The following is a 44,828-nucleotide window of genomic DNA, read 5'->3' as shown; positions in this document are numbered from 1 at the left end:
TTCATGTCCAGGCCAGGGAAGCCCTCGCGGTGGTCGCGCGGCGTGATGTCGAGCTGGGCCAGGCAAACGGTCTTGATRGGTTTGCGCCGGCGCATTTCGTTCACCGACTTGGTGTCCGGTCGGAGGCGGTAGACCTCGGCCACCATCGGCCGGTCCGGTGAGTCCGCGCATTCCTCAAACAGCTTGGCCGGCGCCGCGCTGCTGGCCGCCGGGGCAGGCGCTGGCGGCGGGGCCACGCTGACAGCCGGCGGTGCCGGCGCCACCGCCACCACSGGCGCGACGGCTTGCGGCACGGGCGCGACCTTGGGCACCTCGATCACCGGGAGTTCGGGCATGGGCGGCATGCTCGGGGGCGGCAGATCGGGCATCTTGGGGGCGGGTGGCGGGGGCTCGGGAGGCTTTGGCGGGGTCTTGAGCTCAACGATGCTCACATCCGTGATGCGGGGCTTCTCTGGGGGCGGCACGCGGGTGCGCCACATCAGCACCGCCGCCAGCAGGATGAGATGGACGATCACCGCAATGGTCAGCGCATAGCCGTTGACCCCCCGCCGCCATTGCTGCTGCTGTCCGGTTTCAGTCGTGGTCGGGGCGGGGTCGTGAGATGGCGTTGTCATGTTCTTTTGTGACGTTCGGCTGTTGTCTGGCAGCCTGTAAGGCTTATCGGCGTTCAGAAGATCTCGATCACCGTCGCAGCTGGGGCAAGGCCCTCGCTGACGGCGCGCAGCGTGGCGCGGCCGCTGTCCCCGGTCTTGCCGGTGGACTGCAGGATCACCTGTGCATGGCCGTTGAACACGCTGCGCTGCCAAGGTGCGGCTGGTGTGGTGGTACGCAGCGTGGCCCAGCGGCGGCCGCCCTGCGCGCCGTCGAACAGCGCGCGCGTGCCACCGGCCGGCGTCGGGAAGACGGCGGTCAGCGTGGCCTCGGGCCCTGCGGTCGGGTCGAGGTCGATGGCCGCCATGCCGGCCTCCTGCCGTAGCGCGACTGGGCGGCCGTCCAGAAGGAACTGCACACCTGGTGCGACCTCGCCGAGGAGCAGCACCTGGCGTTCGCCGGCGGGCGCCGTGCGCGTGATGGTGGCCTGCACCATGTTCCAGGCGCTGTCGGCGGGCCGCTGGTCGGGTGGAACCCATGCGAAGGGGTCGCGCCAGCCGGGGCCTCCGGTCTGGGCGGTTCCGCCCATCAGCGCGGCCGCCTCCTCGGGTCGAGCGATGCTGTGGTGTCGCCAGTGCGTAGCGGCAGCGTAGCGATGCAGTTCAGCTGGCCGGTCGGCCTCGTGGGAGCCGGGGTCGCCGTTGCCCATGCCGATGAGCCGTACCGGCCCGCTGGTCTCGAAGGCGACGCGGTGGCTGGCTGTCGGCACGACACGGCCCTCGCGGTCGACGACGTTCACGGTGACCAGCGCGACGTCATCGCCTCCAGCGCGCAGCCGCGCGCGGTCCACCGTCAGCCGCACCGCAGTGCCGTCGCCCGTGGTGGCCACGGTCTGCGTGGTGACGAGCTGACCGGCCCGATAGCCGCGTGCCGTCAGGCTGCCCGGCGCATAGGGCACGGCCCATTGCAGGTGGCCGTAGCGCTCCAGCGCCTTACGGCCGAGCGAACGGCCGTTCAGCAGCAACTCGACCTTGTCGGTATTGGCGTAGACGCGCACATCGACGGGCTGGCCTTCTCGACCCGGCCAGTTCCAGTGCGGCAGCACGTGCACCATGGGCTCGGCGGTCCACGCAGCCTTCAGGTACTGGCCGCTGTCCTTCAGCGCGCCGGTCGTGTCCAGCATGCCGAACTGCGACGAGACGGCGGGCCAGCCGAAGGGCGAGGGCTCGCCGCGGTAGTCGAAGCCGGTCCAGACGAACATGCCGGCAAGGAAGGGGCGCTCGGCATTGAAGCGCCAGCCTTCCTCGATGGAAGAGGTGCGGGTGCCCGTGCGTTTGTCGTAGGCGGCGATGCGGGCACGGGCCGGATCGTTGGCATAGACGCCGCGCGTGGCATGAGTCGCGGCTTCCTCGGTGACGAGCATCGGCCGGTCGGGGAAGCGCCGGTGCATCGCGTCGATGTCGTGCTGGCCCTTGTAGTTGAAACCGATGACGTCCGAGCCGACCGACGTGCCTTCGGGCTGGCCCGAGCTGGAGGCGGCCTGCGTCACCGGCCGCGTCGGATCCAGGCGGCGCACGATGGCCTGCATCTGCCGCGTCAGGCGGGTGCCGATCTCGCTGTTCTCAATGGCCCATTCCTCATTGCCGACCGACCAGAGAATGACCGACGGATGATTGCGGCCACGGCGCACCATGCGTTCCAGTTCGTCGCGGATCTGCGGCGCCGTGCCCATCATGCGGTGCTCGTCGATGACGAGCACCCCCAGGCGGTCGCAAGCCTCCAGCAGCTCGGGCGTAGCCGGGTTGTGGGCCGAGCGGATGGCGTTGACGCCCATGCCTTTGAGCATCTTCAGCCGCGCGTCGTGCATGCCGTTGGGCAACGCGACGCCGATGCCGGCGTGGTCCTGGTGGTTGTTGACGCCGTGCAGCTTGACGTGGCGCCCATTGAGGAAGAAGCCCTCGTTGGCGTCGAAGTGGAGGGTGCGAATGCCGAAGGGCGTGTCAACGCGGTCGACGACCTCGGCGCCGCGCTTGACCACGGTCGTCAGCGTGTAGCGCTGCGGCGTCTCCAGCGACCAAAGCTGCGGCGCCTTGACGCTCAGTTGAGCCGTCACGTCAAGGCTGGCGTCAGCGGCAACGCGGCCAGCCGGCACGCTGGCGCGGGCGACGACGCGGCCGGCCGGGTCGCGCAGCTCGTGCTCCAGGCTGAAGGACTCGGCCGCCTCGCCGCTGTTGCGCACGGTGGTGTCGACGGCCACCTCGGCGCGGTCGCCGTTGACCGTGGCGCGCACGAAGCTGCCTTGCGGCGCCACGTGCAGCGGCCCGGTCTGCGTCAGCCACACGTGGCGGTAGATGCCTGCGCCTTCGTACCACCAGCCCTCTGGCGTCGTGGCGTCCACGCGCACTGCGACGACGTTGCGCCCGCCGAAGTTCAGGTAGTCGCTGATGTCGACCTGAAAGCCCGAGTAGCCACTGGCTTCGCGGTGCAGGTAGTGGCCGTTGACCCAGACGACGCTGTCGCGGAACACGCCGTCGAACTCCAGCGCGATGCGCTGGCCGCGCGCCGACGCAGGAATGGGCAGCTCACGCCGGTACCAGCCGACGCTGTTCTCGGGGAAGCCGCGGCCGATGGCTTTCATGCCGTGCTGCGTACTGCCGCGTGGGCTGAATGGCAGCTCCACGGCCCAGTCATGCGGCAGGTCGACGCGGCGCCATGGCCGGTCCTCGAAGTCGGCTGCGGCAGGGCCGTCGCCGTAACCAGCCTTGCCGAAGAAGAACGGCCGTATGGCGTGGTCGAAGTCCTGCGCCGGGTCCGACGCGTGGCCCAGCGCGAAGCGCCAGCCATCGTCGATGCGGGTGCGCTGGCGCGGGCTATCGGCCGCAGTGGCGCCGACATGGGGCTGCCCGGCGCCGGGCCAATCCGTGCGGCCGTCGGCGCTCTGGGCTTGGGCGGCCAGGGGACTCAGTGCGGCCAGCGACAGCGCGAGGGACAGCAGGGTGCTCTGGAGTTTCATGGGTTTTCCGGACGTGAAGGCTTGGTCGGCTGGTGAGCCGCGGCCGGACCGTACGGTGCTGGTGGCGCGAGCGGTTGCGCAAAATACCGGTAATACCAATAAGAAAATTCGCGCCTTAGTCAGGCGATTTTGCAGAAATTGGTCAGACCGGTGCAATTGGAGAAGACCCTATCGACGAACTGAGCGCAGCTATCAACGCGATTCCGAACGCGTCAGCACCATGGACAGGAATGACGCATTCGGGCCGTTGGACAGCTTGAAGAAGAGTTTGTTGCGGCCCTTGTTGAAGTGCAGGAGGCGCTTGCCTTCGGTGCGGTTGTAGTCGCGCAGATAGCTCGGGCCGCCGTTGAAGATGGTGTCGAAATACGTCGCCTTGTTGGCGTTGCCGCCCTTCCACACCATGCGGTCGTTCAGGTAGATCTGGACGTCGTCATCGGCCCCTATCCAAGCGATCAGGTCCTGGGCTTCGTCGACGAACACCTCGGTGTAGCCGTAGTAAACCGAATCTTCGACCTGGTCGGGCGGCACGAACGGATAGCTTTGCGCGGTCACGTAGCGCCACTTGAGCAGGCGCTTGTCCTTGCCGTAGTAGACGGCGTCCAACAGCACCGCCTTCTCGGGCGGGTAGGTCGGGTTGTCGAACAGGCCACCCTCATGGCGGCCGGGGAAAGGCCCGATGACATACCAGCTGTTCAGGTAGACCCGGTTCGCGTACTCCCCGCCCTGGCCGAGCACGCGCCCTTGTCCGCGCACGAGACCGGCCGCATCGACGGGCGGGACCTGGGCCTTGCCATGGTCGAAGAAGTCGGTGCCCCAGTATCTTTTCGATGATGTCGCGTGTTCGGTGCGGGCGTCCGCAGCGATGAAGTTGCCGATCTCGGCGAGAACCGACGTATCCGACCCGCCGCCCTTGACGGACGGTGCGCCGGGGCGACCGCCAGTGCCATCCCCGCCCGAGCCAGGCTTGCCGCCTTCGACCTGCACGCCGTTCGCCTTGGCCTCCAGGCGCTGCTGACGTTTGGCCAGCGTGCCTCGCGCCTTGGCTTCAAGCGCGGCGACTTCGCTGTCCGCCATCTCCTGCGTGACGGGCGCTGGCGTACTGCCGCCCGCCTTGCCTTCGCCCGCCTTGCCTGCGTCAGCCTGCGCCTCGTTCGCCTTGGCCCCAAGCTGCTGCAAAGGCTTTTCCGACGCGACGGGCTCCTTGGACTCGGGCGCAGCGTTATTGCTGGCCGCCGTGGTTTGCGCGACGGGCGCCTGCGGCGCCGCAGCCGGTGGCGGCTCGGCCGCTGGTGGCGGCTTGGGCACGCCGGTCAGTTGGGCCAGCTCCTCGGCCTTGATTTCCTTGTCGAGCGCGTCGATGGCCTTGGACAGCTCACGCGCCTGTTCCACCATTTCCTGCGGCGTTTGCGGCACCGCAGGGGGCAGGCCCGGCTCTGGATCAATGGCTGCCGATTTCTCCATCAGCCGCTTGATGGTCTGCAGGTCTTGCAGGCGCTTGGCCGTGCTGGCCTGGCCGGTGGCGCGCAGGCTGGATGCGACTTCGGCTTCCTGCTCGCGCAGCTCCAGCTGATAGCTGCCGAAGTAGTACAGCCACCCCAGCAGCGCGGCATGCGCGGCCACGGAAAGCGACAGATAGGGCCGGCGCACCACCTGCGTGGCGGCTGCCACGAGCAGGGACAGCAGCGGTGAACGGCGGGGTTCCCAGCTCATTGACGGGTGTGCATGGAAATCTTGGTGAAGCCTTCGAACTGGCACAGGTCCAGCACGTGCACGATGGCCTGATAACGCGCCATCTCGTCGCCGTCGATGCGGATGGGGCGGCCCGGGTTGCTCGCCGCCTCCTGCTTGAGGCGGTCGTGCAGGCCCTGCACAGATACCGCGCTGCCGTCGACATACAGCTTGCCTTGCTTGTCCACGCCAATCGTCAGCGGCGGCGCACCAGCGCCCACGCGGTCCAGGCTCATCTGCGCGGCCGGCAGCGTGATGGGCAGCTCCTTCTGCGGCCTCTCGCCGACGGGCTGCTTGAACGAGGTCGCCACCATGAAGAACATCAGCAGGAAGAAGATGCAGTCGATCAGCGCGATCAAGCCGATCTCCGGTGCTTCGTCCTCGCCCAGGTCAATGCGCATGCTGCACCACCCGCAGTGCCGGCGTTTCCGGCGCGGGCAGGAAGCGCTGGTTGATCAGCGCATTGATCTGCCGCTCCAGCGCCAGGCCGAGCGTCGCCAGGCGGTGCTTGAAGAAGTGGTGCATGCCCAGCGCCGGCAGGGCCACCGTCAAGCCCGCGGCGGTGTTGACCAGCGCCTTCGAGATGCCGCCCGCCAGCAGCGCCGGGTTGCCCATGCCTTCGGAGAAGGCGATCACATGGAAGGCGTCGATCATGCCCAGCACCGTGCCCAGCAGGCCGACGATGGGCGCCACCGTGGCCACGATGGCCAGCGCATAGGCCTTTTGCTGGTGCTGGCGCAGTTCCATCGAGGCGATGTCGCCGGCCGCACTGCTGACGACTGCGTAGGGCTGATGGCGATGCGCGAGCAGGAAGGCGATGACGCGCGCCAGCGTGCTGCCGTCGTCGGCCAGCAGCGTCTCCAGTTCCGTGAAGCGGCCCGCCGTCCATAACGGCTGCACGCGCGCCACCAGGTCGGCCGGCACCACGGCGCGGGCGCGCAGGTGCACGAAGCGCTCGATGGTCACGGCCAGAAACAGCACGGACAGCCCCAGCGTGACCAGCACGGCAGCGCCACCCTCGGCGACCTGCTCGACCAGGTTCATCTCGGCCGCCAGTGCCAGGCCGGGGAGGCTGGCTGCGCCAAGCGCGATTGCGATTCGTTTCATGGAGTTGATGGGGTTGGGAGGGTTGAGCGGAGGCAGCACGGCGGCCAGCGCGGCGCGCCGCCAGCGGTGCACGACGGTCGAAGCAGTCATCACCCGCCCTTGCGCTTGCGCCGCCAGGCGTCCACCACCTGCTGCGCGAGCGCGGCCGCCTCGGCTTGCTCTGCGGCACTCAGGGGCTTGGTCGACTTGGCCTGATCGAAGGCCGTCGCCATGGCCTTTTCCATGATGTCACCCATGCCGATGCCGGGAAACTTCTCATCCTGGATGGTCTTCCAAGCCACCTTGTAGCCCGCACGCTGCACCGGCGTGACGCCCAGATCGCGGGCGCTGTCGCCGGTGGCCATGGCCAGGTGCAGCAGCGCGTCAGCATCGCCGCTCGCCGCAGCCTTGCGGACCTCGGCCTGCAGTTTCGCGATCAGCGCGGGATCGGCTTTCTCCTTCTCCAATGGGTTCTGCAGCGCGTTCAGGTAGGCCGAGGCCCCGCCCTCCGCCCCGCCTTCATAGGCGCGCTGGAACAGCTCCTTGCTGCGCCCCAGGGTGGCCTGGTCGAAGACCTGGCAGCGCCGCGCCTGACCCTCGGCGGACTCGATCACCTTGTTGACTCCGCCCCCGGCGTCCATCATCTTCTTGAGCGGTTCCGGCACGCCGTTGGCGCCGTCGCGCATGGCGTACAGCGCCCCAGGCGCGCCGGCCATCATCGAGCACATCTGCAGCATCTGCGCCGCCTCCAGCAGCTCCTTGGGCGTGCCGCCGCCCAGCGCCACCTGCACCTTGCGCAGCGCCTCAGCCGGCGAGTTGGCCTGCTCCATCGCCTTCTTGGCCATGGCGCTGTAGTCGGGCGCCGACGCCGAAGCCCGGGCGGCTGCGGCCTGGACCGGCGCAGCGGAGGCTGCCGTCGACGCGGCCTGGGCCGGCGGCTCGGCCGGCGCAACGCCGCTGGCCGCCTGACTGGCTTGCGCCTGCGGGCTCGGCAGCGGCGCCTCGGCAGGGGGCGGGCGCTTGTACAGCCAGGTCCCGGTGCCTATCACCGCGAACGCGATGACGATTGCGAGGACGCGGCGAGGCTGAGCGGGCGCGGAGGCCCCCGTGTGTTGCGGCTGTTCTGTCATGGTTCCTGCTCCTTGTTCGACACGGTCCGGACGGCGTGGCGCCGAAGCGCCTGCAACCACGCGCAGACCGGATGACTGCTGCTTACTTGGCCCTTTCCGACGTGGCCGCCTGCCCGGCCGCCTCACCCGCCCGCGCCGCCACCTCGATGGGCTCCCGCTTGGCGATGCGGTCGCGGAAGAAGGCCTGCACCTGCTCGGCCGTCACGGCTTCGAGGTTGGCCGTCTCGCTCTGCATCATGGCCTTCATGCGCGGCTCGATGAGGATGCGCTGCAGCCAGTAGGCCCAGTGGCCGTTGTACTCGGGCGCCTTGCGGCTTTGTTCAACCATGGGCTGCTTGGCTCGCTGCAGCTCGTCGGCGCCGACCGGCTGCGCGGCCAGCTCTTTGAGCTGGGCGCGCAGCACCTCGCGGAAGGCGTCGAACTTCTCGGGCGGCGTCTCGATCTCGGCGCTGAAGCGCCCCTGGCCGGCGATGTCCAGGCCGCCGCCGCCGCTGGCGCGCGGCGAGTAGGTGATGCCGAGCTTCTCGCGCACGATGTCGACCAGCCGCGTCTGCAGCAGCGTGGCCGCTACCCGGCCGGTGTTGGACAAGGCGGTGTCTGTCCACTGGTCGGGCATGGACCAGTGCCAGCCGAGCATGCCCTGGTCGGTGCGGCCCTTGTGCAGGGCCACATGAGGCGCGCCGCCATCGGCGGGCGGCGTGGCCTTGAGCGGCACGGCCGGCAGGCGCGGGCGCGCCGGCCCGGCGCCGAAGGTGGCCTGTACGGCGGCGATGGCCGCTTCCTCGCTCACATCGCCGATGACCACCACATCAGCCGCCCCGGCCAGGGCCGGTCGCAGCATGGCGCCGACATCGTCGCCGCGGGCAGCCAGCAACTCGGCCGCGGTGGGCACGCCGCCGAGCCGCGGCTCGCCGTTGTTCATCACCTTGGACAACTCGCGCCCATAGACGATGCCGGGCAGCGTCTCGAACTGGTTGGCCATCATCGGCGCCACGCCGGCCAGCTTCTCACCCATTTCCGGGCGAAAGCCAGGGTCGCGCACGAAGGCGGCCAGCAGTTGGAGCTGGGGCTTGAGGTCGGTCGGGCGGGTGTCGCCCACCAGCAGCACGCGTCGGCTGTCCATTTGCAGATTCAGGCCGGCCAGCACGCCGCCGGCCTGCTGCCACTGCGCCACCTCTGCCAGCGAAAGCTTGCCGGTGCCGCCCAGCGGGAACATGTTCAGGGTCCAGGTGGCCGACACCTGCTCGGGCTTGAGGCCGGCCATGCCCTGGCCCACCAGCACCTGCACGATGACCTTGTCCTTCTCCTGTGCCGTGGGCTTGATGACCAGGCGCGTGCCGTTGGCAAAGGCCAGCGTGGTGCTGCCCAGTTCGGCGTCGGTCGTCTTGCTGACGATGGCGCTGGCGGCGCCGAAGTCGGTGTAGGGCCAGGTCACGGTCACCGGCGCGGCCTGGGCCTGCAGCGGCCGGGCCATGGCCTGGGCGAGCTGGGCAGACAGGGCCTGCGGCCCGGCGGCGCCGGCCTTGGCACTGCGGAAGACCAGCGGCCGGCCACCGAAGTCGCGGCGCAGCACGGCGGTCAGTTCCTCGGGCTTGATGGACGCCAGCATCGGCTCCGCCTCGGCCACGCCCTGTTCGGCACTCTGGTAGAGGCCCTCGTAGTGGACGGCGTTGACCAGGGCGTCAGCGATGGCCGCGCTCTGGCGCGTCGGTGCCTGGGCCACCATGGCCTGGAGCGCGCTGCGGATGGTCGGCATGAGGCGCTGCAGGTCGGCCGGCTGCACGCCCTGGGCCTGCAACTGGCGCAGCTCGGCCGTCGCGGCATCCAGGGCCTCGGCCCATTTTTCGGGCGGCGCCATCAGTGTCAGCTGGGCCTGGCCTGTCACCTTGTAGATGCGCGGCATGTCCATGCCGAAGGCGCCGAGGAAGGGGCTGCCTGGCTTGAGGGCACGGTCGCTCAGGCGCAGGTTGAGCACGCCGGCGGCCATTTGCTGCACGAGCAGGTCGCGGCCGAAGGCCAGCGTGGGCGGGCGCATGTCCGGCGGGTTGATCCAGGTCAGCGAGAGCTTGTCAGGCGCGCCGTCGGCGATGAACTCGGCCGCGGGCTGTGTCGGCTTGGCCGCGCCGAGGTCGAGGGCGTCGGGTTTGCCGCCCGCCTTCCAGTCGGCGAAGCGCTCGCGGATCTGCTTCTCGACGGCGTCAACGTCGATGTTGCCGACGACGATGAGGGTCGCGTTGTCGGGCCGGTAGTTGGCCTGGTAGTAGCGCCTCAGCTTGTCGGCCGTGGCGGCCTGGACGGTGTCGATGCGGCCGATGGGCAGGCGCTGGGCCACGCGCGTGCCGGCCAGCGTCAGGGCCTGCTCGGCAAGGAAGGCGCGCATGCCGGGCACGTCGCGCGTGCGCTCCTCCGACAGCACGACGCCCTTTTCCTGCTCGACGAGTTGGGCGTCGAGCTTGAGGTGCCCGCCAATCTCGCGGAACAGCATCAGGCCCGTGTCCAGCGCCGCGGCGTCGGCCTTGGGGAAGTTGAAGTGGTAGACGGTCTGCTCGAAATCGGTGAAGGCGTTGGTGTCCGCGCCGAAGCTCAGGCCCTGGCGCTGCAACAGATGCACCACCTCGCCGTCTGGCAGCTTGGCGCTGCCGCGGAAGGCCATGTGCTCCAGGAAGTGGGCCAGGCCCTGCTCTTCATCACGCTCCTGCAGCGAGCCTGCGCCGATGCGCATGCGCATGGCCACGCCGTCCTTGGGCGTCTCGTTGTGCTGGATGGCGTAGCGCAAGCCATTGGGCAGGCGGCCGAAACGCACCGCCGGATCAGGCTTGCGCTGGACCAGCTCATGGCCCCAGGCAGGCTGCGCTGCGGCGATGGTGGCCGTCGCGGCCGATGCCTCGGCACGGGCGGTCGCGGCGGCGACGCCGCACATCAGCGCTGCGGCCAGCGCGACGGCGTGCAGCACGGATGCGCGCTGCTGGAATCTGGATTTCATGCTTGTTCTCCCTGCCCGATGACGGGCTTGTTGATGGGCCGGCAAGGGCCCGACTCTCTTTTCATGCCGTCTCTGCCCGGCGTGAACGGCCCATCCACCACACCACGCTGCAGCCGAGCAAGGCGGTCAGCAAGGGCAAGGGCGAGTAGCGCGGTACCTCATTCAGGCAGTACGCCGTGCCCGCCCAGGCAAGGCCTGTGAGTATTTCGATCATGCCGACCGGTCCTTTGCCCTTCGCGCGCCGCATCAGATCCTTGCGCTTGCCCTGGATGGGGTACCACACCTGCATCACACCGGCCGAGACCGTGCCGCCGGCGAGGCAGAAAAGAAACGTCAGCGTCAGCCAGAGGCCGTGCGTCGGCAAGACCAGCAGCAGCGGCGACACCACCAACCACACTGGCACCAGCGCGGCCAGCACCTTCGGCCAGCGCAGCAGCGACGGTGGAACCGGTGCGCTGCCCAGCAGGTCAGGCGCATCCTCGGCCGCGACGGTGATCCAGGCCAGACTGCTCGCCAGTGACGATGCCAGCATCACCGCCACAGACGCCAGCACGGTCAGCCCCGCGCCGCGCAGTGCGAGCAGCACCACAGGCAGCAGGTACAGCAGCTGCAGCAGCGTCTGGGCGATGAGCTGCGGGTCGCGTGCGATGAGGCGCCACTCCTTGACCAGCACGCTGCGCCACAGCCCGCCCTTGAACCGGACGCTGCCGCGCTGCGGCGCCGCCGCGATACGCCTGGCGCTGCCGGTGACGGACTCCTGCGTGCCCGCCAGGAAACGATGGTGGGCCAGACCGATGACGAGCCCGAAGCCGACGACACCGACCAGCGCGACCGTCAGCAGCGGCAGCGGCGCGCCGACCAGCGCGCGGCCCGGAAACCAGAGGGGACTGTCCGGCGCCAGCGGACCGCCTGGCTCGGCCCAGCGGATCAACCGGGCAAGCAGTTGCTGCAGATCGGCAGCGCTGATCACGTTGGGCAGCTGCGACAGCACGGCCAACGCCCCGCCCATCAGCGTGCCCAGCACCTGCGCCACGATGCGGGCCCGGCGGGCGCCGAGCACACGGACCAGCGCCAGCGTGAGTGCCAGGCCCAGTGCGATGGTCGCCAGCGCCAGTGCCGGCACCGCCAGGTAGATGCCGAGCAGCTGCGGGTGCCCGAGGAACAGGCCCACGTGCGCGAACGGCGCCAGCAGGAACAGGAACAGCCCGCCGACGTTGGCGACGATGCCCAGGCCGCGCACCATGAAAACAGTGTGTGTCGCCACCGGTGACGACAGCAGCAGGTCGAGGTCACCGCGGTCGAACAGCGCCTCAACGGACTGCAGGATGGCCTGCGCGAGCATCAGGCTGATGGCGATCCAGGCCGCCGCGCAGACCAACATGGTCAGCACAAGCTGCTCGCTGCCGGGTGGCCACATGCGCAGAACGAAGTAGGCGCCGACGTGCAGCGCCACGCTCAGCGCGACGGCGAACCCCAGCAGCCCACGGGCCATCCGCTTGCCCATGCCGCGCCAGCCCAGCCGGAGCTCGTGACGGAGAAGCCACAGCACGGAGCCCGGGCGCAACGCCAGCAGCGCCGTCATGCCGCGCTCGTGAGCTGCAGGAACACGTCTTCCAGCGTCCCGCCCGGCCCGCCGCCGGTCGCCGCACGGGCGCGCAGTTCGTCCAGCGTGCCCTGGGCGGTGATGCGGCCGCGATGGATGATGCTGATGCGCTGCGTCAGCCGCTCGGCGATCTCCAGGATGTGCGTGGTGAGGATGACCGTGTGACCCTGCCTGACTCGCTCGACCAGCAGGTCCTTCACCTGGCGCGCCGCCGCCGCGTCCAGCCCGGTGAGCGGCTCGTCCAGGATCAGCAACTGCGGGTCGTGAATGAGCGCGCCGGCCAGCGCCAGCTTCTGGCGCATGCCACGTGAGAAGCCTTCGGTGATCTCGCCGGTGTGAGTCCACAGGTCCAGCCAGCGCAGCAGCTCCTCGGCGCGCGGCGCGGCCACGTCGGGCTCGATGCCCCACAGGCCGGCCACGAACTCCAGGTACTCGAGCGGGCGCAGCTTGCCGTACAGCAGCGGGTCGTCGGGCAGGAAGGCCAGCCTGCGTTTGGCTTCGATGGGCTCGAGCGCGACATCGTGGCCCAGGATATGCACGCTGCCCCCATCGGGCCGCAACAGCCCGGCCACCATGCGCAGCGTGGTCGTCTTGCCGGCGCCGTTGGGGCCGAGCAGCGCATGGAACTCGCCCTGCGGGATGCTGAGGCTGAGCTGGTCCACGGCGGGCTGGCCGCCGAATCGCTTCACCAGGCCGTTGATTTCCAGTGCGGATGCCCGCTGCGGAGATTGTTGGTTCATCTTTTTTCTCCCTGCCTGATGACGGGCGTGTTCAACTTTTATGGTTTTGCGGGGCTGGGCCAGCGCAGGCGGATACGGGCCTGGTTGCGGACGATGACGAGGTCTGTCCCGTCGGCCAGCAGGACCCGCAGCGCCGCCACATCGGCGATGGCGCCCGCCTTCTCCGCACCGACGATGACGTCACGCGGCTTGAAGCCGGCCGCATCGCCGGCGCTGCCTGCCTCGACGCTCAGCACGATGACGCCGGCCTTGTCGCCCAGGCCGGCGGCCGATTGCTCGCCCAGCGTCTCGACCGGCTTGAGGCTCAGCCCGTACAGCTGTTGCACGGCTTGCGGTGGCGCGGCCTGGCTGAGCTGCTGGGTCACCGGGAATGCGGGCTGCTTCGCCAGCGCCTTCAGCCTCGCCGGGCGCACGCCGAAGTCGTCCATGGGGAAGTTGACGAAGCCGACGCGCGCGGCGAGCGCCGCGTTGGTGACCGTGTAGTCGCCTTGGGCCGGTGCGGCAAAGCGCGGGTCGCCAGCCACGGAGTCGGCGTCGGTGCCGCGCGCCTGGGCAGCGCGCAGGTCCGCTTCGGTGACGAAGAAGTTGCGGTTCACGCTGCGCCCCCAGCGCTTGATCTCCACCGGCTGATGCGCCCCCATGACGACGTTGGACTCGAACACGTCGCCGCCGTTGTCGAACCATACGTGCGGGTGGAAGCTGCTGTTCACGAGAATGTTGTTGCGCACGATGCGCTGGAAGCCCTCGCGCAGCTTGAGGCCGCCGGCCAGCATCAGGTTCTCTTCGATGACGTAGTTGGAGGCGCCGTCGTCCAGGTCGACGTCCCAGCCATGGTCGCAACGCCAGCGGTTGCGCCGCATGACGATGGGCTCGACGGCGTCCAGCAGCGCCAGCTCGGGGTGGGCTGCGGCGCGGCGGTCCATCTGGGCGCGGTCGGGGTGCCAGTAGCGGTCACGGCCCCAGCTGTTGAAGCTGCCGTGGTCGCCGGTCAGGCGCACGGTGTCGAACACGTCGTTGTGGGTGAGGCGGTGGCCACCCCAGTTGCCGTCGCCGATGTTGATGCCGGCGCGCGGCATGCGGTAGATGCTGTTGTGGTCGACCGTGATGCGCACCGCCATCGCGATCTGCACCCCGGTGGCCTGGCGGTCGATCTGGCCGATGTCGTGGATGAGGTTGTCGCTGGCCTCGGCGTCCTTGGGATAGGCGTCGGACTTGGGGCCGGGCGTGCGGTCGATGGCCGCGATCTCCAGTTGCTCGTGGTACTCGAACAGCGGCGAACGCACCGCCTCAGGGCGGCCGACGAAGGCCACGGCCGTACCGCCGATGTCATGGATGTGGTTGCCCGAGACGGCCACACGCTCCGCGCGGCCGCTGACGACGACGGCATGTCCGCCGAGGTCGACGAACTCGGAGTTCTCGACGCGAACGTTGCCGGCGTTCTCGATGGTCACGGCGCCGACGCGATAGAACTTCCAGTCCGAGCGCAGCAGCGGCTCGGTGGCCTTCAGGAAGGTGGGTTCCGTTTCCCGGAACACGAGATTGCGAACCCGCACATGCTGTACCTGGGCCGTGCGGCCTTCAATGCGGATGAGGGCTTCTTGCGCGCTGCCGCGAAAGCCCCGTGCCGGCGGCCGTTCGCCGGCCAGCGGCTTGAAGTAGAGCCAGCCCTCGCGGCGGTCATGGAACCATTCGCCCGGCGCGTCCAGTTCCTCCAGCACGTTCTCGACGTAGCGGTCCTTGTCGCTCGGCGGCATGACGCGGTTGTTGGCCAGTTGCGGGCCGTAGTCCAGGCTGCCGTCGGGTTTCTTGCCGAGGATGGGGATCTGCAGGCCGCCCCAACCGTAGCCGTGCAACGCGTGAAGCACGGCACCTTGCGGGTCACGCCAGCGTGCGACGCGCTCGGGCGAGGTGGCATCCGCGGCGCCGCCAAAGCCCGGGTTGGCCGGGTCGAGATTGGGGTAGCGGGCGCGCACGAGCGCGTGCTGCCCCAACCACAGGCGTTGAAACGAAGCGTCGGCCAGGCGGGCTCGCCAGATGCCGTCCTTCCAGGCCTCCCAGCGCAGTGCCGGCAGCGACATCGCGCCGCTCAGTACGGGCTGGGCGCCAGGCGCAGCGGCGAGCACGAAGGGCTCGTCTGCCGTGCCCGACAGGGCCTCGTCGATGACGATGGGCGCCGACAGCTGGTAGTTGCCAGCAGCCAGCTCGATGCGGTGGATGCGCTTGTCCGTCCGCGCCCGCTGCAGGGCCGTCTCCAGCGACTTGGCGTCCTTCACGGTCAGCGCATCGGCCTGCGCGCCGCAGGCCAGAACCGCCAGAGTGAGCAGCAGGGTCATCAGCCTCATGGCGCGTCCCTCTCGGTCATCCGCGTTGGATGGCTGGTGTTCGCCGGTCCCGTCACGGCGCGGCCTTGATGCGCACCATGATCACGCCATGCGGTGCAACCTTGCCGCCGTAGCTGCCGCTCACGCCCTTCGTGACCTTCTTGCTCCACAGGTCCTTCACGTCGGCCTTCTGGTCGACGGGCAGTTGGAGCTGTTCCCAAGCCACCTTCATGTCGGCCGGCGTCTTGCCGCGGTTGAACAGCACCACCGCGTGCTCACCGCCCGCCAGCGGACGCACCCAGACTTCGAGGTCGCCTTCCTTCAGCGCGCGGCGGCCTTGCTGGCCCAGTGGATCCTGGTCGACGGCGATGACGTCCTTGTTGGTGAGGATGCGCACCGTGTCGGCGTCCATCTTCGACAAGTCGTTGCCGGCGATCAGCGGCGCGGCCAGCATGGCCCACAGCGAGAAGTGCGACTCGTACTCGGTGGTCGTCATGCCGCCGTTGCCCACTTCCAGCATGTCGGGGTCGTTCCAGGCATTTGGCGCTGACACGCCCCCGCGCGCGGCCTGCATGTCCAGGACGTTGGTCATGCCATTCCCCTTGTCCTTCGTGCTTTCCCAGCCGTCGTAGATGTCGTGGGTGGTGCGCCACAGGTGGCCCACCGTCGGGCCCCAGCGCTCGGGATGGTCGGTGCCCCATTCGCAGATGGACAGCACGATGTCGCGGCCGGACGCGCGCAGGGCCTTGGCAATGATGGTGTAGGCCGCCTCGGCGTTGCGGGTGCCGGTGTTGCACCAGTCGTACTTCAGGTAGTCGACGCCCCATTTGGCGTACTGGCGCGCGTCCTGGAACTCGTGGCCGGCGCTGCCGGGGCGGCCTTCGCAGGTCAGAGAGCCAGCGTCGGAATACAGGCCGAACTTCAGACCCTTGGCATGCACGTAGTCGGCGAGTGCCTTCATGCCGGACGGGAAGCGCTCCGGATCGGCTTGGATGTTGCCGTCGGCGTCGCGGCTTTTCTGCCAGCAGTCGTCGATGACGAGGTATTGATAGCCGGCGTCCTTCATGCCCGAGGCGACCATGGCATCGGCCTGTTCGCGGATCAGCTTTTCGCTGACGTTGCAGGCGAACTTGTTCCACGAGTTCCAGCCCATCGGCGGGGTCGGCGCCACATTGGGCTTGGGAGCCTCCAGCTTCAGCGTCCCGTCGGCATGGGCGTGCGTGGTGGCGATGAAGCAGAGCAGTGCGACGGTACGAGCGGCGCGTCGGATGAGGTGGTGCATGCAGAAGTTCTTTGGAGGGACTGGAAGAGAGGGGCGTTCTGGAGTGGTGCGTCGGACGGGCGTCGGATTCAGCGCCCGTAGCGCCGGCCTGCCGACTCCAGCGGCCAGTCGTCGGTGCGCAGCGGCGGCAGGGGCAGGCCATCGCCACCGACCACATTGGCTTCGCTGGCGTTGTTGACCCAGGCATAGCGCGCGGCGACAGGCGACGGCACGGCGGTGCTGCGCAGCACGATGCGGTCGCCGTCGAAACGTGCTTCGGCCGGCACCCAGCGCCGATCGGCGCCCGCCAGGTAGAAGCCGCGCAGTGGCTCGCCGGCGCGGGCGGTGCGCAGGCCGCCGGCGGTGGTGCCAAAGCGCAGCGCTAATTCGCCGCCCTTCGACTCATGGCCCATCAGGCGCGGGCCTGTGGCCGGCGCGGTGCGCAGGCCCAGCTCGTGCATCGCCAGCGCGGCCAGGCGCTGGCCCACCGTGCGCTTGTTGCGGGGGTGGATGTCGACCGCATCGCCCACGTCGATGGCCGTGGCCATGCCGGTGTGAGGCAGGGCCAGAGCCGCGGCCTGGCTGGCGCGCAGTTCGGCCCAGCCGTTACCGTCGGGCCGGTTCTCGGCCATGGGCCGCCACGATGCCAGTTGCACGAAGAGGAAGGGCAGGTCGGGGTCGGCGAACTGGCTGCGCCAGTCCTGGATGAGGCGCTTGAAGCCGTCGGCATAGGCCGCCGCGCGCCCGGAGTTTTCCTCGCCCTGATACCAGAGCACGCCGCGCACGGACAGGCCTTGCAGCGGTGCGATGAGGCCGTTGTGGCCCAGGGCCGGGGCGTTGTTCGCCACCGGGCCGCCGGCCACCACGAGCTTCTCGACGCGTGCCCGCCAGGGGCCGGCGAGCGACACGGTGCCGGCCGCCGTGTCCAGGCGCAGGTTGGCAGCCTCGCCATCGATGCCGCCGCCGCCGCCGTTGTCGGTCACCCGCACGGCGATCCAGTTGGCGCCCGCGCGCAGCAGGCCGGCCGGCAGCGTGTAGTGGCGTGCCTGCTCCCAGCCGCACTGGCCGCCGACCTTCTGGCCGTTGACCCAGACCTCGTCGCAGTCGTCCACCTTGGCCAGGTGCAGCTCCGCGGCTCCCGCGGCCTGGGCGGCTTTCAGCTCGATGCGCTTGCGCATCCAGACGACGCCGTCGACGTCGGCCAGGCCCTGGCCTTCCCAGTTGCCGGGCGCCTGCAGCGTGGGCCAGTCGGCGTCGATGTCGGCAGCGGCGGACCAGCCCGAGGCGTCCGCACCCTCCACCGGCAGACCCTTCTGCCAGGCGGCGATGCGGGGCAGCATGCGCCGGCCCAGCGCCGCGGTGAAGGCAGCGTTGTCAGCCGGCAAGGCGCGCACCGCGGGTGCGAGGTCAGGGTCGCGCAGCGCCGCGTCGCGACTCATCCAGGTCTCCAGCATGGAGCCGCCCCAGGCGGTGTTGATCAGGCCGATGGGCACGCCTTGCACGGCCTGCATCTGGCGCGCGAAGTGGTAGCCGACGGCGCTGAACTCGGCCACGCGGCCGGGCTCCGCGACGACCCAGGGCGCGGGCGCGATGTCGGCTTCGGGTTGCACGCTGGCGCGCAGCGGCACGCGCAGGTGGCGCAGCTGTGCGTTCTGCGGCGAGGCCACTTCCTGCGGGCCGGTGTCGGTCTGCGCCAGCGGCCACTCCATGTTCGATTGGCCGCCGAGCAGCCAGACATCGCCGATCAGCACGTCGTTCAGCACCGCGGTCTTGTCGCCCGTGACGACGAGACGGTGCGGGCCGCCCGCCGGCAGCGGGGCCAGTTGAACGCGCCAGCGGCCGTCCGCACCGACGCGCGCGGTGCCGGTGTGGCCGCCGAGGTCGACGGTCAGGGTCTTGCCGGGCGTGGCCTGGCCCCACACGCGCAGAGGCCGGTCACGCTGGAGCACCATGTGCTCGCCGAACACCTCGGCGAGGCGCACTTCGGCATGGGCGGTGGCGGCCAGCAGGGCCAGGAGCAGGGGCAGGGCTGTTTTCTTCATGGGTCGCAAAGGATTTGTTAGGGCAGGCCGATGTCGGGCGCATTCCGTTCAGTGTCGAGGCTTGGTAGTCAAGCCAGGTTCAATACGTCAATGTGCCGTTCTGGCCGAAATGAAGCGCCAAAGTCTTGCTTGAGGTATGGAAGAGACTCTTCGAGCCGTAGACCCAGTTGGCGGACTTGCTGCCGTCGGGGTGCTGCGTGACGCTGGTTGGGTTGCCAAGCAACTTGGCCGCGTCATCAAGGGTGGACACGTTCGGGGTCATCTTGGCAACAAGGGCGGGGTCAAAGTCTGTTCCGACGGCGGCACAGGCGCTGAGGAGCAGAGCGGCGGCAAGCCCGGCGAACGAGACTGCGCGAGCGCCCCGGGTTGTCAGGGAAAGGAGGCAGGTAAGCATTGAAGTTTTCAATCGGTTGCTTGCATCAGGAGGGTCAAGGGATCGGTCGCATTGCGGATTCCAGCGTTCCAACAGTTCGACGCTTCGGGCTCCAGCCTCCGGTTGGCCTCCCGACACTGGCCACCGAGTACACCCTTCATCGCGCCATCGATGGCAACGTCCACGACGGCGTCGTTGGTGTTGACTTAGAGCATCCGACTTCAACAGTACGTGCGAACGCGCCGTCGGGCGTCTTCAGCAGGTCACCGTGCGATATCAGCCATGTTGTCTCCCGTGTTTGTGGTCGAAGCGCCGCGCCGCACTTATTTCTCAAGCAGGTCGGCGCCCTGAGCGGGCAATGTCAGCGTGCCCGTCCAGCTGCGCCCGCTGATCAGGCCCTTGGCCGTGCCGTCGATGGCCACGTCCTTGGCTTCGCCTGTGGTGTTGACGTAGTAGTTGCGGCCCTGCACCACCCGTGCATAGACGCCGTCCGGCGTTTTCGGGCCGGGCTCCAGCCCCAGGCCGGGGTAGAGCTGACGGTACAGCGCGCGCATCACTTCAGGCTGCGCCACCGTGCCGACGTAGATCGCGCGGCCCTTGCCGAACTTGTTGACGGTCACGGCCGGCACCTTGTCACCGGTGTTGGTGAAGCGCGCCAGCACCTCGGCGGTGGACGGCTCCAGCACCTCGATGAAGCCGAGGTCGCCCTTGGCGTCGACGTCGCCGATGCGAGTCTCGACCTTGCCGGCGTTGTAGAACTCGTTGGTGCGCAGGCCGAACACGTCGGTCAGGCCGCCCGGCAGCGGCGTGTCATGCCACTGGTTGTTGTCATTCACCTTGGCCGACTGCGCCGTCATGATCACGGTGCCGCCGTCGGTGACGAACTTGCGCACCGCCTCGGTGGAGGCTTTGTCCAGCAGGTACATGCCGGGCAGGATGATGAGGCGGTAGCGGCTCAGGTCTTCGTAGGAGAGCTTGATGGCCGCGACGTCGATGTTGTCCTTCAGCAGCGGCTCGAAGGCACCGAGGGCCTGCTTCTGATAGGACGTCTTCAGGTAGTCGCGGGAGCTGTTGGCCGGGCCATTGGCACTGTGGGCCGCGACGTTGTCGAAGGAGTAGGCGATGGCCACTTTGGGCTCGACGCGGCGCGGGAAGCCCAGTTTCTCCAGCTTGGCGTAGTCGCCGGCGATGCGGGCCCATTCGGCCAGCTTCCACGAGGGGCGGTCGTCATGGTCGAGCAGGCCCATCAGCGCCTGCTCCTCGCCGCCGAGATGGCTGTTGAAGGTCCAGGCCAGCGCGGCCTGGCCGCCCATCAGCAGCACGAAGTGGGCCCACATGCGCGACCAGCCCTTGCTGCCGTAGGAGCCTGGGCCGCCGGCGGTGAACTCGTTGAACCAGGTCGGCGTCGTCATGCCCGCCCTGATGAGGGCCGCCTGCCATCCGCCGTAGATCGGTTCGCCGGCATAGAAGCCCATGGCGCCATAGGTGGTGTGCTGGCGATAGCTGCCGTGGTAGTCGAAGCCCTTGCGGCCCGACCAGCTCCAGTAGTTCGACAGCGTCGGCTTGTCGGGCGTGTTCTTGCGGCGCACGGCCTCCCGGTCGTCGAGAACGGCGATGGTCAGGTCGGACCAGAAACGGCGCAGGTCCAGATAACGCTCGGCGGGGCCCGGACCGTCGGCATAGGGCAGCCGCACTTCTTCCCACTTGCCGATGCGACGCGACCAGCGCTGCGTGGCCCAGGCCTTGTTCAGCGCGTCGATGCTGCCGTAGCGCTTCTTCAGCCATTCGACGAAGCGCTTGCGGTCAGCCTCGGAATAGGAGATGTAGCCGTTGCCGATCTCGTTGTCATAGCCCACGGCCAGCAGGGCCGGATGCTTGGCGTAGCGCTTGATGAGCGTGTCGGCCATGCGCGTGGCCAGGCGCCGGTAGTCCGGGTCGCCGATGTTGTCCATGTAGCGCTCGGCCGGCGCCAGGCGGGTGCCGGCCTGGTTGGTGATGTCGACACCGGGGTATTTGTGGTGCAGCCACATCGGCGCCGGCTGCCCCGGGATGTCGAGGATGACCTTGATGCCGGCGGCGTGCACCTCGGCCATCACGGCGTCGAAATGCTTGAAGTCGAACTTGCCTTCCTCGGGTTCGAAGTAGTCCCAGGCCAGGTCACCCATGCGGACGACCTTGAAGCCGGATTGCTTCATCAGCGCAACGTCGCGCTTGACCTGCGCCAGCGTGCGGTCCACGGGCTGGTAGTTCACGCCCGCGAACAGCTGGCCGGCCCCGGGCCAGTCGGGGTGGCCTTCGGCGCTCTGGGCGAAGGCGGGGTTGAGCGCGGCCAGGGCCAGCGAGCAGGCAATCAGAGTCTTTTTCAGTTTCATGATCGGGATCAGCGATACCCATCAGGCGCAACGCACGAGGCGCGCCCCATGCGGCGGCACGGTCAGCACGCGGGTGCCTGCGGGGAGGTCGGCGCGTGCCCAGCAGTCGCGGCTGGCGTCGGGCAGCCACGCAGGCAGCGGCACCTGCCAAGGCGCGTCGCCAGTGTTCAACCACGCTGCCCAGGTGCCCTGCGGGCCGTTGCAGACGAAGCGATGGCCCTGGGCCACCGAGTGCCACTCGCGTGCCCCGGGCACGCGCAGCAGCGCCAGCACCTCGGGGTTGGTGACCAGGCGCAGCGTCCAGTCGTCGAGCTTGCGCAGGTCGTTGCCGAGGATCAGCGGGCTGCGCGCGCAGGTCCAGGCCGTCAGCATCAGCAACTGCTCGTCACGCGTGAAGCCGGTATCGCGCTCGCCACGGCCTTTCTCGTCGTAGTTGCGCAGGCCGATCTTGCCGACGGGCAGCATGTCGGCATCGGGCCAGGCGCCCGCGCGGGCGTGGGGCGCCCACTTGACGAGGTTCACGAGGTTGTCGCGCAACTGGGGCCAGGTGTCCCAGAAGTCGTTGCACACGCGCCATTGGTTGGCGTGCGCCTGCAGGTGGGCCGATTGATCCAGGTGCGCCGGGCCGGGCGACAGGCTCAGCACCATGGGCCGACCGGTGGCGTCGATGGCGCGGCGGATCAGCTCCACTTCCTTGGCGTGATAGTTGGGCGCAGCGATGTCGTCGACCTTGACGAAGTCCACGCCCCACTCGGCCAGCTGGGCGAACCAGGCGCGGTACCACTCGAAGGCGCCGGGATGCTCGGGCTTGACGCCGCACATGTCGGTGTTCCAGGCGCAGGTGGAGTGGGAATCGGCGACTTCGTTGCAGCGGTACTTGCTGCCGGCGATGGGCAGTTCCAGCCCGACCGCCTGGCGCGGGATGCCACGCATGATGTGCACGCCGAAGCGCAGGCCCATGGCGTGCACCTTGGCGGCGAGCGGCGCGAAGCCGCGGCCACCGGCGGCGCTGGGGAAGCGGTTGGGCGCGGGCTGCGGGCGGCCGTGGGCGTCCAGCACCAGCGGCGCGAAGTCCCGGTACCACCCCGACGTGGCGCCCGCCTCGTACCACTGGATGTCGACGGTGGCGGTGTCGTAGCCGAAGGGCAGGAAGCGCTCGGCCAGGATGCGCGCGTTGTCCAGGTACTCCGCTTCGGTGACGCTGGCACCGAAGGCGTCCCAGCTGTTCCAGCCCATGGGCGGCGTGGGGGCCCAGGCGTGGAAGGGCAAGCCGGGCTCGGGGGCGCCGCCGGTGGCCGAGGCCTTGGCAGAGGGGCCAGCGGCAGCTGCCGCCGACCCGCCGGCCATGGCGGCCAGCCCGGCGCTTGCCACGGTGCGCACGAAGCTGCGGCGGGCCGGTTCATCGAGCGAGGTGGTGGCTGTCGAGTTCGTCTTGTTCATGAGCGATGCGGAATGAGGAAGGGCGCGAGGTTCAGTTGCTGTAAAGCATTCCGCGGCCGGTGCCGCTGATGTAGATCCGGCCGTAGATGSCTTGRTCGGCCGCCATCACGCCGATGCCGCCGAACTGGTTCGCGTCGTCGTTGAAGCGCGTCCAGGTGGCGCCGCCGTCATCAGAGCGATGCACGCCCCASACGCCGTTGCTGACGCCCACAACGTAGACCGCCGCCGAGTACGGCGCGCCGGCTTTGGCCTTGCCCAGCGCGATKGCGCTGGCGCCTTGCACGTCGGCCCATGGGTTGCCGATGAAGATCGACGCGAAGTTGCTGAGCTTGGCCCAGCTCGCACCCGAATCGGTCGAGTGGTACACCGCGTTGCCGTCGGTCAGCCAGAGGTCGCCTTCGACGTTGGGGTTGACCGCCAGCGAGGTGTTGCCGAAGTAGTTCGGCGCCAGCCCTGCGTTCACCGAGCCCTGGCTCAGCGTGAACGTGTGGCCGCCATCGGTCGACGTGTAGACCTTGCCCGGCGTGCCCCACCAGTGGCCACCGGAATCGTAGGCATAGACCTTGTTCGGGTTCTTGCGATCCGCGACCAGGTGGTAGGCGCGGGGGAAGACGCTGTTGATCGCGGGCAGATTGGTCGGCACCCAGGTGGCGCCGTTGTCCGTGGTGTAGGACGGCACCGAGTAGCCGGGTGCCCAGACTGCCTTGTTGCGCGCGGTGATGGCGATGCTCGCTTCCCCACCCGTGTTTTGCGCCGCGCCCGTCGGGTAAGTGGCGAACTTCGCCCAGGTCTTGCCGCCGTCGCCCGACCACATGCCGTAGGCGGTGTTGTTGCCCAGGTAGACGCCGATGGTGGCCATGTACTGCGGATCGGACCACGCCATGTCGGCGGCGAAGCTGTTGCTCCAGTCGGTGGCCGGCGTCAGCGTCGGCTTGGTCGTGAGGTTGGTGTGCACCCAGGCGCCGACGTCGCCCGAACTGTTGATGACGGTGTAGGTGGCGCCGGCCGGCGGCGTGGCCAGGCCCAGCACGGCCGTCTCCTCAAGGCCGTCGACCGTCATGGCCCAGGTTGGCGTGGCCGAGGAGGCGTTGCTTGTCTGCATGACGCCGCCGGAGACGTGCAGGATGTGATCGCGGTTGAAGGGATCGATCTCCACATCGTCGATCCAGCCCCAGGAGACCTCGCCCGGCGTCATCGCTTCGATCTCGCGCCAGTTCCGGCCGGCATCGTCGGACAGCTGGAGGATTCGCTGGCCGGGGAAGTTGCCCCAGGTGTTGGTGATCCCCAGCGCAATGCGCGTGGTCGCGCCGGTGCCGGAGACGGACACGCCGCCGTAGCCGACCGAGTCGTCGCTCCTGAGCAAGGTCCAGTTGCTGCCGTCGAACTTGTACAGACGGGCGGGACCGGCGGAGCCGGGACCGGCGTCCCTGGTGAAGACCACGTAGAACATGCCGTCAGCGGCACGCACCATGTGCGGGATGTGATAGCCGGAGATCGGCACCGTGACCGGGGTCCACGAGGCGCCGCCGTTGGTGGACTTGTACAGGTTCGAGGCCAGGCCTGCGGTCTGCACATAGTCCGGCGCGATGGGGGCGTAGATCGTCTGCGTGGCCGTGCCGCTGCCCTTGGTGCCGGTGTCGTAGACGACCGTCTCGACGCCCATGGCCGTGCCGCCGTTGGCGTTGATCTGGTCCTGGGTCATCTTGAGGGTCGACAACGACGTGACCTGCGCCCAGGTGAGGCCCGAGTCGGTGCTCTTCCACAGGCCGGCTGTGCGCGAGCCGTAGAACAGCGTCGACGGCTTGTTGGGGTCGACCATCAGGCGCTCGCCGATGGCCCGGCCGGGGTTGTTGCCGCCCAGCGGGAAAGGCAGGGCGACATAGGTCCACTGGTCACCACGGTTGCTGGAGATGTACAGGCGGCCGTTGCCACCGGACGTGTACATGCCGGCGCCCATGTAGACGCGCTGATCGTTGTTCGGATCGACGGCGATGCTCTCGACGCCGTGGAAACTGGCCTCGCCGCCACCGAAGCCCAGGCCGTCGGTGATGGGCACCCAGGACGACGTGGGCTGGTTCCAGCGGTAGGCGCCACCGATGTCGGTGCGCGCGTACAGCAGGTTGGCGGTGGTCGGGTGGAAGACCAGGCCCGTGACGTAGCCGCCGCCGCCCCACTTCACGCTCGTCCAGGTGGTGCCCTCGGCCGGAGCCGGAGCCGGAGCCGGAGCCGGAGCCGGAGCCGGAGCCGGAGCCGGAGCCGGAGCCGGAGCCGGAGCAGGTGCCGGAGCCGGAGCCGGTGCCGGTGCAGGTGCAGGTGCAGGTGCAGGTGCAGGTGCAGGTGCAGGTGCAGGTGCAGGTGCAGGTGCAGGTGCAGGTGCAGGTGCAGGTGCAGGAGCGGGTGCGGGTGCGTCGCCACCGCCGCCGCCGCCGCCACAGCCGGCCACCAGGGTCGCGGTGACGATGGAGAGAACGGTGAGTGGTTTGCTGTACTTCTTCATGATGGGAAACGAGGTTGGGTTCGTTGAGGGCTTGACATGGCGGCGCTGATCACAGGTTGCGCATTACTTAATGAACGGCTTTCACGACACTTCTCTGGTCGATGGCCGCAGACCGCGCGATCACGCGACCACACCGCCGCTCATCCGACCCGGCGCATTGGCGCCTTCAGCCGCGGGCAATGCGCAACGCGCTGGCGTGGCGGCTGGGCATGCGCTCGGGAACGTCGACCTCCAGCGCCTGGGCGGTCTGGCGGAATTTCAGCGGCCCGCCCCCCAGCAGTTCGACCCGGCGCACCGGGCGCGGATCGTGGGCGTTGCCTTGGCGCAGCGCGGCGATCTTCAGCGTGCCCTTGGGTTCGCCCAGCGTCAGCGCGTACAGCGCATCGCCGCGGGTCGTGAAGCGGATGTCCTGCGCCGTGTAGTCCACGTTCTCCTTGAAGGCGCCGCTGGCGGCCTCGGTCGGGCCTTCGCCGTGGATCTTCCACGGCCGCGTGCCGTGGATGGCTTCGGCGTTGAGCTTCATCCAGGCGGCCATCTCGGTCATCAGCAGGTCTGATTCGGCCGTCAGCGTGCCGTCGGCGCGCTGCACCACGTTGAGCAGCATGTTGCCGTTCTTGCTGACGATGTCGCACAGCATCGTGATCACCTGCGCCGGCGTCTTGTAGCGGTCGTGCTCGGAGTGAAACCAGTCGCCGTTGGAGGTGCAGGTCTGCCATGGCAGCGGGTTGATGCCCGGGAGCACGCCACGCTCGACGTCCTGCACGCCCACCTCGGCGATGTACTCGCCCGACCCCAGCGACTTGTGGTTGTACACGGCCTGCATGTCGCCATGGCGGCGGACCGAGGTGTTGAACAGGTGGGCCACCATGGCGCGCCCCACCTCGCCGAACGGGATGCCGCCGTCGGAGTACAGCAAGTCGGGTTGGTGGCTGTCGATGAGGTCGATGATGCGGCGGTACCAGATCTCGTGGAACTTCGGGTTGTTGGTGTACCAGTCGCCGCCGCGGTTCAGGTACGGCGTGTTATGCGGCTCGTGGTAGAGGTCGAAGTTCTCGGGCTTGGCGCCGTCATAGGCCACGCCCAGCTTGGGCCAGAACTGGTCGCACTGGTGGCTGGTCCACCACCAGTTGTGACTGGTCGCCAGGTGCTCGGAGACACCGAAGCGCAGCCCGCGCTTGCGCGCGGCGCGGCCCCATTCGCCGACCACGTCGCGCATCGGCCCCATCTGGGTGGCGTTCCAGCGGTGGTGCTTGGAATTCCACAAGTCGAAGTTGTCGTGGTGCACGCCCATCGAGACGAAGTACTTCGCACCCGCCGCCACGTAGCGGTCCATCAGCGCTTCGGGCTCGAAGCGCTCGGCCTTCCACAGCTTGATGATGTCCTTGTAGCCGAACTCCGACGGGTGGCCGTAGGTCTTCACGTGGTGCTCGTAGTGCGGGTGGCCGGGCACGTACATGAATCGGGCATACCAGTCGCCGAGGCTGGGCACGGCTTGCGGCCCCCAGTGCGACCAGATGCCCAGCTTGGCCTCGCGGAACCACGCAGGGACCGCCGACTTGCGCAGCGACTCGGCAGCGGCCGTGAACGGGCCGGACGCCAGCGGCGGCGGCTTGTATGGGGCGGGCGCCACTGGTGCGCAGCCTTGCGCCTGTGCAATGCGGGCGGCGCCCAGGCCGGCGGCGGCCAGCAGCGGCGTGGTCAGGAAGCTGCGTTTGTTCAGGCTTGACATGGGGTTCTCTCTCGCTTGGCGTTGTCGACGATGGCCTTGACCAGGTCGGGGAACATTGCGCACCGGTCGTACCAGTACGGCGTTCCATTGGCGGCCGTGCTATCGATATAGCTGGTCGCGTTGGCCGCCGGGGACGCAGCTCAGTGCGTGGGCCTGCCAGCCCGACAGGGACGAGTTGCCGCGGCAGGGCAGGCAGTCATTTCTTGCACAGCTCGCTGATGGCGTTCGGGGCGGTGGCGGTGATCACGCCCAGCCGATAGGGCAGCTCGATGTAGTCGTAGTTCTTGCCCTTTTCCATGTCCAGGCCCTGGAAGAGGAACCTCAGCGGCTGGCACGGGTCGATGCTCAGAGTCTGGTCGATGCCGTCGCGAATCATTTCGCCGTGGGATACGCCTTCGGACCAGATCCGGCCGTTGAACTTGACGTTGTCTGCGCCAGCGAACCTGTTCATCGGGGCGCCGGGAATGGGTTGCCAGGCGCCATCCAGGCGATCCGCCGTCCAGGCGCGGAAATACCGGCCCTTGGGCCCCATCGCCTCGATCAGCGTCAGGTACTTGCTGGTGCCTGTGATCTTGTAGGTGTTGCTGGCCTCGAACATGTCATCGCGCTTTTCCGCCATGACGACGACGGGTTCGGCGAAGCCCTGAGGGAAGCGGTCGATCGTCGTCTCGCCGCGGTAGAAGCTGCCGTTGTCGCCTGTGAAGAAGAGATGGCACTTCTTGTCGTCGCAGATGTTCCAGAAGTCCAGCCAGACCGCATGGCCCTCGGCGTTCTTGACGCTGGCCGGGATGGCCGAATAGAAGGGCTTGGGCGCCGTCCACGAGTGGGGGTCGGCGATGTTGGGGGTGGTCGAATAGAGCGGGTCACCGCCCTGGAAGATCAAATACCAGAGCTTCTGCGGCGCGAAGTAGAAGACCTGGGGTGCCGCGCGATAGCCCGGCCCGATGGGCGATTTCTCGAGCATGAACTGCGGGGCCTTCGGCGCCTCATCCCAGTTCGCGAAGCTCGTGTAGGCCATGCCCCAGCCGTTCTTGCCCGCAGTGGTCATGAAGACGTGATAGCGGCCGTCGTGGAACACGATGGTCGGGTCCTTGACGCCGAAGATGTCCGCCCGGTCGGCCGGCGGCTTGATCAGCGCCTCGCTGGATTTCCATTCAAAGGCGATGGCCTGGGCCGGCGTCCCGCCGACGACGACGGGCTTCGCGTCGGCGGCTGCGCTGCTGCCACCACAGCCGGCCAAGAGGCCCGCCGCGAGCATCGAAGAGACGAGAAGTTGTTTAGTGCACTTGTTCATGAGGGAAAACGGGTTGTGGTTGATGGATGGAATGACAGGCGTGAGCGCGCTGCTCACGGCGTCGGTAGCGGCTCCAGCACCACGGCGGCGCCACCCGCGGCGGCCAGCGACAGGCTCAGCACGTCCTTGCGGGTCACCTTGCGCTCGGTGCGGCGCACCTCGCGCACGACCTCGCCGTCCTGCCAGATCGTGGCGCGCCAGTTGCCGGGCGGCAGGAAGTCCAGCGACACCTTTTGTGTGCGGGCCTGGTCGCCCGTCATCGCGCCGATGTACCAGGTCTTGCCCTGGCGGCGCGCCAGCACGATGTCCTGCCCCGGCTCGCCGGCGATGAAGCGGGTCTCGTCCCAAGCGGTGGGCACGCGCTTGATGAAGTCGAAGCCGGGCTCGCCGCGGTAGGCGGTCGGGTCGTCCGACACCATCTGCAGCGGGCTGTCGTAGACGACGTACATCGCCAGCGCCTGGCCGCGCGTGTTCTGCACCAGCGGCATCTCGGCGCGCACCTCGAAGGTGGCCGGTGTCGCGTTGCGGAAGCCTCCGGGCGTGTAGTCCATCGGGCCGACCAGCATGCGCGTGTACGGCAGGGTCACGTTGTGGCTGGGGGTGGTGCGCGTGGTCATCTTGCTCCACTCGGCGCCGAGCACGCCCTCCTGCGTGATGTAGTTGGGATAGGTGCGCTGCAGGCCGGCGGGCACGTAGGCGCCGTGCAGGTCCAGCAGCAGCTTGCGCTTGGCGGTGGCGGCGGCAATGCGCTCGTAGAAGTCAACCACCTGCTGGTCGTCGCGGTTCATGAAGTCGACCTTGACGCCCTTGATGCCCCAGCGGACGTAGGTGTCCAGCACCTCGTCCATGCGCGCGTCCACATGCACCCAGTGGGCCCACAGCATCAGGCCCACGCCCTTGGCTGCGGCGTAGCGCGCGAGTTCGGGCATGTCGATGCCCTTGGCCGGTCGCGTGATGTCGGTCTCCGGGCTGGCATCGCAGCAGCCGCTCGGGCCGGAGGCCCAGTTCGCGTCGATGAGGTAGTAGGGGAAACCGGACTCGGCGGCGAAGTCGATGAAGCGCTTGTAGGCGCCCATGTCGGGCTTCATGCCCACCAGTGGGCCGGACCACCAATCCCATGCCGCCTTGCCGGGCTTGACCCAGCTGAAGTCACCTTGCGGCGCCGGATTGAGGTTGCCGACGAGGTGCGACTCGATCAGCTTGCCGGCCTGGTCGGCCAGCATGACGGCACGCCAGGCGGTCGTCAGCCCGGCCGGCGAGACGAAGGCCGGGCCGGCGCGTCCCGGCACGCCGGACAGTTGGAGGCGCAGCGCCTCACCCTCGCGCCGCAGCGAGGCACCGGTGTAGCCCTTCAGGTTGGCCTGCGTGATGGCGTAGTGGGTGCGGCCCGACGGCGTGGCGCAGACTACCGGCACGTCGTAGGCGGCGTCGGCCTTGAATTGCGAGACCTTCAGGCGCTCGAACGCCTGCTCGTGCGAACCGTCGGTGGGCGTAACCAGGCAGGTCGGGTCGCCCGCCGGCACGAAGGCCGTGCGCTCGCCGCGCAGCTTCACCGGTCCGGTGTCTTCCAGGCGGTAGCGGAAGGCAACGCCGTCGTCGTAGGCGCGTGCATCGATGAAGAGGCGGCGGCCGGAGCCTGCCTCGCGGAAGGTGAGCGTGGCGCCGCGGTAGTGGTCGCGGGCCGTGGCCGCCTTCGTAGCGACGAGAGGAATGACGCGGTCCTCCGCGACGTCCTGGCGCGACTCCAGCGTCAACGCGCCGAGGGCTTGGCCGTCCAGATCAAGCCCCAGCGGTGAGGGAGCGATGACGGCTTCGCCATGGCGGCTGACGCTGAACTGGCCGCCGTTGTCGGCGATGCGCAGCGCGATGCGGCCATCGGGCGAGGTGATGACGGCGTCGGCCGCGTGGGCGCCCGATGCGGCCAGGGCGAGCGCGGCGATGGCGAGGTGGGTGGTGGTCTTCATGGATGTGTGAGCAGAGTTGGGGCTGGAGAGCGGTCAGCCCAGGCGTATTTCGACGGCGCGCCCGGTGTAGACCACCTCGCGCAGCGGTTTGGATTGCAGCGTCGGCACGCCGTCGCCGAGGCGGTGGATGCGCAAGCGCTTGGTCGTGCGCATGCCCGCGAAGCGCCCGCTGCGCGCCGCCAGGCGCAGCACGCCGCGCTTGTCGTCCCAGGTCATGCGGATCACGCTGAACCCGCCCTTCTCGTAGGCATAGTCCAGGCCGCTGTCCTCGTAGAGGTCGAAGGCGCCGTTGGCACCGGGCACGACGTAGAGGTCGAGCACCTCACCGGTGGCCTCGGCGGTGGACTGCAGCACCGGCCCGAGCGGCAGGATGCTGCCGGCGCGCAGGTGCAGGGGCACGCGCTCCAGCGGCGACGCCACGTCATGCGTGCGCCCACCGGCGCGCCGCTCGCCTGTCCAGAAATCGACCCAGCCGCCGGCGGACTGCGGCAGGTACACCGGCCAGCTCGACACCTCGGGCGCCAGGACAGGTGCCACATGCAGGGCGCGGCCGAACATGTAGCTGTGCGCCTGGTCCAGGGCCTGCTGGTCCTGCGGGAAGTCGAACACCAGCGGCCGCATGATCGGTGCGCCTTTCGCATGGACCTCGTGGGCCAGGCTGTAGAGGTAGGGCAGCAGCTGATAGCGCAGCTCCAGGTACTGGCGCGCGACCGCCTCCACCTTGTCGCCATAGCGCCAGAACTCGGTGTTGGTCATGTAGCCATGCACGCGCTGCAGCGGCAGGAACGTGGCGTACTGGAACCAGCGGATCAGGCGCTCGTGGTAGGCCTTGTCTGTGAACTGGCCGTCGCCCGGGCGGAAGAATCCGCCGGCGTCGACCGTCCAGTAGGCATAGCCGGCGGCGGCCATGTTCAGGCCCGCGGGGATCTGCCGCTTGAGTGTGTCCCAGTCGTTGCCGATGTCGCCCGACCAGGTGGCTGCTGCATGGCGTTGCTGCCCGGGGAAGGCCGAGCGCGTGAGGATCATCACGCGCCGGTCAGGCGCTGCCTGGCGCTGTCCTTCGTAGACGGTGCGCGTGACGTGCCACGGATAGGCCAGGCGCACGCGCTCACCGCGGCCTGCCGCCGTACGCCGACCTACCAGGTCGTCGTTCTCGGGCTCCGTCGCGTCCTGCCACCAGGCGTCGATGCCGAGCTTGAGCAGGCGTTCGCGCTGGTTGTTCCAGTAGAAGGCGGCGGCCTTCGGGTCGAAGAAGTCGACCCAGTCGGTCTGGTCGATGTAGTGACCGGCGGCTGCGGTGCTGCGGCCGAGCTCGGTGTCGCGCCCGATCTTGGCCCACACCGACAGCATGAGCCGCCCGTTCAGGCCGTGCACCTCGCGCACCAGCGCGGCGGGATCGGGGTAGTGGGCCTCGTCGAAACGCATCGCGTTCCAGCCGTGGCGACCCCAGTACTGCCAGTCCTGCACCATCACGTCGACGGGCAGCTTGCGGCGGCGGAACTCGCGCAGCGTGTCGACGATCTCTTCCGACGAATGGAAGCGTTCGCGGCAATGGATGTAGCCATAGGCCCAGCGCGGCATCATCGGCGTGGCCCCGGAGATCTCGCGATAGCCCTCGAACACCTCGTCCGCGCTGGGGCCGGCGATGACGACGTAGTCGATGGCATCGGCCACCGGTGAGCGCCACGCCGTGCTCGCGCGCACGGCGCCAAAGCGCAGAGAGGGAGAGTCGTCCTTGTCGGCGTGGATGCGCACCTGGTGTTCGCCTGCCGGCAACTCGACGACAAAGCCGACCGTCGGCGGCAGCCAGTGGTTCACGATCTCGACGCAGGACTTGCCGTCGATCTCGACGGAATGGCGCGAACCCATGGCGCGGCCAACGTCGAGGAGGAAGGCGAAACGGCCGGCCGTTTCCGTTCGGAACGTGCCTTCAAAGCGCGTCAGGTTGCGCACGACCTGCGCATTGCCCGTGGTGGTCGTCACATCCACGACTTCGGCCTTGCTTTCGGCGTTGACACGGCTCAGCGCCACGAGCTGCTCGGGCGTGTTCAGCTCGGCCATGCCGTTGTTGTGCCAGAGCAGGCCGTAGCCGCGGCTGGACAGCATGAAAGGCAGGCTGATCTGCGTGTTCACCTGCGTCAGGCGGCGCGGATGACCGCGCAGGTCCATGGCGCCGTCCTGGAAGCAGCCGGTGCCGTAGAGCCGCTCGCCGGCGGGCGACTCGAACACCTGCTCGGCGATGAACACGGGCTCGTCACCCAGCCGCGACGGCGTCAGCCGCCGGGTGCCGGGCGCTTCAGCGAGCAGCAAGGCGCCGTTGCGGTCGAAGAAGCGCAGCGCCCCGGTCCCGTTGTCCACCTCGCAGCGGATGGCCGGCAGTTCCAGTCGGGTAGTGTCCGCGCCCGGCGTCTGCTTCATGAGGGGCTTCGCTCGGCCGGGCAGCAGCGCGAGGCTTGGTGGCGGCGCCTGCATCGTGGCCTGCGTTTGGGCCTGCGGAGGCAGGAAGCGCACGCGCAGCGCCCGGTCGCAGAGCGCGCTGATCCGCAGCGTGCCCTGGGGCGTCGTCAGTACCCATTCCGGGACTAACGACGGCTGCGCGCGGTGGGCCGCGGCGTTCCCGGGCGCCAGGTCGCCTGCGGCGGCGTTCGCCACGCTGGAGGAGGAGGCCATCGCGACCGTTGCTGCCGCAGCGCCTAGTGGGGTGGCGGCTGCGGCGAGGGCGGCCTGCAATGCCTCGCGCCGGGAAAGGGTGGCTTTGGTGTATTTCATGCAGTCAGGCCGTTGCCGCGGATCTTCACCACCACGGCCGGCGACCCGGCCAGGCCCTCGGGCAGCTTCACCTCCAGCCCCTTGCGAGTGCGCTTGAAGGGCAGGCTGTCGCCGGAGCCCAGGGCCTCGATGCGCTCGATGGCACCCGGTGCCACGTTCGAGTCCTGGGCCAGCGTCTGGATGCGCAGCACGCCGTCCTTGGGCCAGCCCAGCGCGATGGCGTAGAGGGCGCCGCCCTTGGTCGTGAAGCGGATGTCCTCGGCCGTCAGCGGCTTGGAGCTGCCTTCGCTGAACATGCCGCTGCCCACCTTCGTCGGGCCCTCGCCAAAAGTGCGCCAGGGGCGCGTGCCGTAGATGGCTTCGCCATTGCGGGCCATCCACGTGGCGATCTCGCCGAGGATCTTCTGTTCGTCGGCATCGATGGTGCCGTCGCCGCGCATCGGCACCGACAGCAGCAGGTTGCCATTCTTGGAGACGATGTCGCACAGCCGGTGGATGACCGTGCTGGCGGGCTTGTACTGGTGGTTGTCGAACAGGGAGCGGGCGTAGTGCCAGTCGCCCAGGCAGGTGTCGGTCTGCCAGGGCAGCGGCTCGATGCCGTCGCGAAAGCCCCGCTCCACGTCCTCGACGACGCCACTGCGCCACTCGGCGGGCAACACCTTCGCGTTCAGCACCGCCTCCAGCTTGCCGCCATTCCAGGCCATGCTGGCGTTGTAGTAATGCGCCGCGATGTCCAGCCCCGCCTGGCCGAGCGGCAGGCCGTGGTTATCCATGTAGATGAGGTCGGGCTTGTAGCTGTCGATCAGGTCGCGGCAGCGCAGGTACCACGAGCGCGTGAAAGCGAGGTTCTGAAGCGGCGGCTTCTCGTCCCAGTAGTAGGTGTTCTGGTCATGCCAGGCTTCGACGCTGCGGATGGTCTTGAATCCGTCGGGCATGACGATGTTGCGTCCGGTGTAGAGGTCCTGCGGGTCCAGGCCTTCCCACCATTTGCCCTTGCCGTCGGCCTTGGTCAGGTTGAAGGCGTCGTAGCGCTGGCCGGCGTAGGGGCCTTCGGGGTCGTAGCCATAGGCCGACTGGTACCAGTGCCAGGCATGCGCGCCGTGGTTGCTGACGCCGAAGCGCAGGCCGCGCGCTCGGGCGGCCTTCTCCCAGGTGCCGACGATGTCCTTCTTCGGGCCCACGCGCATCGTGTTCCAGCCGTGGTACTTGGAGTTGAAGGTGTCCTGGTTGTCGTGGTGGTTGGCGAGCGCGACGAAGTACTTCGCGCCCGCCTTCACGTACAGGTCCATCAGCGCTTCGGGCTCCCAGTTCTCGGCCTTCCAGCGGTTCTGGATCTCCATGAAACCGGACTTCGTCGGGTGGCCGTAGGTCTTGATGTGGTGGTCGTACTGCCAGTTGCCCTGGATGTACATGCGCCGGGCATACCAGTCGCCCATCTCGGGCACGCATTGCGCGCTCCAGTGGGCCCAGATGCCGAACTTGGCGTCGCGGAACCAGTCGGGCGTTTCGTAACCGTCGACGAGGGAGTCCCAGTTGGGCTTGAAGGGAGTCGGCGCGGCCTGCGCGGCGGGCAGGCCGGCGGCGCCCATCGTGGCGGCCGTGGCTTGCAGCAGCGAGCGGCGGGAGAGTTTCTGTGTCATGGCTTGCTTTCAGTAAAAGGGGTGGCCGCTCATGCGAGGCCCGGGCCGCGGACCTTCAGCGCGATCGCGGGCGAGCCGGCCAGGCCGTCGGGCAGCCGTACCTCCAGCCCTTGCGGGGTGCGCTTGAAGGGCAGGCTGTCGGTGGAGCCCACGGCTTCGACGCGCTCGATCACGCCCGGCGCCAGGGTCGAGTCCTGCGCCAGTGCGGCGATGCGCATGACGCCGTCCGTCGGCCAAGCCAGCCCGATGGCGTAGAGCGCGCCGGCCTTGGTTGTGAAGCGGATGTCCTGGGTGGTGAAGTTCCTGAGTTGGCCTTCGCTGAACATGCCTCCTCCGATCTTCGTTGGCCCTTCGCCGAAGGTGCGCCACGGCCGTGTGCCATGGATGGCCTCGCCGTTGCGGCCCATCCAGGCGGCGATGTCTTCCAGGATCTTGCGCTCGTCGGCGTCGATGGTGCCGTCGCCGCGCAGCGGGATGGACAGCAGCAGGTTGCCGTTCTTGGAGACGATGTCCGCCAGGCGGTGGATGACGCTGGCGGCCGACTTGTAGCCGTGGGCGTCGAAGATGCCGCGGTTGTAGTGCCAGTCGCCGATGCAGGTGCAGGTCTGCCAGGGCAGCGGCTCGATGCCGGCGCGCTGGCCCCGCTCGAGATCCTCCACCACGCCGCCACGCATTTCGGGTGAGAGCTCCTTGGCGTTGATGACGGCCTCCACCTTGCCGCCGTGCCAGGCCATGCTGGCGTTGTAGTAGTGCGCCGCGATGTCCAGGCCGGCCTGGCCGAGCGGCAGGTGAGCGTTGTCGAAGTAGACGAGGTCGGGCTTGTAGCTGTCGATCAGGTCGCGGCAGCGCAGGAACCACTGGCGAATGAACGCCGGGTTGTTCGGTGGCTCCACGTCCTTCCAGGTGTAGTAACTGCGCTTATGCCATTCGGTGGCGGCGGCCACGGTGCTGATGCCGTCGGGCATCACCCTGTTGGGCCCCGTGTAGAGGTCCTGCGGGTCCAGGCCTTCCCACCATTTGCCCTTGCCGTCGGCCTTGGTCAGGTTGAAGGCGTCGTAGCGCTGGCCGGCCAGCGGGCCTTCGGGGTCGTAGCCATAGGCAGGCGCCAACCAGTGCCAGGCTCGCGACGAGTGGTTGCTGACGCCGAAGCGCAGCCCCTTGGCGCGAGCCAGCTTGGCCCACGTGCCGACGATGTCCTTCTTGGGACCGACGCGCACCGAGTTCCAGGGGTGGTACTTCGAGTCGTAGGCGTCGAAGTTGTCGTGGTGGTTGGCGAGCGAGACGAAGTACTTCGCACCCGCCTTCACGTACAGGTCCATCAGCGCTTCGGGGTTCCAGTTCTCCCCCTTCCAGCGGTTCTGCATCTCCATGAAGCCGACCTTCGTCGGATGGCCGTAGGTCTTGACGTGGTGGTCGTACTGCCAGTGGCCCTGCATGTACATGTTGCGGGCATACCAGTCGCCCCTCTCGGGCACGCATTGCGCGCTCCAGTGCGCCCAGATGCCGAACTTGGCATCGCGAAACCAGTCGGGCGTGCGGTAGCCGTCGACGAGGGAATCCCAGGTCGGCTTGAACGGGGCGGGGGCGGCTTGCGCGGTGGGCAGCCCGGCGCCGCCCATCGTGGCAGCGGTGGCTTGCAGCAGCGAGCGGCGGGAAAGTTTCTGCGTCATGGCTCGCTGTTAGTGAAAAGGGCGGCCGCTCATGCGAGGCCAGTGCCGCGCACCTTCAGCGCGATCGCGGGCGTGCCGGCCAGCCCTTCGGGCAGCCGCACCTCCAGCCCTTGCGGGGTGCGCTTGAAGGGCAGGCTGTCGGTGGAGCCCACGGCCTCGACGCGCTCGATCACGCCGGGCGCCAGCGCCGCGTCCTGAGCCAGCGATGCGATGCGCATGACGCCGCTCTTGGGCCAGGCCAGCCCGATGGCATAGAGCGCCCCGGCCTTGGTGGTGAAGCGGATGTCCTGGTCGGTGAAGTCCTTGACCTGGTTTTCGCTGAACATGCCGCCGCCGATCTGCGTCGGCCCCTCGCCGAAGCTGCGCCACGGGCGCGTGCCATGGATAGCCTCGCCGTTGCGGCCCATCCATTCGGCGAGCCCGTCCAGGACCTTGCGCTCGTCGGTGTCGATGGTGCCGTCGCCGCGCAGCGGGATGGACAGCAGCAGGTTGCCGTTCTTGGAGACGATGTCCACCAGGCGGTGGATGACGCTGGCCGCCGACTTGTAGTGATGGCCCTCGAAGACACCGCGGTTGTAGTGCCAGTCGCCAATGCAGGTGTCGGTCTGCCAGGGCAGCGGCTCGATGCCGGCGCGCTGGCCGCGCTCGACGTCCTCGACAATGCCCGCTCGCCATTCATGCGGGATCTCCTTGGCGTTGAGGACGGCCTCCAACTTGCCGCCGTGCCAGGCCATGCTGGCGTTGTAGTAGTGCGCCGCGATGTCCAGGCCGGCCTGGCCGAGCGGCAGGCGGGAGTTGTCGAAATAGACGAGGTCGGGCCGGTAGCTGTCGATCAGGTCGCGGCAGCGCAGGAACCATTGGCGCGTGAACGCGGGGTTCTGTGCCGGCGGGTTCTCGTCCCAGACGCGGTCGTGCTTCTCATGCCAGTCGTGGGCGGCCTGCGTGGTCTTGATGCCGTCGGGCATCACCATGTTGCGGCCCGTGTAGAGGTCCTGCGGGTCCAGGCCTTCCCACCATTTGCCCTTGCCGTCGGCCTTGCTCAGGTTGAAGGCGTCATAGCGCTGGCCGGCCAGCGGCCCTTCCGCGTCGTAGCCATAGGCCGGCTGCAACCAGTGCCAGGCATGCGCCGAGTGGTTGCTGACGCCGAAGCGCAGCCCCTTGGCGCGGGCGATCCTGGCCCAGGTGCCAACGATGTCCTTCTTGGGACCGACGCGCACCGAGTTCCAGGGGTGGTATTTGGAGTCGTAGGCGTCGAAGTTGTCGTGGTGATTGGCGAGCGAGACGAAGTATTTGGCGCCGGCCTTGGCGTACAGGTCCATCAGCGCTTCGGGATCCCAGTTCTCCGCCTTCCAGCGGTTGTTCATCTCCATGAAGCCGACCTTGGTCGGGTGACCGTAGGTCTTGACGTGGTGTTCGTACTGCCCGCTGCCCTGGATGTACATGTGGCGGGCATACCAGTCGCCCGCCTCGGGCACGCACTGCGCGGTCCAGTGCGCCCAGATGCCGAACTTGGCATCGCGGAACCAGTCGGGCGTGCGGTAGCCGCCGACGAGGGAATCCCATGTGGGCTTGAAGGGAGAGGGCGCTGCGTGGGCGGCAGGCAGGCCGGCGGCGCCCATGACGGCGGCGGAGGATTGCAGCAATGCGCGGCGGGAAAATTTTTGATTCATGGTGCTCAGGGTTTGAGTGAGAGGGGAGCGTCGGCCGGCATGCCGTAGACGATGCCGCGGCCCACAGTGCTCATGTAGACCAGGCCTTCGACGTTCATGTCACCCATGACGAACTCGCCGTTGCCGGGGCCGCCGAACTGATGCGCGTCGTCGTTGATGCGCTGCCAGTTGGCGCCGGCATCGATGGAGCGGTACACCCCCAGCGGCTTGCCCCGGGGCGAGCCCCAGATGAAGACGGTAGGGAAGGGCGCGTTGGCCATGGCCTTGCCGAAGCCCACGGCGCCGCAGTGGGCGATGTTGGAGAAGGTCGTGAACGTTCGGCCGGAGTCGGTGGAGCGCGCCAGCCCGCCGGCCTTGAGCGCCACCCAGACATCACCTTCGCGCCCCGGCGCCACGCGCACCAGCGTTGAGCCGTTTGCGGCCAGTTGGGCCGTGGCGGCGAAGCTGGCGCCGCCGTCAGTGCTGACGCGCACGGTGCCGCGGTCGTAGGCGTAGAACTTGGCGGGGTTCACCGGGTCGCCCACCGGCCGCATCGGCGCGCCTTCCAGGCCGCGCACGGCGGTCCAGACGGGCTTGGCCTCGGTGAAGTTGGCGGCGCGGACAGTGCGGTTGCTGCCGTCTGCCTGGCGGAAGCTGTGCAGCAGCGCAGCGCCATCGGCCGACAGCGCCAGCGTGCCGTAGTCGCCCTGCATGCCGGCCACTTCGGTCCAGGTGGCAGCGGTGTCGGCGGAGCGGTACATCTTCTTGCCGCCCACGCGCACGACGACCGCCGTGTTGCTGCCCGCGACGGCGAGGCCGGTGGTCGAGCCCAGGCGGGGTTCGTGGATGGGCGCAAAGGCGTCCAGCTTCTGGTGGCGGAAGCCGTCGTAGTCGGCGATCACCGATAGCAGCGGGCCGCCCGGCACGCTGACGGCCACGTTGGGCACGGTTTCCTCCAGGCCCTTGACGGTGAAGGTCCACGTGGCCGGCGTGGCGTCGATGTCGGCCGTGCGGAACACACCGTTGCCGGAGGTGACCCAGACGGCGCGGGTGTCGAAGGGGTCGAATTCGATGGAGCCCGTCCAGTGGATGGCGTAGGCCGAGATCCAGCTGACGCCGCTGGTGTCCATGGCGAAGCCGCGCTCCACCACGTCGGTCCAGTTGCGGCCACCGTCGTTGCTGACGTAGAAGCGGTCGCCAGCGTTCTTGCCACCTTGCGGCATCCAGGTGTTGATGGTCGAGATGACCAGCCGCTTCGCATTGCGCGGGTCGACCGACACGCCCGAGAACGCCCGGTTGATGCCCTTGGGTGTGACGTTGGTCCAGCCGCCGCTGGCGACCTTGTATTTCCAGACCTGGCCGGCCGTCAGCGGCTCCGGCGGGTCGAGCTTCTTCCAGTCGCCATGCGGGCCTGAGCCGTCGCCATAGGTGATGTAGAGATGGCCGTCCCCGGCGAGCGTCGCGCGCTGTGGGATGTAGGCCGACGGCGCCTCGGCCACCGGCTTGAAGCTGGCGCCGGCGTCGTCGCTGCGGTAGAGGTTGGGGCCGACCGAGCCGAAGCGCGACACGCCCACAAAGATCCGCTGGGCCGTGCCATTGACCACGCTGGTTGGATCCAGCAGCACGAAGCTGATGCCCGTCTCGTTGGGCGTGGTGGTCACCGGCAATGCGTCGACCCGCTTGAAGCTGGCGCCGGCGTCAAGGCTCTTGAACAGGCCGTTGGCACGCGAGCCGACATAGAGCACCTTGCCGTCACCCGGGTCGACCTGCATCTTTTCGCCATTGCTGCGGCCCAGGCTGTTGCCATTGGCGCGGAAGAGGTGGCTCACGTCGGTGATGCGGCTGAAGGTGGCGCCGCGGTCGGTGGAGCGCATGACCGCAGTCTTGCCGCCGCTGAAGTAGGGCACCCCGGCCAGCAGGTAGACGACGGCGCTGTCCTTGGGGTCGAGTGCCAGGGCGTCCACGCTCAGCAGTCCGACGTCGGCCTCGGACACACCGTCGAGCAGCGAGGTCCAACTCGCCTTCGCGGCGTCCCAGCGATAGGCACCACCCACGTCGGTTCGGGCGTAGATGAGGCCGCGCTCTGTCTGGCTCGGCACGATGGCCGCCACATAGCCGCCGCCGCCGATGGCGAGGCTGTCCCAGCGATAGGGCTCGGCCTGGCTCAGAGAGGCCAAAAGCGCCAGCGCTGTTGCCAGCAGCGGGCGCCAGAAAGTCTTGGTAGATATCAGTTTCATTTCGGTCGACGCGATCACGCGCGAGCCTTTAAACAGTAAAGACCGGGTCGTGAAATCACGACCCGGTCTGCGTCGTCACATCACTTGGCGTTGTCGACGATGGCCTTGATCAGGTCAGGGAAGTACTGAGCACCGGTCGAGCGGTTGAACAGCCCGAACTGGTGGTTGGCGTCATAGCCGTTGTCCCACCACGTCGGCACGAGGCCGTGCTGGAAGGCCGACTTGGTCACGTACTTGGTCCAGGCGGTGCGGTAGGTGCCGGCCGGGTCGTACTCGGACTTCAGGACCGCGCCATATTCACCCATCAGCACGGGCAAGCCGGCGTCGACGAAGCGGGTCTTCAGCTTCTGGAACTGCGCGTCGACGTAGGCCTCGTTGGCCCAGGTCTCGGTGACGGCCGGGTTGGTCGCGGTCGCGCCCCACTGCCAGATGTTGCTGCCGCCGTCGAGGGCGAAGTGGTACGGATCGTAGAAGTGCACCTCCAGGAACATCCGGTTGGTCGCGGAGTCGTTGGGCTTGATGAAGCCGTTGTAGGTCGAGTCGATGTTGGTGTTGAAACCCTGCACGACGAGATGGCGCTTGGCGTTGTTGCCGCCCGTGGCCCGCACCGTGTCGACGAAGACCTGGTTGAACCCGTTCTGGACGGCCTGGTACTCGGCCGTCGGCGGGCCGTAGTCACCAGCCACCATCACCTCGTTGGTGCCGGCGAACAGCAGGAAGTCGTCGTAGTTCTTGAAGTTGTTGGCGATCTGCGTCCACAGCTTGGCCAGGCGGGCGTTGGCGCTTGCCTGGTAGGCGTAGGTCGGGATCAGCCAGCTGCCTTCATGGTGGGTGTTCATCACGACGTACAGGCCGGCGTTGCGGGCATAGCCGACGACCTCGGTGACACGCGCCATGAAGGTCGGGCTGATGTTGCCGTTGGCGTCGGCGTACTGGTTCCAGCTGACGGGCAGGCGTATGGTCTTGAAGCCGGCCGCCTTCACCGCGTTGATCAGTTGCTGGTTGATCAGCGGGTTGCCCCAGTTGACCTCGTTGGGTGAGGCATCCAGCGAGTTGCCCACGTTCCAGGCGGGCGACATCAGCTGCGACAGCTGAACGCTCGTCAGGTCGCGCATGGAGCCGGGCACGGTGATCACGAAGGCCTGCGTGCTCTTGGCGCCGCAGCTGTTGGTGTACGTGGCGGTGGCCGTGCAGCTGGCAGCGGGCGTGATGGTCTGCTCGCGTGCCGAGCCTGACGTGCCGCAGCCGCTCCAGCCCCACGAGCCGCCGGTCACCGGCTGCGGGCCGAGGATGGCCGAGTTGCCCGCCGTGACCGAGGCCGATGCCGTCTGCATCCAGGACCCGTTGGCGCTGATGTAAGGCGTGATGGCCGTCGGCGTGCAACTGCTGTTGCGCGTGGCAGTGGCCACGCCAGAGTTGTAGCTGCCGCCGTTGGTCGTGAACTTGACCCAGTACCAATAGGGCGTGCCGTTTGCGGCCGTGGAGTCGGTGTAGCTCCTGGCGCTACTGCCCGGCGCGGCGATGCGGCTGCGGCCGTTGGGGTCGGGGTCGGTGTCGCGGTAGACCTCCAGGCGCGTGACGTTGCCGCTGACGGTCCAGCCCAGCTGTACGTTGTCGGTCGTGCCAGTGGCCGTCAGGCAGACGGTGGTACCGCCGCCGCTGCCACAGCTTTGTGCCTGGGCCAATGGGGCCCCGCTGACCCCCAGGGCCAGCAGCAATGTGGATAACAAGGCTCTCATGGTTCTACCTTTCAAGGTTGAAAGTGCTCGGCCGGTTGTCTCCGCCGGATGCGAGCGTTATGGACGGTCGGCGCCAGGGCTTGGGCATAACCGTCGAACAAGGTGAAGGAGGTGCGGCAAGCCCGGTGCCATGATTTGGACGCCAGCCTGCCGAGCTCTCGGTTCAATTGCTGTAGAGCACGCCGCGGCCCCCGCCGGCGGCGTAGATCCGGCCGTAGGTGTTCCAGTCACCCGCCAACCTGGTTATGCCGCCGAACTGATGGGCATCGTCGTTAAAGCGGGTCCAGGTGCTGCCTGCATTGTTGGAAGCCCACAAACCCCACTGGCCGTTGATCACGCCCACCACGTAGACCGCGGCGGAGTACGTCGCGCCAGGGGCTGCCTTGCCCAGAGTCAAGGCACTGGCACCGTTCACGTCGGGCCAAAAGTCGCTGCCGAAAACAGACGCGAAGTTGTTGAACTTGGTCCAGGTGGCGCCCGAGTCGACCGAGTGGTACACGGTATTGCCGTCAGCCACCCAGATGTCGCCCTCGACGTTCGGGTTGACCGCCATCCCGGTCAGGAAATACGGATTGCCCTTCATATTTGCCGACACCGAACCCTGGCTCAGCGTGAAGTTGTGGCCGCCATCCGTCGAGACGTAGAACTTGCCCGGACCAGCAAACACGGAGCCGCCCGAATCGTAGGCATAGACCTTGTTCGGATTCCTGCGATCCACCGCGAGCCGGTATGAGCGAGGGAAGCCGGACGTCTCCGGCAGCGCGGGGAGATTGGTCGCCGTCCAACTGGCGCCATTGTTGGTGGTGTAGGACGGCACGGTATCGGCCGGCGCCCAGATCGCGTTGTTGCGTGAGGTGACAGCAATGTTCGACGATTCGTGCGTATTGGTCGCGGCGCCGGGAGGCAAGGTGGCAAAGCGTGTCCATGTGGTGCCGCCGTCGCCCGACCAGTACCCGAATCCTTTGTGATCCCCGTGCGTGACGCCGATGAGGGCAATGTATTGCGGATCCGACCAGCTCATGTCGGCGGAATTGCCATTGCTCCAGCCGGTGTTGGGGCCTTTGGTCGGCGTCGTCGCGAGGTCTGTCTGGACCCAGGGGCCGATGTCGCCCGCGCTGCTGATGAACTTGTAGGTCGCACCGGCTGGCGGGGTGATGAGCGCCAGCGTGGCAGTCTCTTCGAGATTGTTCAGCTTGGTGGTCCAGCTCGGTGTCGCCGACGAGGCGTTCATCGTCTCCCAGATGCCGGGACCGTCAAGGTGCAAGATGTGGTCGCGGTTGTTCGGATCGATCTCGATGTCGTCATTCCAGCCCCAGTACCCGGCGCTGTTCTGCTCGTGGGGCATCATGGACTCGATTTCGCGCCAGGTGCTGCCTGCGTTGTCGGACAACTGGGTGATCTTCTGGCCGGTGAAATCGCCCCAGGTAGCGCTCACGGCCAGCGCGATGCGGGTGGTCGGGCCGCTGCCGTAGACGGACACGCCGCCGTAGCCGCCCGTGGTAGTGCTGCTCAGCAAGGTCCAGGCGCCGCCATTGATACCGGTGTACTTGTAGAGGTAGCCGGGACCGTCGCCGCCCGGGCCTGCGTTCTTGTTGAACACCACGTAGTAATTGCCGTCGGCGGCGCGCGCGAAGTGCGGGATGTAATACCCGGCGACGGCGGCCGGCACCGCGACCGGCGTCCATGAATAGCCGTTGTTGCTGGACCTGTAGAAGGTCGAGGTCAGGCCCGCTGCGGTGGCATAGTCGGGAGCGATCGCGACCCACATGTTCCAGGTCGGCTGGCCGCCACCCACGTTCCCGTTGTCGAAGATGATCTGCTCGACGCCGACCATGGCGTTGGTCGTCGTGTAGGAAGACAGGCTCGTCTGCGCCCAGGTTTGGCCGGAGTTCGTGCTCTTCCACAGGCCGGCCTTGGTCGAACCGTAGAACATCGTCGACGGATTGGTCGGATCGAGCCTCAGGCGCTCGCCAATCGCCCGACCGGTATCGGCGCCGGCGAGAAACGGCAGCGTGACCCATGTCCAGCTGTCGCCGCGGTTGCTGGAAATGTACAGGCGAGCGTTCTTCTTGCTATCGCCCGCGACCATGTAGACCCGCTGGTCGTTGGTTGGATCGAGGGCGATGCTTTCGACGGTGTGGAAGGCTCCTTCTATCCCCCCCCCGAAACCCGGGCCATCGGTGATCGGCACCCATTTCGACGTGGCTTGGTCCCAGCGGTAGGCGCCGCCGACGTCCGTCCGGGCGTACAAGAGGTTCGGGGTCGTCGGGTGATAGATCAGGCCGTCGACATAGCCGCCGCCGCCCCACTTCACGCTGTTCCAGGTGCCCACCTTGATGGAGAACGCCTGCTGGGTCTTGGCGCCACAGCTGTTGGTGTAGGTGGCGGTGGCCGTGCAGGCCGCGGGCGGCTGAATGGTCTGCTCGCGCGCTGCACCGGCGGTGCCGCAGCCGCTCCAACTCCACATGCCCCCGGATATCGGTTGCGGGCCGAGGATGGCCGAGGCACCAGTCTTGATGGTGGCCGATGCCGTTTGCGTCCACGTGCCATTGACGTTGATGTAGGGCGTGATGGCGGTCGGCGCGCAGGTTTGCGCCAGCGCCAGCGGGGCTGCGCTCGTGCCAAAGGCAAGCAGCAGCGCGTGTATCAAGGTTCTCATGTTCTACCTTTCAGTGAAGGTGCTCGGCCGGTTGTCTCCGCCGGTCACGAGCGTTATGCAGCGGCAGACCGGCGCCAAGAACTGGACACCGGCCTGCCGAGCCCTTGTTTCAGTTGCTGTAAAGCATTCCGCGGCCGGTGCCGCTGATGTAGATCCGGCCGTAGATGCCTTGATCGGCCGCCATCACGCCGATGCCGCCGAACTGGTTCGCGTCGTCGTTGAAGCGCGTCCAGGTGGCGCCGCCGTCATCAGAGCGATGCACGCCCCACACGCCGTTGCTGACGCCCACAACGTAGAC

At 68.1% G+C, this 44,828-nt stretch carries 27 protein-coding genes and 1 pseudogene; 1 reads left to right on the top strand and 27 read right to left on the bottom strand.

Annotated features, from left to right (window positions below; all coding sequences use genetic code 11):
- The 16 genes and pseudogenes from ACXJLH_RS28725 to ACXJLH_RS28650 form a co-directional block, all read right to left on the bottom strand.
- Positions 1–614 (bottom strand): annotated as a pseudogene (locus ACXJLH_RS28725) (hypothetical protein); the annotation flags it as partial.
- Between the two features lie 53 nt (positions 615–667).
- A complete protein-coding gene (galA, locus tag ACXJLH_RS28720; RefSeq protein ID WP_457447843.1) occupies positions 668–3,604 on the bottom strand; it encodes a beta-galactosidase GalA in 2,937 nt (978 codons plus the stop codon).
- Positions 3,605–3,796: 192 nt separating this feature from the next.
- A complete protein-coding gene (locus ACXJLH_RS28715) occupies positions 3,797–5,314 on the bottom strand; it encodes a hypothetical protein (RefSeq protein ID WP_457447841.1) in 1,518 nt (505 codons plus the stop codon).
- Complete coding sequence (locus ACXJLH_RS28710) at positions 5,311–5,733, bottom strand: ExbD/TolR family protein (RefSeq protein ID WP_056194722.1); 423 nt, start codon at positions 5,731–5,733, stop codon at positions 5,311–5,313. Before ACXJLH_RS28710 ends, ACXJLH_RS28715 begins: the two co-directional genes overlap by 4 nt.
- On the bottom strand, positions 5,723–6,529 hold the full coding sequence (locus ACXJLH_RS28705; RefSeq protein WP_457447839.1) for a MotA/TolQ/ExbB proton channel family protein: 807 nt from the start codon (positions 6,527–6,529) through the stop codon (positions 5,723–5,725). Before ACXJLH_RS28705 ends, ACXJLH_RS28710 begins: the two co-directional genes overlap by 11 nt.
- Complete coding sequence (locus tag ACXJLH_RS28700; protein ID WP_457447837.1) at positions 6,529–7,548, bottom strand: hypothetical protein; 1,020 nt, start codon at positions 7,546–7,548, stop codon at positions 6,529–6,531. The genes ACXJLH_RS28705 and ACXJLH_RS28700 overlap by 1 nt, the downstream gene beginning before the upstream one ends.
- 82 nt (positions 7,549–7,630) lie before the next feature.
- On the bottom strand, positions 7,631–10,531 hold the full coding sequence (locus ACXJLH_RS28695; protein WP_457447835.1) for a M16 family metallopeptidase: 2,901 nt from the start codon (positions 10,529–10,531) through the stop codon (positions 7,631–7,633).
- Between the two features lie 61 nt (positions 10,532–10,592).
- Positions 10,593–12,113: a putative ABC transporter permease subunit gene (locus ACXJLH_RS28690; protein ID WP_457447833.1), complete on the bottom strand. Its 1,521-nt coding sequence runs from the start codon at positions 12,111–12,113 to the stop codon at positions 10,593–10,595.
- Positions 12,110–12,874 carry an ABC transporter ATP-binding protein gene (locus ACXJLH_RS28685; RefSeq protein ID WP_457447832.1) on the bottom strand — a complete coding sequence of 255 codons (765 nt, stop codon included), beginning with the start codon at positions 12,872–12,874 and terminating at the stop codon, positions 12,110–12,112. Before ACXJLH_RS28685 ends, ACXJLH_RS28690 begins: the two co-directional genes overlap by 4 nt.
- A 38-nt stretch (positions 12,875–12,912) precedes the next feature.
- Positions 12,913–15,216 (bottom strand): right-handed parallel beta-helix repeat-containing protein, encoded by a 2,304-nt coding sequence (locus ACXJLH_RS28680; protein ID WP_457447830.1) that lies wholly within the window; start codon positions 15,214–15,216, stop codon positions 12,913–12,915.
- A 52-nt stretch (positions 15,217–15,268) separates the two neighbouring features.
- The gene (locus ACXJLH_RS28675; RefSeq protein WP_457356610.1) at positions 15,269–16,477 is read right to left on the bottom strand and encodes a glycoside hydrolase family 27 protein; all 1,209 of its coding nucleotides are present in this window, start codon (positions 16,475–16,477) and stop codon (positions 15,269–15,271) included.
- A gap of 68 nt (positions 16,478–16,545) precedes the next feature.
- Positions 16,546–18,498 carry a sialate O-acetylesterase gene (locus tag ACXJLH_RS28670; RefSeq protein ID WP_457447828.1) on the bottom strand — a complete coding sequence of 651 codons (1,953 nt, stop codon included), beginning with the start codon at positions 18,496–18,498 and terminating at the stop codon, positions 16,546–16,548.
- A gap of 79 nt (positions 18,499–18,577) precedes the next feature.
- On the bottom strand, positions 18,578–18,892 hold the full coding sequence (locus ACXJLH_RS28665) for a hypothetical protein (protein WP_457447826.1): 315 nt from the start codon (positions 18,890–18,892) through the stop codon (positions 18,578–18,580).
- Between the two features lie 302 nt (positions 18,893–19,194).
- Positions 19,195–21,243 (bottom strand): beta-galactosidase, encoded by a 2,049-nt coding sequence (locus ACXJLH_RS28660; RefSeq protein WP_457447824.1) that lies wholly within the window; start codon positions 21,241–21,243, stop codon positions 19,195–19,197.
- A gap of 21 nt (positions 21,244–21,264) precedes the next feature.
- Positions 21,265–22,683, bottom strand: coding sequence for a hypothetical protein (locus tag ACXJLH_RS28655; protein ID WP_457447822.1), 1,419 nt, complete (start codon positions 22,681–22,683; stop codon positions 21,265–21,267).
- 31 nt (positions 22,684–22,714) lie between these two features.
- The gene (locus ACXJLH_RS28650) at positions 22,715–24,862 is read right to left on the bottom strand and encodes a dockerin (protein WP_457447820.1); all 2,148 of its coding nucleotides are present in this window, start codon (positions 24,860–24,862) and stop codon (positions 22,715–22,717) included.
- A gap of 98 nt (positions 24,863–24,960) precedes the next feature.
- On the opposite strand from ACXJLH_RS28650, the gene ACXJLH_RS28645 reads away from it, so the two are divergent.
- Entirely contained in the window at positions 24,961–25,140 is a 180-nt protein-coding gene (locus ACXJLH_RS28645; protein ID WP_457447818.1) for a hypothetical protein, read from the top strand.
- A gap of 206 nt (positions 25,141–25,346) precedes the next feature.
- On the opposite strand, the gene ACXJLH_RS28640 is transcribed toward ACXJLH_RS28645, so the two are convergent.
- The 11 genes from ACXJLH_RS28640 to ACXJLH_RS28590 form a co-directional block, all read right to left on the bottom strand.
- On the bottom strand, positions 25,347–26,909 hold the full coding sequence (locus ACXJLH_RS28640; RefSeq protein WP_457447816.1) for an alpha-L-fucosidase: 1,563 nt from the start codon (positions 26,907–26,909) through the stop codon (positions 25,347–25,349).
- Between the two features lie 196 nt (positions 26,910–27,105).
- A complete protein-coding gene (locus ACXJLH_RS28635; RefSeq protein WP_457447814.1) occupies positions 27,106–28,203 on the bottom strand; it encodes a non-reducing end alpha-L-arabinofuranosidase family hydrolase in 1,098 nt (365 codons plus the stop codon).
- 53 nt (positions 28,204–28,256) lie between these two features.
- Positions 28,257–30,167 (bottom strand): glycoside hydrolase family 97 protein, encoded by a 1,911-nt coding sequence (locus tag ACXJLH_RS28630; protein WP_457447812.1) that lies wholly within the window; start codon positions 30,165–30,167, stop codon positions 28,257–28,259.
- 33 nt (positions 30,168–30,200) lie between these two features.
- Positions 30,201–32,936 carry a TIM-barrel domain-containing protein gene (locus ACXJLH_RS28625; protein ID WP_457447810.1) on the bottom strand — a complete coding sequence of 912 codons (2,736 nt, stop codon included), beginning with the start codon at positions 32,934–32,936 and terminating at the stop codon, positions 30,201–30,203.
- The gene (locus ACXJLH_RS28620; RefSeq protein ID WP_457447809.1) at positions 32,933–34,576 is read right to left on the bottom strand and encodes an alpha-L-fucosidase; all 1,644 of its coding nucleotides are present in this window, start codon (positions 34,574–34,576) and stop codon (positions 32,933–32,935) included. The genes ACXJLH_RS28625 and ACXJLH_RS28620 overlap by 4 nt, the downstream gene beginning before the upstream one ends.
- Positions 34,577–34,605: 29 nt before the next feature.
- Complete coding sequence (locus ACXJLH_RS28615; protein WP_457447807.1) at positions 34,606–36,246, bottom strand: alpha-L-fucosidase; 1,641 nt, start codon at positions 36,244–36,246, stop codon at positions 34,606–34,608.
- Positions 36,247–36,275: 29 nt separating this feature from the next.
- Positions 36,276–37,916, bottom strand: coding sequence for an alpha-L-fucosidase (locus tag ACXJLH_RS28610; RefSeq protein WP_457447806.1), 1,641 nt, complete (start codon positions 37,914–37,916; stop codon positions 36,276–36,278).
- Positions 37,917–37,921: 5 nt separating this feature from the next.
- Positions 37,922–40,132, bottom strand: a complete 2,211-nt coding sequence (locus ACXJLH_RS28605; RefSeq protein WP_457447804.1) for an exo-alpha-sialidase — start codon at positions 40,130–40,132, stop codon at positions 37,922–37,924.
- Between the two features lie 80 nt (positions 40,133–40,212).
- On the bottom strand, positions 40,213–41,871 hold the full coding sequence (locus ACXJLH_RS28600) for a cellulase family glycosylhydrolase (protein ID WP_457447802.1): 1,659 nt from the start codon (positions 41,869–41,871) through the stop codon (positions 40,213–40,215).
- A gap of 163 nt (positions 41,872–42,034) precedes the next feature.
- Entirely contained in the window at positions 42,035–44,530 is a 2,496-nt protein-coding gene (locus tag ACXJLH_RS28595) for a dockerin (RefSeq protein WP_457447800.1), read from the bottom strand.
- Between the two features lie 109 nt (positions 44,531–44,639).
- Positions 44,640–44,828, bottom strand: a 189-nt coding sequence (locus tag ACXJLH_RS28590) for a hypothetical protein (protein WP_457447798.1), incomplete at its 5' end; no start/stop codon positions are given.

The sequence above is a fragment of the Roseateles sp. P5_E4 genome, from assembly GCF_054049255.1.
This window is presented reverse-complemented; position numbering and strand designations above follow the sequence as displayed.

Bases quoted from the DNA above. Each gene is read 5' to 3' on its own strand.
- galA (WP_457447843.1), bottom strand. From the start codon at position 3,604: ATGAAACTCCAGAGCACCCTGCTGTCCCTCGCGCTGTCGCTGGCCGCA.
- ACXJLH_RS28715 (WP_457447841.1), bottom strand. From the start codon at position 5,314: ATGAGCTGGGAACCCCGCCGTTCACCGCTGCTGTCCCTGCTCGTGGCA.
- ACXJLH_RS28710 (WP_056194722.1), bottom strand. From the start codon at position 5,733: ATGCGCATTGACCTGGGCGAGGACGAAGCACCGGAGATCGGCTTGATC.
- ACXJLH_RS28705 (WP_457447839.1), bottom strand. From the start codon at position 6,529: ATGACTGCTTCGACCGTCGTGCACCGCTGGCGGCGCGCCGCGCTGGCC.
- ACXJLH_RS28700 (WP_457447837.1), bottom strand. From the start codon at position 7,548: ATGACAGAACAGCCGCAACACACGGGGGCCTCCGCGCCCGCTCAGCCT.
- ACXJLH_RS28695 (WP_457447835.1), bottom strand. From the start codon at position 10,531: ATGAAATCCAGATTCCAGCAGCGCGCATCCGTGCTGCACGCCGTCGCG.
- ACXJLH_RS28690 (WP_457447833.1), bottom strand. From the start codon at position 12,113: ATGACGGCGCTGCTGGCGTTGCGCCCGGGCTCCGTGCTGTGGCTTCTC.
- ACXJLH_RS28685 (WP_457447832.1), bottom strand. From the start codon at position 12,874: ATGAACCAACAATCTCCGCAGCGGGCATCCGCACTGGAAATCAACGGC.
- ACXJLH_RS28680 (WP_457447830.1), bottom strand. From the start codon at position 15,216: ATGAGGCTGATGACCCTGCTGCTCACTCTGGCGGTTCTGGCCTGCGGC.
- ACXJLH_RS28675 (WP_457356610.1), bottom strand. From the start codon at position 16,477: ATGCACCACCTCATCCGACGCGCCGCTCGTACCGTCGCACTGCTCTGC.
- ACXJLH_RS28670 (WP_457447828.1), bottom strand. From the start codon at position 18,498: ATGAAGAAAACAGCCCTGCCCCTGCTCCTGGCCCTGCTGGCCGCCACC.
- ACXJLH_RS28665 (WP_457447826.1), bottom strand. From the start codon at position 18,892: ATGCTTACCTGCCTCCTTTCCCTGACAACCCGGGGCGCTCGCGCAGTC.
- ACXJLH_RS28660 (WP_457447824.1), bottom strand. From the start codon at position 21,243: ATGAAACTGAAAAAGACTCTGATTGCCTGCTCGCTGGCCCTGGCCGCG.
- ACXJLH_RS28655 (WP_457447822.1), bottom strand. From the start codon at position 22,683: ATGAACAAGACGAACTCGACAGCCACCACCTCGCTCGATGAACCGGCC.
- ACXJLH_RS28640 (WP_457447816.1), bottom strand. From the start codon at position 26,909: ATGTCAAGCCTGAACAAACGCAGCTTCCTGACCACGCCGCTGCTGGCC.
- ACXJLH_RS28635 (WP_457447814.1), bottom strand. From the start codon at position 28,203: ATGAACAAGTGCACTAAACAACTTCTCGTCTCTTCGATGCTCGCGGCG.
- ACXJLH_RS28630 (WP_457447812.1), bottom strand. From the start codon at position 30,167: ATGAAGACCACCACCCACCTCGCCATCGCCGCGCTCGCCCTGGCCGCA.
- ACXJLH_RS28625 (WP_457447810.1), bottom strand. From the start codon at position 32,936: ATGAAATACACCAAAGCCACCCTTTCCCGGCGCGAGGCATTGCAGGCC.
- ACXJLH_RS28620 (WP_457447809.1), bottom strand. From the start codon at position 34,576: ATGACACAGAAACTCTCCCGCCGCTCGCTGCTGCAAGCCACGGCCGCC.
- ACXJLH_RS28615 (WP_457447807.1), bottom strand. From the start codon at position 36,246: ATGACGCAGAAACTTTCCCGCCGCTCGCTGCTGCAAGCCACCGCTGCC.
- ACXJLH_RS28610 (WP_457447806.1), bottom strand. From the start codon at position 37,916: ATGAATCAAAAATTTTCCCGCCGCGCATTGCTGCAATCCTCCGCCGCC.
- ACXJLH_RS28605 (WP_457447804.1), bottom strand. From the start codon at position 40,132: ATGAAACTGATATCTACCAAGACTTTCTGGCGCCCGCTGCTGGCAACA.
- ACXJLH_RS28600 (WP_457447802.1), bottom strand. From the start codon at position 41,871: ATGAGAGCCTTGTTATCCACATTGCTGCTGGCCCTGGGGGTCAGCGGG.
- ACXJLH_RS28595 (WP_457447800.1), bottom strand. From the start codon at position 44,530: ATGAGAACCTTGATACACGCGCTGCTGCTTGCCTTTGGCACGAGCGCA.